Origin of the sequence: Pseudomonas asplenii (genome assembly GCF_900105475.1) — a bacterium.
Lineage (GTDB): Bacteria > Pseudomonadota > Gammaproteobacteria > Pseudomonadales > Pseudomonadaceae > Aquipseudomonas > Aquipseudomonas asplenii.
This window is the reverse complement of the sequence record NZ_LT629777.1, coordinates 3,901,433-3,956,482: the sequence shown is the minus strand read 5'-3', so window position 1 is coordinate 3,956,482 and position 55,050 is coordinate 3,901,433. Positions and strand designations below refer to the sequence as shown.

The following is a 55,050-nucleotide window of genomic DNA, read 5'->3' as shown; positions in this document are numbered from 1 at the left end:
TCGCAGCCGGCTGCTGCGCTGGCTCGCCGAACAGCAGATCCAGCCAAGGATTGTCGGCGAGTTCGATGACAGCGCGCTGATGCAGGCATTCGGCCAATCCGGCAGCGGTTTCTTCATCGCGCCGAGCGTGATCGCTGATGAAGTGTGTCGCCAGTACGACGTCCAACTGATGGGCCAGACCGACGCCGTCAGTGAGTCGTTTTATGCCATATCGGTGGAACGCAAGATCAAGCACCCCGGCACACTGGCCATTACCGAGGGTGCCCGCCGCGAATTGTTCATGGGGCCTGCCGGTTAAGCCGGCGCCGTACTCGGCTCCGCCGTCATCAAGGCCATGGCCAGCAGGATCGACAACAGGATCAAACCGGCGGCAGCGAAGCCAAGACCGCTCAGACCGACACCGTCGATGACCCGACCGCCGATCATCGCCCCCAGGCCGATGCCCAGGTTGGCACCGGCGATGTTCAGGGAGGCGGCAAAGGCTGGCGCCTGGGGCGCGACTTTCATCAGGCGCACATGGCTGACCAGAAACAACGCCGCCTGGGTGATACCCCAGATCCCCAGTGCCGCCGCCAGTCCCGGCCACGAATTGATGTTCGGCATCACCGCCACCAGGGCCGGAATCATGAAGGCGCAGAACAGCATGGAGGCAATCAGCGGCTGCCGGTCGACCATGCGCCCACCCAGGGCGTTGCCGATCAGGCCAACCGCTCCGAAGGCCATCAGGCACCACCCCACTACCGTGCCGTTGAAACCGGCCAGCCGTTCGAGGATGTCGGCCAGGTAGGTGTAGGCGGTGAACATGCCACTGAAGATCAGGATCGACAGCAGGATATGGCCCAACATGAGTGGCCGACGCAGAATGCCGAACTGCGAACGCAGCGAGACCTGTTCCAGGTGCAGACGGGTCGCCGGCAGGTAGAACCAAAGCAACAGGGCCTTGATCAGCGCCACCCCCGCCAGGAGGGCGAATGCCATGCGCCAGCCCCAGGCGTCGCCGATCAGCGTGCCGACCGGGATGCCGAATACCGTGGCGCAGACGATACCGAAACCGATTTTCTCGATCGCCCTGCCCGCGTAATCCGGACCGACGATATCCACCGCCGTTTCACTGGCCAGCGCCCAGAATACCGGCAAGCCCAGGGCAGGCAGCAGACGGGCAACGGCCATGACCCAGATATTCGGCGCCAGCGCCGCCACGATATTGGCCAGCCCGAAGATCACCAGGATGCTGATGAACAGCCGCCGCCGCTCGAAGCGCGAGAAATAGGCAGTAAGGAACGGACCAAACGCCGCCACGGTAAAGGCGAACAACGTCACCAGCAGCCCGGCCTGAGGGATGCTGACCTGCAGATCACGGGCAATGGCCGGCAACAGCCCGACAATGACGAACTCCGTGGTCAGCACGGTAAAACCGGCGGCCGATAGCAGCAGGATGGCGAGAAACATGAATGACTCCGAAAACGACAGCGCCAGCGATAGCCCGGGGGCTCACTGGAAGGAAGGAAATGAGGATGGGCGATTGTAACAGATCCGCTTAGGACAAGGAGTCATGCGCGGTAGGTGCGGGTCTATCATGGATACACCCTGCTCACAGAGCTTTGCGGCGAACACACGATTTGTGTTCGGCACAATCAGGTGGGAGCCGGCTGGCTGGCGATAGCGGTTTGCCAGGCAGCCCAAATATCAGTTGCTGCGGTCGCTATCACCAGCCAGCCGGCTCACCCGGATCAGGCGTGCAGGATGGATCAGAACGCGCCCATGTAGTCGCGCTTGCCGATTTCCACGCCATTGTGGCGCAGGATCGCGTAGGCGGTGGTCACGTGGAAGAAGAACTGCGGCAGGCCATAGCTCAGCAGGTACGACTGGCCGCTGAAGCGCTTCTCTTTCGGCGTGCCCGGACGGGTGACGATCTCGATGCCTTCCTTGCCGTCGACCTGGGCCGCGGTGATGCTGTCCAGGTGGGCCAGGGTCTTGCTGATCAACGCTTGCAGTTCGGCGAAGGTGGTTTCGCTATCCGGGTAGGACGGTACTTCGATTTCTGCCAGGCGCGAGGCAACGCCCTTGGCGAAATCGACAGCGATCTGTACCTGGCGCACCAGCGGGAACATGTCCGGCGCCAGGCGGGCCTGCACGAATACGCTCGGGTCGATGTTCTTGGCCGTTGCGTGAGCCTCGGCCTTGTTCAGGACGTCGCTCAGGGCGTTGAGCATTTGCTTGAAAACCGGGATGGAAGCGGCGTACAGGGAAATGGTCATGGGGTTCTCACAATGAAAATGGCAGGAGTGCAACCGGCCGATTATAGCCAGACCCGGTCGCATTGCTGCTTGTCTTTTTGCGTTGCGAGGCCATAGGCTAGCGGCTTCCAATGCATAGGGAACCGCATCATGAGCACCGAGCAAGAGACTTCCGTCGACCAGCCACGCTTGAACAGCACGGAAATCCGCATCCTGGGCTCCCTGATCGAAAAACAGGCCACCAGCCCGGAAACCTATCCGCTGACCCCCAACGCCCTGGTACTGGCCTGCAACCAGAAAACCAGCCGCGAGCCGGTGATGAACCTCAGCCAGGGCCAAGTCGGCCAGAGCCTGCGCGCCCTCGAAGGCCGTGGTTTTGTGCGCCTGGTGATGGGCAGCCGGGCCGACCGCTGGGAGCAGCGGGTCGACAAGGCCCTTGAGCTGGTGCCGGCTCAACTGGTGTTGATCGGATTGTTATTCCTGCGAGGGCCGCAGACCCTCAACGAACTACTGACCCGCAGTGGCCGGATGCATGATTTCGAAGACACCGAACAGGTGCTGCATCAACTCGACCGGCTGATCGCCCGAGGCCTGGCCCTGCTGATTCCGCGCCAGCCCGGCCAGCGCGAAGATCGCTACACCCATGCACTCGGTGACCCGGCGGATATCGAGGCGATCATCGCGGCTCGCCAACAGGCACCGGAACGCGGCGCGAGCAATAGTGTGTCGGCAGAACGGATTGAGGAGCTGGAGGCCCGGATCGCGGCGCTGGAAGAACGCCTCGCCCGCCTGGAGCAATAACCGCAGACTCTTGCGGTGTGAGCCCGGCGCCTACGCCCGGGCGAACGCCACCGCTGCCTGGAACTGTTGCTCGGTCGGTCGCACGCCGGTGTACAACACGAACTGCTCCAATGCCTGAATCGCGATCACTTCCAGGCCGGTGATCACCCGCTTGCCCTGCTCGCGCCCACGTACGATCAACGGTGTTTCCGAAGGAATCGCCACCACGTCGAACACGATTTCGGCGGCATCCACCGCCTCCGGTTCAAATGCCAACTGCCCGGCCTCCGGACCGCCATCCATGCCCACCGGCGTGACATTGACCAGCATCTGCGGGCGCAACGCACCCAGTTCGGCCTGCCACTCATAGCCGCAGATCGCCGCCAGCGCCTTGCCGGCCGTCTCGTTGCGGGCGACGATCACGCCATGGCGATAACCGCCATCGCGCAGGGCACAAGCCACCGCCTTGGCCATGCCACCACTGCCGCGCAAGGCAAAGGTGGTGTCCCTGGGTACCGCATGGGTCTCCAGCAACTGGGCAATCGCGATGTAATCGGTGTTGTAGGCCTTGAGATGGCCTGCGGTGTTGACAATGGTATTGATCGACGCGATGGCCGCCGCCGACGCATCCAGTTCGTCGACCAGTGCGATGCACGCCTCCTTGAACGGCATCGACACGCCACAGCCGCGAATCCCCAGGGCACGGATGCCACCGACGGCACCGGGCAGGTCCTGGCTGCTAAAGGCCTTGTAGTAGAAGTTCAGACCCAGTTGTTCATAAAGGTGGTTATGAAAACGCAGGCCGAAATTGCCCGGACGCCCAGACAACGACATGCACAGCTGGGTGTCTTTGTTCGGGTTCATCTGCATGTTTCATCTCCTGAGGGGACTTTCGGATGGACGGGATTAGCCATTCGCCCCGGTTTTCGCCGATCATAGAACACGGTTACAAGGCTCTGGCGCAGGCATCACCGGACTGTAAAGAAACGCCGCCCCGAACCTTACACAAAATTTACTCAGCGGCGTCGAAGATTTTCAGGGAGCCGCTGTCATAGAAGTATCCCCGCGACAGTTCTTGAGTCTATTGCAGACAACAAGCGCTGGGGTTGAAACCCGAGGAATAATCATGATGCGTACAATTCCCAAGATAGCCTTGCTCGTTGGTGCACTCGCTGTCGCAGGCCAAGCTTCTGCCCACGGTGGCGGCTGGGTAGGTCCTGCCTTGTTGGGCGGCGTGATCGGCGGAGCCATTGTCAGCTCGGTAGTATCGAGCCCACGTCCCGTCTACGTACAGCAGCCTGTGTACGCACAGCCGGCACCGGTTTACGTTCAGCAGGCACCGGTCTACGTGCAGCCTGCCCCTGTCTATGCTCCACCCCCACCGCCGGTGGTGGTCTACGAGGGTGGCGGCTACTACGGGCGCCCGGTGTACTACGGTCACCCCCATTACGGTTACGGCCCACGCTGGTAACCATCAGGCGACACACTCAGGCCCCGCTCGCAAGATGGGGCCTGATTCATTCCGGGGAACCGAAATCGGCGCCATGAGCCTCGTCTGAATTTCGCAGGTAAGGGTCGCTGGCAAGACAGCGTTCCTGCACCAGTGGCGCATGATAGGACTGCCGGGCATCACGTTGATCAGCCCTTCGCATCGCTGTCATATTTGTGCCACCGCCCGGCTGCAAGATCGATCTATCGTCGAGGGCCTTCCCCCCTATAAAAACAAGGACGAACCATGCCTACGCAAAATCCGCATCGCACCGCCGGCCTCTGTACTTCCAGCAAGGTCTACAGCGCACTGACCGAGCTCAAGCAGCTCGAAGGCCATCGCACGGCCAAGTTTCTCTCGTTACTGGCCGAGAATCTGGTACGCAAGGGTTTGCTGAATGAACAGGAAGTGCTGAACATGCTGGATCAGGTGGTCGACTGATTCAGCATCAGCACTGCCGTCAATGGCAGGAAAGACGGCCAGCCCTTGATTTTGTCGATGTCCACTATCGAACGCAGTGATTTTCCCCAAGGCCGGCATCACCGTAAGGTAGCTCCATAGATTGATGGAGGTACTTATGCCCAAGGTTCAGATCATGTCCGTTATCGGCAGCGCCGTTCCCGCCTCGCTCAGGGAACTGGGACTGCTTGCCTGCTGGTACCTGGTGCGCGATGGCGTGCAGATCAGCGGCCCACTGACCTCATTGCCAGCGGCCAAGGCCCTGTCCGAACGCATGCATGCCTTCGGCGCTTGACCGCTGACCAACTTCTCCAACGTGCGTTGCTCCGCACAACCCTTGCCCGCACTCGTTGCGGGCTTTTTTATGGGCTCAGCTACGCTCGGCCTGGACGCTATTGAGTTGGGTCCGATGCCCCAGTTTCTGCAGGCGCTTGTCCAGCTCGACCATCACCGCCCGATCCGAACGCCCGCTCTCCAACTCGTCGATCAGCATATGGGCGACCTTGCGCAGTTCGTGAATGATGAGAATCCGATCGTCATTCAGATCCTGCTTGTGGGACTCGAACAGACGGTGCAGGAAGTCCTCGAGGTTGCGCTGGTAGCGATGCCGGTCGGATGCACGCAGATGAGTGAGGCTGGCAGTGACCCGGCCGAGCAGTTCCAGTATTTCCAACCCAAAGTAATGCAGGCGCCGCGCATAGCCCACTTCACGCTCGCGCAAACGCCGACGCTCGGCCTGGAACTCCTGCTTGCGCTGAATCGCCGGCACGACAATCGCTACCATCAGCCCGACGATGAGCCCCACTGCCTGAATCCAGCCATACCAGTCGGCCGATTTCGGAAAGAACGCAAACCCCAACAGCAATACCGCGACGATTCCCGCCCACACCACCATGGGCAGGTAATCCCTGCTGAAAGAAATCTTTGGCATTACCCAACTCCTGAAATCCACAAGGCATCAATCTCGATATAGGCGCCGATCCTAATCGCTGTTCAGAGCAGACACCATTACATATCAATACTGATACACATCCGCCTGCGGCACTCAGAGAAAACCTTAGATGCCCATTGAATTCAAAGGCTCTTCTATCTTCTAACAAGCTTGACAAAAGGCACCGGCGCAAGCGGCGCAAAATAGCCTGGGAAAATCGCTGAAACCTGCGAAATAAAGGCGTGCAATCGATACAACGACCGTCAGCTCTACGCTACCATATGCGTTATGGTCAGTATGGACCCAACAGGGTCTGCGCCAGACAGCCAAGGCACGTCTTCCGGGTTCTCCGGGCAGACCATGCAGTGACTGACTCCAGCCAGGGATCGGATAACAAACGGAAAACTCGAGCAGCGAAAAGGAACCGAAATCGATGCAAAATTTAATTTTGTGTCAGTTACATCCAATATCTGCAGAGCTGTAGCAACTTTCCGGGCTATATTCATCAAACGTAACGCTTTTTCAAGAAAGCCCGTTGCCAACGATCTATCCATTTTTAGCGAGTCCATCCGCGTGAATATTCGTCATTCCATTCTCGGCCTTTTTTTTGTTCTGGCCGGCACCGTCGTTCCCACTGTCGTCGAGGCGCGTGAAACCACCCAGGCCCCTCGTGATACCAGTCACCTGCAAGTTGCCTCCGGCAGTGCCCTGCTGATCGATCTGCAGACCAACAAGACCCTGTACTCGAGCAACCCCGACGTGGTGGTGCCGATCGCTTCGGTCACCAAGCTGATGACCGCCATGGTCGTGCTCGATGCCAAGCTGCCGATGGACCAGTACATCGCAGTGAACATCAGCGATACACCGGAAATGAAAGGCGTGTTCTCCCGCGTCAAGCTCGGTAGCGAGCTGCCCCGCAAGGAGATGATGCTGATCGCCCTGATGTCGTCCGAAAACCGTGCGGCCGCTACCCTGGCTCACCATTACCCTGGCGGTTACCCGGCGTTCATCGCGGCGATGAACGCCAAGGCCAGGTCGCTGGGCATGATCAACACCCACTACGTCGAACCGACCGGGCTGTCGATCCACAACGTTTCCACCGCGCGCGACCTCAGCAAGCTGCTGATGGCCGCCAGGCACTACCCGATGCTGAGCGAGTTGAGCACCACCAAGGAAAAGACCGTGGCGTTCCGCAAGCCTAATTACACCCTGGGCTTTCGCAACACCGACCATCTGGTCAACAAGGACAGCTGGAATATCAAGATCACCAAGACCGGTTTCACCAACCAGGCCGGCCACTGCCTGGTGCTGGTCACCGAGATGGGGCATCGCCCGGTCGCTTTGGTGATTCTTGATGCGTTCGGCAAATACACACACTTCGCCGATGCCAGCCGGATCCGCAACTGGGTTGAAACCGGCAAGGGCGGCAGCGTGCCGGACGTGGCCCTGCGCTACAAGAGCGACAAGAACCTGAAGAGCCGCCAGGCGGGTGAACAGGCCGCAAAGTAACCCCGCTGGAACCGGCCCGGCTTACCGGGCCACGCTCAACCGCGTTGGCGTTTGAGTGCCTGTTTATGGGCGTACATCGCCTTGTCGGCGTCCGCCAGCAGGCTTGCGATCGAATCATGGCGTTGCGGGTCATATTCGATCTGCCCAACGCTGAAGCGAATGTCATAACCCCGCTTCAGCCCTGAGTTGCGCTCGGCCAGAGTGTGACGCAGCCGCGCCATGATCATCTCGATCTGCACATGATCGGAGCCGGTCAGCAACACCACGAACTCGTCGCCCCCCATCCGCCCGATCACATCACTCTCGCGAAATACGATGCTCAGCACTTCGGCGAAGTTTTTCAACGCCAGGTCGCCTTCGGCGTGACCGAACACATCGTTGATCTGCTTGAAATCGTTGAGGTCGAAAAACAGCAGCGAAGCCGGCCTGCCCATGCGCTTGCACACGCTCAGCCCCTGGCTCGCCAGCGCTTCGAAACCACGACGGTTGGACAACAGGGTCAATTCGTCCATGGTCGCCATCTGGACCGCCACCAGCTCCTGTTCGGCCATTTGCGCCAGATCGGCCAGCAACGAACGCTCCTCGTCATCCAGGGTTCGCGGCCTGGTATCGATCAGGCACAAGGTGCCCAGCTTGTTGCCGTCCCCCACCGTCAGCGGGCAACCGGCATAAAAACGGATGCCCGGGGCGCCGGTGACCAAGGGGTTGTCATGGAACCGCTCGTCGCTCTCTGCGTTCGGAATCATCAGCACCTGATCGCCGAGAATCGCGTGTCCGCAAAAAGAGGTATCACGTGGCATCTCGCTGGTCGTCAAGCCGACACAGGACTTGAACCATTGTCGGTTCTCATCCACCAGGCTGACCAGTGCGATAGGCACATCGAACAGGCGCTTGGCCAGACGGGTCAGACGGTCAAAACGCTCCTCGGGGGGCGTGTCGAGGATATTCAGCGAACGCAGCTTCTCTACACGAGCCGTTTCATTTTCAGGTTTTTTCGGCGCTAGCATCACAGATTCCCCAGGCTGGCATTCCTGCAAGCGTAGACAATAAATAGGCCTGTATAACGCTATGGACCGCACAAATTTCTCGGTGTTCTCATGCCGAAGCGGGCCAACACCTGCCCATCGGCAACCGCTTGCGAAGCTTGTGACCGGCCGCACAACCCGGCACCGATCAAGGTGCGTCACCGACGCGAAACGTCATACTTGGCACTCGCCATCACCCAGCAGGATGTCCCCTTGAACGCCGTCCACGACGAAAGCAACGCCCCCAAGAGCATCGGCCGTCTATTGCTGGAACTGATCTGGCAATTGCTGGTGCTGGGGGTGCCGATTTTCCTGGTGACCACCCTGCCGCCGCACTGGGCGTTCTCGGTGGTACTGGCCGCTGCGGCGGGCATGTGGCTGTGCGCACTCGCCGGTTGGCTGAAGGGCGGACGCGGCGCGGCCCGCCTGATGATCTCGGCAGTGTTCGGCCTGGGTTTCAGCCTGGGGCGCGCGCTGCCCGATTACTGGGATATCGCCGCAGCCTGCCTGACCATTTTCCCTGGACTGGCCTGCGTCAGTCTCTGGGAACGCCGACTCGGACTGGCTCCGCCCAACGCCGCCAGCACCGGCCGAAGTGCCTGGGGTGGCCAGGAGCCGAGCCAGACGCCCGAGGGCGAGCCGATCCGGGTGTTCAACCACAGCGAAATCGCCATGGGCGGCCCCGTCACCTGCGACTATCTGTTTCCCGATGGCGTACTGCTCGAAGGGCTGGGCTCTTCGGCACGTTTTTCCAGTGACGGTCGCTATTTCGCCGCGCCGGTGCCGTCGCGCCAGAGCTGGGGACTGGTGATTCTCGACCGGCTCCAGCACCAACTCTATCGCTGCGACGACGAACGATTCTGGGAGCTGGATACCTTCAACGAACAGGGCCTCAGCGGACGCCACAGCCCGCTGGTGGAGAACCGTACCGAACAGGTCGATCTGGAAAGCCTGCTCAAGGCGGCCCAACGGGTGGACCTGCTGCCCATCGGCGACCTCTGGCTCGAGCCCGGTTATTGGCAACAAAGCCTGGCTCGCCAGCAGATCGAACAGCGCTCCCCCGACGGCCGTCATCTGCTGGAAGGCCAACTCAGCCTGCCCGACAGCCTGCGACAACTGGAGCAACCCCTTGGCGCGCTGTCGCACCCGGATTACCGCCTGAGTCTGGATGACGAACCGACGCCGCTGCTGATCAAGGCCGACACGACGCCGGTGTGGAGCGAGGACAGCCAACGGCTGGTCTGTGTCGCCACGGGTGCCGAGGCGCCGGCCAGGCCAACCCGTGGCCTCTGGCTGTGGCAGCAAGGCCAGGGCTGGCGCGCCTTGCGTACGCCCTGGAGCGCCAACGATCGCAGCCCTTCCGGCTACTGGAGCGACCCGGTGGCACTGGACGCGCAGTTCGTTCGGCTGGACAGCTACCTGCCGTTGAACCAGCCCGACAACGGCCGCTTCGGCTATCAGTTGCACAACATTCACAGCGACTCGGAAATCCTCGTCGGCCACGATCCGCTCGGCCGCGAACTGGATGCCGACTGGCCCCGTGCACGTGTACTCCTCGCGCTGCCATTGGAAAACGATGGGCAGGCTAGCTCGGTACAGATCGAGTCCGCCCCGCTCCAGGATGGCAACCGCGCCCGCTTCAGTTGGGCCTGCGATAACGAAGAGGATGTCAGCGGCTACCGCTGCCACTTGGCCGACTGGGAGCTGCCCAGTCTATGGCAGTTGGATCACCGGGTCAGCGACGACGGGAAATACCTGGCGCTGGTGCCCTTTACCGGCGCTGAAGCCTTGCCGGACCGGGTGGTGGTGGTCGATGTCGGCAACCGTCGCCTGTTCGACAGTCCGCCGTTGCGGGTCGCCGGACTGGTGAATTTTCGCGACCGACTGCTCAGCGTCGCCGAGGTCGTCGGGCGGCTGCCCCGGGATGACGCCGGCACACCCCTGCGCCGCTTCACCGAACCGGCACCACCGGCAACCGAGGCCGGCGAGTTCTGTCGTTATCGCGAAGACTCGCGCCTCTACTATGAAACACGCCAGCTCAAACTCGGCGACGACCGCCTTGAAACACAACACGCCTGGCGCGTGGTCAACCAGCCGCAACTCGCCACCGCCGAAGGCGAGTTCATCCAGCCCGCACCAACCGGCCTGGACGCCGCCTGGCTGTTCGGCAGCACCACCGAATACGGCGACGACCTGCTGCGTGGGCAGATCTCACGTCTGGGCGGACACCTGCTGACCACCTCCGGCTGCGCACTGTCCAACCTCGCCCCATCAATGATCTGGTCGCCCAAGGGCCGATATCTGGCACTGACCCGGCTCTATGTGGAGCATCCGGATTTCGAGTACGGCCGGCGAGCCTGGAAACTTCTGCTGCTCGACGTCGAAGCCCGCACCCTGCGCATCGCCCCGGACTGGCTGGGCAACCGGCCCCAGTTCATCGATTTTATCGGCGACACCCTGCACCTGCGTCAATTCGAAAACGACTGGGACCTGCGCGACGGCTCGGACCCTGGCCAACGGGTGCAGATCGACCTCAAGCACGTATTGCAATGGCATGCCGAACCGCTGGAGCGCCATGGCGAACTCTGGCTGACCCGCAGCGACGCCGACGATGCCCACGCCTGGCAGGCACTGGAAAGACCGGCGCTACTGTAGGAGCATGTGCATGACCCGAACGCCCGACCCAATGGAACCGAGCATGCGCAGATCGACCACCGCCCACCCGGATGACACGGCCCCCTACTTCTGGCGCGATGCGGCGCTGCCGTTCATCGAGGCCCGGTCGATCCAGGATGGTCGCCAGGTCTGCTACTCCCGGCATTCCCATGAGCATTTTTCCATCGGCGCAATCACTCACGGGCGCAGTACCTATATCAACGAACAGCAGCAATGGCAGGTCGAAGCCGGCACCGTGGTGCTGATGAACCCCGGTGAAGTGCACGCCTGCAACCCCATCGACGACCAGCCCTGGGCCTATCGCATGTTCTATGTCGAGACGCCCTGGCTGACTGCGCTGCAACACGAACTGGGCTTCAGCCCGGAACTGGACTTTCGTCGGTTCTCGGCCGCCCACAGCCAAGATCCACTGCTTTACCAAGGCTTGAATGCACTCTACGAGCAACTGGTGGACGACGACCTCGCGCATCTGGAAAAACAGTGCGCGATCATCGAGTTCTTCACTCTGCTGCAACACCGGCTGAACCCGGCGCCGATCCCGGTCCGCGAGATCAACCAGAAGCTGGAGCGGGCCGCAGCCTACATCCACAAGCATTGCACCGAAGCGCTGAAACTGGAGGACATCTGCCAGGCCGCACAGCTCTCGGCGTCCTACCTGACCCGGGCCTTCAAGCAGTATTACGGGATGACGCCCCACGCCTTCCTGGTCAACCGCCGCATCCAGTACGCGCGTAACCAATTGCGGCGCGGCCGGCTGATCGCCGAGGTCGCGCTGGAGGCCGGCTTCGCCGACCAGGCGCACTTCCAGCGGGCTTTCAAGCAGCACCTGGCTGCGACGCCGGGTCAGTATCGCGGCTGAGCGTCCTCAAGGCAGCATCAGGTAGGCCGCGCTGAGTACCAGCAACAAGGCCATCAGCCGATTGAACAGGCGCATCCCCCGAGGATTTTCCAGGTAGCGGCGCAAGAAGGTGCCGGCAAAGGCCCAGCAGGCAATCGAGCCGTAGCAGATCACGAAATAGATCAGGGCAAACTCCAACACCACCCGCGTATCGCCATTGGCGGCAAACGCGCCCATACCGGCGACGCAGGCCAGCCAGGCCTTGGGGTTGAGCCACTGCATCACGGCGCCGAGGGTCAGGGTCGGGCGCTTTCCGGACTGGCCGGCATTGAGCGAACCGTCATCCATGGCCAGCTTCCAGGCCATGTACACGAGAAACGCCACACCGCCGAGCTGAATACCCCGCGTCAGCACCGGTACCCGCAGCAACAGCTCATGCAGGCCGAGGCCGATCAACACCAGCAGCAGGGTGAAACCCAGCGTGGCCCCCGTGACATGCCGCAGGCTGGCACGCAGGCCGAACTGCGCACCGGCACTCAAGGCGACGATATTGACCGGGCCTGGGGTGATGGACGAAGCCAGCGCAAAGGCGGCCATGGAAAGCAGAACACTCATCGGATACGTCTCTCTAGGGTGAAGATGAGATGCACGGTACCCAGCCGCCTGCGTGACGTATTGAAGAAAACTCCCCTGGCGGCGCATTATCCGGCTCAGCTTCTGCCGCCGGAGGAACACCGCACATGTCACTGTCCACACCCGTTCCCGTCATCCACACCCACCGTCTGCTGCTGCGCCCGGTGCGGGCGGACGACCTCAAGGTCGCCCAGGCCATTCATGGCGACCCACAAACCAATCGTTTCAACCCCAAGGGCCCGGCGTCCCTGGAGACCACCAGCAGCAACCTGTTTCACTGGGTCGAACACTGGAAGGACAAAGGCTTCGGTTATTGGGCCGTCTGCGACCGGGAGCAACCGGAAACCGTGCTGGGATTCGGCGGACTGCAGGACGCCACCTTCGGTTCACGAACCGGCTTGAACCTGTACTTCCGCTTTGCGGTGGACGCCTGGGGCAAGGGCTACGCCAGCGAGATGGTCGAGGCGGCCCTCGACGTGGCCTTCAGGCACCTGGAGCGAAACGAAGTCATCGGTCTGGTACGACCGGACAACCTGCCCTCGCGCCGTACCCTGGAGCGCGCCCGAATGATTGTCGACGGTGAACTGGACGATGTTCCGGGCCAACCCCACAGCCTGCTCTACAGCCTCAGCGCCGAACGCTACCTGAGCCCCGAGAGTTTCATGTAGCACAGGCTGGCGAAGGCGCACAACACGCGATCAAGCATCAAACCCCTGGCATCCGGCCGATATTTGGCGTTACTGTCGGTCCCTCCCCCTGCTGCGCCCGGAGTGCGCCATGGACCTGTCGACCCTGATCCTCTTCATCCCGGCGTGTTTTGCCCTGAACATGGCTCCCGGCCCGAACAACCTGCTGTCGGTCAGCAACTCGACCCGTTATGGCTTTCGGGTTTCCTGCCTGGCCGGCCTCGGCCGCCTGCTGGCCTTTGCCGGGATGATCGCCCTGGCGTCGGCGGGACTGGCGTTGGTGCTGCAGACGTCGGAACTGCTGTTCCATGCCATCAAGATCCTCGGCGCGGGTTATCTGATCTACCTCGCCATCCAGCTCTGGCGCGCCAGCCCGGATGCCGAGGTCAAGACTGAGAGCACCCGGGCCAACCTGCCCGCGCTCGCCCGTCAGGAGTTTCTGGTGGCGGCAGGCAACCCCAAGGCGATCCTGATCTTCACCGCCTTCCTGCCACAGTTCGTCGACCCTGCCCAAAGCGTGTCTGCGCAGTTCGCCGTACTGGGTGCTCTGTTCCTGATGCTGGAGTGGATCGCCATCAGTGCCTATGCCTACATGGGCATCCACATGCGTCGTTGGTTCGCCGAACCCCGGGGCAAGCGCCTGTTCAATCGCGGCTGTGCGGTATTGCTCTCGGGGGCGGCCTCGGTGCTGCTGATGGCACGCAGGGCCTGAGAGGTCGAGACCACACCCGCGCTCGTGATCAATACCCGTCGCCGGCTCTACAGCCGCAGTGCCGGACACGGCCTCAGTCCGGAAAATTTCATGTAGGGCGCCCCGGCGAAGGCGTAAGATGCTCCAAGCATTAATTACAAAATGTGTCAGCACAGGGGAATCGTCCATGAAACCGAGTCTCGTCAAAGCCACACTGCTACTGGGCAGCCTGCTGCTGGGCGCCTGTTCGTCGGACATGAGCACCCACAACAACAGCGCCTGCTCGACCCTCAGCTGTCAGCAGCACTACAACAGCAGCACCCGCCTGAGCCAGGAAAGCGACTCGATGAACCGTAACCTGGGCAGCAGCTTCAGCGAATACGGCGAGAGCATGCTGCGCGATTAAACGGCTGTTGCAGACTTGCCGTGCCTCCCCTCTCACCTCAAGACCAGCGTTTATGAGCGAAGCTTTCGAAGTCCCCAGCCCTCACGAAAAACATGTCGAACACACCACCGAGCATGCCCACGCCCGAGGAGACGGCTTTGCCAGCCGGATCGCGGTGATGACCGCCGTCATGGCCACCCTCGGCGCCATGCTCAGCTACCAGGCGGGCTCCACGGAAAGCGAAGCGGCGATGGACAAGAACAACGCGGCCATCATCAAGACCGAAGCCGCCAACCAGTGGAACTACTACCAGGCCAAGTCCAGCCGCCAGAACCTCTCGGAAATGGCCAGCCATATTCCAGGGCTGGATGCCGCGCACTACAACGCCGAAGCCGAGCGTTACCGCAAGGAAAAGGAAGTGGTGCGCCAGAAGGCCGAGGGGCTGGAAGCGCAGAGTCGCGAATGGGATGCCAAGTCCGAGCAGGCGCTGCACCAGCATCACCGCTGGGCCCAGGCGATGACCGCCATCCAGATCGCCATTTCGCTGGCGGCGATTACCCTGCTGACCCGTCGTGAATGGCTAAAGCGCCTTTCCTATACTGCAGTGGGTGCAAGCGTGGTGTTGGGGTCGATGGCCTGGATGCATATCTGAAGGCTGTTTTTGTAGGAACAGCCGGCGCTAGACCGCTCCTGTACAGCGTTGTCGCCCGCAAGCTGGCCCCCACCGGGAGCCAGCTTGCGGGCAAAGCGCGCTGACAACCTCAGCTTTCGCCCTCGACGTCTTCCAGACTGAAGATTTCAGTTGCGTCGTTGTAGGAGAAGATTTCGGCGTAGCGCCCCCAACTGATCACACTTTCCAGCGTCTGCTCGACGAAGTCTTCGCTGAGGTAATCCTCCAGCTCCTGCTCGAAACGTACCCGCGGTGCCCAGTGCCCGTGGCGCTCCTGCAAAACCTGACGAATACGCGCCGCCAACGGGACCTGACGCAGCAGGTGGTCGGCGAACATCACCTTGCGCTCCTGGGTACCGTCTTCGGCAAACCGCTTGCCCGCTTCGGTCAGGGAAATGTCGGCACCGCGCAACTCGGCAAAGCCCAGGTGTTCGAGCATCTCGGCTACCGGGAACAGATCGTCAACCTCCAGCAGCAAACGCTCCGCCACGTTCGGCAAACCCGCACGCCCATGGTACGGCTCGGCCGCCAGCGCCTCGATCAGACCGGCCATCAGGTTAGTCGGTACCTCCGGCAAACGGCTGCCCATTTGCAGCTCGGGCTTGCCGCTATGGGCATCGGCGCTGCGCCGGTCGGTCATCAGCGCATAGATATCATCGACCATCTTGCGAAAGATCGGGTCGAGACGGTTACGCGGATGGGCGAACGGCACCTTGATCTGCGCCACGACCCGCCCGGGGTTCGAGGACAGGACCAGGATCCGGTCGCACATCAACACCGCTTCCTCAATGTTATGCGTGACGATCAGGATCGACTTGATCGGCAGTTGCCCGCTGCTCCACAGCTCCAGCAGGTCGGTACGCAGGTTTTCCGCGGTGAGTACGTCGAGGGCCGAGAACGGCTCGTCCATCAGCAACAGGGTCGGGTTGACCACCAGCCCACGGGCAAAGCCCACCCGCTGGCGCATGCCACCGGACAGCTCGCGTGGATAGGCGTTCTCAAAGCCGTCGAGGCCAATCAGGTCGATCGCCGCCAAGGCGCGCTTGCGTGCCTCCTTCGGCTCGACCTGCAATGCCTGCAAGCCGGCCTCAACGTTCTCCAGCACGGTCAGCCAGGGAAACAGAGCGAATGTCTGGAACACCATGGCCACGCCTTTCGCCGGGCCGCTCAGCGGGTCACCGTTGTAGAGCACTTCGCCGGAGGTGGGCTGAACCAGGCCGGCGATAATCCGCAGCAGCGTCGACTTGCCCGAACCGGAGCGCCCCAGCAGACCGACGATTTCGCCTTCATGCAGGTTCAGATCAACGTCACTGAGTACTTGTCGTTCGTCCTTGCCTTTGCCAAAGCCCTTGGTCACCTGGGTCAGCGAGTAGATTTCACGGGCGGGGCGAGTGTATTCGGTATGGCTGTTCATGGGACCGACTCAGGTTAATTCATACGAAGTTTGTTTTCGGCCAGGGCGTACATGGGACGCCAGATCAGCCGGTTGAACAGCACGACGAACAACGACATCACCACGACTCCCAGGGTGATTTTCGGGAAGTCGCCGGCCGCGGTCATCTGCGCGATATAAGCGCCCAAACCATGGGCAACCACTTTGTCCTGGCCCCAGGAGACGAACTCGGAAACGATGCTGGCGTTCCAGGCGCCGCCAGACGCAGTGATCGCCCCGGTCACGTAGTACGGGAAAATGCCCGGCAGCATGACCTTGCGCCACCACTGCCAGCCGCGGATGTGGAAATTCGCCGCCGCTTCGCGAAAGTCATTGGGGAAGGCACTGGCGCCTGCGATCACGTTAAACAGGATGTACCACTGGGTACCCAGCACGATCAGCGGGCTGAGCCAGATATCCGGGTTCAGATGGAACTGCAGGATGACGATGACGAACACGGGAAACAGCAGGTTGGCCGGAAACGCCGCGAGAAACTGCGCCAGCGGCTGGATCTTCTCCGCAAGATGCGGGCGCAGACCGATCATCACGCCCAGCGGTACCCAGATCAGCGAAGCGATGAAGATCAGCAAGGCCACCCGCAGCAAGGTGATCAGACCCAGCCACAGCACATGGCCGACTTCGCCGAAGGTCACTTCGCTGCTGACATACAGCACGATGTGATAGAACGCATAACACGCCAGGGCGCCGATGCAGGCTCCCCAGACCCAATCGACCACCCGGGAGGCCGCCTGCCGGCCCTGCTCCGACTCCACACGGGGTGTTGCCAGGTTCAGGCTCAGACGCAGATGGCCGAGACGGGTGACGGCGCGCACCACGGGACGAATCAGACGCTGGATCACCCGGGTACGCTGGATCAGGCGCAAGACCCCGGACTCCGGAACGCCGCCCTGAGCCGCAGTATCTTCCATACGGAACTTGTCCGCCCAGGCCACCAGGGGCCGAAACAGGAACTGATCGTAGATCAGGATCACCACGACCATCGTCAGGATCACATACCCGACGGCCGACAAATCACGCTGGTCGATCGCCAGCGCCAGGTAGGAACCGATGCCGGGCAAGGTGATGGTTTTATCGCCCACGGTAATGGCTTCCGAGGCGACCACGAAGAACCAGCCGCCGGACATACTCATCATCATGTTCCAGACCAGCCCGGGAATGGCGAAGGGCACATCGAGCTTCCAGAATTTCTGCCAGCCCGACAATTGCAGGCTGCTGGACACTTCCACCAGGTCACGAGGCAGCATGCGCAGCGACTGGTAGAAGCTGAAGGTCATGTTCCAGGCCTGGCTGGTGAAGATCGCAAAAATCGCCGCACACTCCGCGCCCAGAACCCGCCCGGGAAACAGCAACAGGAAAAAGGTCACGGTGAACGAGATGTAGCCCAGCACCGGCACCGACTGCAGGATATCGAGCACCGGCACCAGCAACTTCTCGGCACGCCGGCTTTTCGCCGCCAGGGTCCCATAGAGGAAGGTGAAGACCAGCGAGGCGACCATCGCGGCCAGCATCCGCAGCGTGGTACGTATCGCGTACTCGGGCAGGTTGCCCGGATCAAGGGAAATCGCCTGGCTCTGCAGGGTGGAAATCGGCGCCCAGGTTTCCCGTGCACCGATCGACAGCAACAACAGGAAGCCGATAACCAGCGGCAGAGCCATCAGGTCCCAGCGATTGGGGAGCAGACGTCGCGTACTGGCCGGGATGTAGTGATGAAAAACCTTATTCATGGTCGACGATTCCAACTGCGCTCCACGAAGGAGACAAGACTACGGACCGGCACTGTTCAAGGCACCCGAGCACGCTCAGGCAAGACTCAGGTGACCTAAGCACAGCACATATTGAAGAAGTAACAGGGAAAAGATCGAAGGGAGGCCACAGACCGGATGGCGGTGGAGATCGCTGCGCGGGGGCGATTATATATTTCAAAATATTACAGAAATATAAAATTCATATAAATTTTCCGCTCCCGCCTGGCCGGGGCGCTGCCGCGTCAGACAGAGCCACGCCCATGACCATACACACTCCTCTTCATCCATCCGCGACTGCCGCCGCGTGCATATCGCAAGCAGCATGAGAGCAATGGATAGCTCCTGCGTTCATTCAGCCATGGAATAGCTGTCTTGAAGCTGAAGATAATCGGCAGAACGCTGCAGCACCTCGCAAAATTCCCGGAGATTCGCTGGTTTGGTCAGGATATCGTTGGCCCCCGCACGCCGGAAATGATCGATCTCGCTGGAAAACGCACTGGCCGTGAAGGCCACGATGTAGCAATGCTCGCCTGACGGCATTTGGCGAATCCGGCGAATAGCCTCCAACCCGTCCATCCCTGGCATATTGATATCCATGAGAATGACATCCGGTGTGACACTCATGCAGTGATCCAGTGCCTCCAGCCCATTGGCGGCCAGGTCCGGCTGATATCCCAGGTTCTGGAGCATTGCCATGGCCACTTTCTGGTTCAGCGGATGGTTCTCCACCAGCAGGATATAGAGCGGATAGTCATGGGCGAAAGAGGCGTCGAAAACCGCTGCCGGCTGGTCCGTGGCAACGGGGATTTCGCCAGCGAGAAAAGACTCGGTAGGCAATGAGAAGGAAAAAACCGAACCCACACCAAACCGACTGCTGACAGACAACTCACCTCCCTGGGCTTCGATCAGGCTCTTGCAAATGGAGAGGCCAAGGCCGCTGCCACTGAAACGCTGGTCAACCGCCCCTTCAAACTGGACAAAGGGGTCGAACAGGCTGATCTGCTGTTCGGTGGAAATGCCGATACCCGTGTCCCGTATGGAAAAGTCGAGCCTCGGCGCACTGGCATTGACGCTGGACTCGACAACCAGCGATACCTTGCCTGTTTCGGTGAATTTGATCGCGTTACCCAACAGGTTAAACAAGACCTGGCGAAGACGATCGGCGTCAACCTTGACCCAGCGGGGTACGTTTCTCGAAATCTGGACGTCAAGTTCGACCGGTTTGTCCTGGATATTCTGTCGGAGCAGCGCCGCACTGGCGTTCACCAGCGTACGCAATTCGAACACTCGCGGTTTAAGATCAGGCTTGCCCGACTCGATCTTTGCAAGGTCGAGGATATCGTTGATCAACGCCAGCAACGCCGTACCACTGGCCTGAATCGTGTTCAGCAAGGAGCGCTGCGCCGGGTTCAGCGACGTTCCCGCCAATACGTCGGTTGCACCGATAACACCATACATGGGCGTGCGAATTTCATGACTCATGGACGCCAGAAATTGTGTCTTGTATTGATCGGCCTGTTCGGCAGCTTTTTTGGCTTGCCCCAACTTCTCGTTTATCTGCAACTGTTCTAAATGAGCGCGCATGCGTAACGAATCAACGACAAACAACATGCTAAACGCCAGGAAAACCAGGATAGCCAATACAATATGATAGAGAGACTCCCATCCCAATTGCTGATAATAGTCAGCCAGTCTCATTTCCGCACCGGCTACATAAACCGTCCCATCATGGGATTTCAACGGAATGAAGACAGCCCGGAAATCGCCCCAATGGTCAGAGTAATCGATCCAACTGGGTTCACTGCGCTCAAAACTATCCAGCAAGGCCTGACTGGCGTCCGGGTAGGGATCAAAAAAACGCACGAAGTTCTTGTTCCGAACCTCTTCTTGCGAAGCGCTGGAACTGACCAGGTAGGCTGAACCCGCTTGCTTGATCACGGTATAGACAAAAGCCGTCCCCATGGCCTGGTTGAAGCGGGAGAGACGCTGGATGGACTCCAGATCCTGGGCGTCCGATTTGGAACCCTTGTCGACCAGATGATCGTGATACCGGTCACCGAGAATGGCAGAAGCCCCCAGTGCCGCATGAAGCAGTTTATCGTTGATGCTGTGCGTCAGAATATCCCGAGCCTGGGAATGCAGATAATAGATATAACCACTGACACCGACGACATAAACAAATAATAAGATCCATAGATTACGTCTCGCCTTGAACATGTATCACGGCCTCCATTGCCGCTAAAAACGAAAAGCTCCATAGACTTCCCTGGTTAGAGCTGCTGATTATCCTACAGTAGCCTGGCGGTGATAGGGGATTTGGGATACCCATGACATCTCCCCCGCACCCGACGGGAGAGATGGAGAAACAGCCTTGCAGAGCGCAGCGATCAACCCGCCAGGAATGCCAGCAGGTCTTCGTTCAGTTGCTGAGCGTGGGTCACGGCAAAACCGTGGGGGGCACCGGCGTAGACCTTGAGGGTCGCGCCGTCAATCATCTCGGCCGCCAGCTTGCCGGTGGCCTCGATCGGCACGATCTGGTCGTCGTCACCATGGATCACCAGTGTCGGGACATCGATCTTGGCCATGTCCGCGCGGAAGTCGGTTCCGGAGAAGGCGCTCACGCAATCCACGGTCCCCTTGAGCGATGCCATCAGTGCGATGTTCAAGGTCTGGGTCAGCACGCCCTCGGAAACCACCTGGCCGTGGTTGATGCCATAGAACGGCGCGGCAAAGTCGGCGATGAATTGCGCCCGATCCTTGAGCAGGCCGGCCTTGATGTCATCGAAAACCGCCTGGGGGACGCCCAGCGGGTGGTCTTCGGTCTGGATGAACAGGGGCGTTACAGCGCCCAGCAACACCAGCCCGGCAACCCGCTGACTGCCGTGGCGGGCGATGTAGCGGCTGACGTCGCCACCGCCCATGGAGAAGCCCACCAGCGTCACGGCCTGAAGGTCCAGATGCTCGATCAACTGGGCCAGGTCGTCGGCGAACGTGTCGTAGTCGTAACCGTTCCAGGGCTGGCTGGAACGACCAAAACCGCGCCGGTCGAAAGCGATGGTGCGATAGCCGCGGCTGCTCAGGTACTCCATCTGGTATTCCCACATGTCCGCATCCAGGGGCCAGCCATGACTGAACAACACCGGCTTGCCAGTGCCCCAGTCCTTGTAATAGATCTCGGTGTCATCGCGTGTCACGAACGTGCTCATAAAGACTCCTGTGGGTCGTCGGTTGAAACAGACAAGATGGCAGGCAGGAACGCCGGCTCATCCGCGAGCGGCACCTGGCCTGCTCGCCCCTCCTACTATCCCTGTAACCCACTGGGCACGATTGCAGGCATGTGCTGTCTCATCTGGAGAATGCGGTACTCGACCGCGAACCCTGAGCGTAGAGAGCATTCGTCGCATTTGCGCGGTTCAACCCGAGGGGATGACGGACATTTCACAACTTTCAAAACAGCCTCTGGACAACCTCAAAACTGCTTGTTAGTTTCCGCCAGCCAAATGTTTCAACGTATGATAAAGATACAAAAATGATATTAAGGTGATGGCACTTTCTGTCATTTTTACAACACAACAAGGATGTCGATGATGAAAAATCTGCAGGGCCTGCCTAGTCTCATCAGCGCTTCGGTCGGTTCTCCCGGCAAGGCGCGGAACTTGCCCGCCGATGTTCAGTGCATCCAGTACTTGTTCAACCTGATCATTCCGAAGATGGGTACTCCCCTGCAGGAAAATGGCAAGTGCGATGGTCAGTTGGTGCAGTGCATCAGCCAGTATCAATTCCGTCATCTCAAATATGCCCACCCCGACGGCGTGGTCGATCCGACCGGCCGGACCTTCAACAGCCTGATCGAAGAAGCGATCAAGGTGCCGGTCAAGCCGCACCCGACCCTGCGCTTGCCGACCTTCCTCAACGCCTTCGGCAACAACGGCAGCGACATGGTCCAGGCCACCGTCAATCACTACCTGGACCGCATGCGCGCGATCATCGAAGCCGAGCGGCGCAACCGGCAGATGGTGCTCCAGGCCACGTGTGACGGCAACATGACCTTGAGCGACAGCGACTTCCAGAATGCCGCAACACAGTTGGGCAACGGGATCCCGGTCAATATCCTCAAGGCATTTGCCACCGTCGAGTCCGGTGGCCGTTCCGGTTTCGGCCCGGCCAAATTGCCGGTGATCGCCTTCGAAGGGCATATCTTCCGCAAGTACACCAAGAGCAAATACGACCAAACGCATCCGCTGCTGTCCTACCCCTACGTGAAAAAGGCTGGCCCGCAGTGGCAGGTCAACAACAAGGACCAGACCAAGGCCTGGGAAACCATGGCCACCGCTTTCGGCCTGGACCAGGAAGCGGCCCTGATGTCGGCGTCCTGGGGCATGTTTCAAGTGATGGGTTTCAACTTTGCCGCCTGTGGCTACAAGAATGTCTTTGAATTCGTCACCGACATGAAACTCAATGCGGGCACGCAACTAAAGGCATTCGTCGGCTTTTGCCTGAAGAACTCGGCATTGATGAAGGCCATGAAGAACAAGGATTATGTCGGCATGGCCTTCAACTATAACGGCAAGGACTATGGCGACTATGACTCGCGCATTAAAAAGGCCTACGAAAAACTTGAAGGAAAAAAATGAAATGACGCATAAACTTTCCGTTTCCCGCTGGCTGATCGCCGGGGCAATTTCGCTGTGTGCCGGTACATCGGCTTTCGCCGCGGGACTGCATTCGGGCAAGTACGAGCAGTTGATGCTGGCGGTCACGCCGGACCACCAGGTCGAAGGGTTCTACTCGGAAGAACGCGGCGAAGGCAACTTCAGCTGTGCCTTCTACCTGCAGGGCAAGCCCGAGGCGCTGTCGACCTGGGTCGACGAGGTCTATCCGGGCAGCGTGAAGGCCTCGGCCGATGGCGTCACCCTGAAAGTCGAACAAGGCCAGCAGCATCCAGGCTGCATGAACGTGCTGATGCCGGAAATCGCCACGGGCCTGAACCTGACCCAGACCGCCAGCAAGAACTGGATCGGCCTGGTGACGGTCTCGGCCGACAAGGCCCTGCTGCAGAAAACCCAGAATGCCAAGGCCACCAAGGGGCCTTACATCGTCAAGGACGATGTCGTCGGCGTACTGGCCTTCAAGGACGGTGCAGCCCAGGTCGAGTACCTCAACGCCGAGGGTCGCTCCTTCACCGGCTGGATCAGCCAGGATCAGTACACGCGACTGAGTGTGCCCAAGCACTGATATTGGACTCTCCGCAAGAACGGGATTGTCCGCAAAAGCGTGGCAACTGCCAGACGGCAATCCCGGCAGCCTACAGAATGCAATCGACGCACTTCAACCACGACAGCAATCACCAGCTGTCGTGCACTTGCCCCCCTTCACCAGCCTCGGGCAGGGCTCTTTGATCTACCCACTTCTCTCTCACTGGTTTACTCTGCGCGGGTCAAATATTTAAGCTGCTGGTACTGGCTGCATGCGAGCCCCAGCATCCGTGCCAAGGTTGAGAGTGCGGTTTTCGGCGTCCCTCTCGCTTACGCATTTTCTATTGAAAATGCACCACCGATCGTCTTCGGACTGAAAAATACTCTGGTAGCAAAGGATTTCGGCAAAAATGGGAATGCTTCGGTTGTTTCTTGCTTTATCGGTTCTCGTCCACCACACCCCGAAAGCTCCTTTCCACTGGCTTCATGCCTCAATTGCCGTCATGTTTTTTTTCATGATTTCAGGGTTCTACATGACCTTGGTGATCAACGAGAAATACATAAAATCCGATACCCCCTGGGTCACCAAGTTTTATTTATCCCGAGTTTTCAGGATATTTCCTGTCTACCTGGCGATGCTGGCATTCATGATCGTCTGGTATATCTATACCGACACACCAAGCGCGTTTACTGACAACCTGGGGCATGGTTTTTTTGGTCAGCTTAGCCTGATCTTCATGAATCTGTTCATTCTAGGCCAGGACTGGCACCAACTCACCTCCCACTCATTTGCCAAGGGCGACATCAATAGCTACATGAGTTTTATCAGCTCGCACATTGACAGGTCGTATTTTGAAAACTCTGTAATGCTCATTGGGCAGGCCTGGACACTGTCAGTAGAGCTCATATTTTATATTCTGGCCCCCTTCGTCGTTCACAGTCGCCGCAGAATCATAATCCTGCTCCTTGCCAGCCTGTTGGTACGTGCGGTTTTCTGGAATATGCGGGAATCGTTCAACCCGATTGGATGGGGGTATTACTTTCTGCCTGCAACCCTATGCTTTTTCCTTATGGGAAGCCTGGGCTACTATTTTTACCGACAACTCATCAAGTGGCCGGCACTAAAAAACGCGACCCTACCGATTAACATCATCGTACTCGGCGGAGTTTTTTACATACTGTTTTCCGGTGGGTACCCGGTTATTGGCAGTGCCGCAGGCTACGACACGCCAGCGCTATGGATGTTCTATTGTGTCTTTGCCCTCTGCCTGCCTTTTGTTTTCCTGCTCTGGAAAGACAATCGCATCGATCGCTGGCTGGGCGAGTTCAGCTATCCGACCTACATCGTTCATGGATTGATTATCGGCATGATGCTGAAGACATTCGGTCTACCTGCCGGCACCTATTCAACACAAGCAATCATCATCGGAACTTCACTTTTCATTGCCTGGTTTGCCTGCTTTGCCATTGAAACTCCATTCAATCAATGGAGACAACGCAGGATCATCGCACCGCTATCCCCTGAATTGACTGTGCGTTCGCGAAAGCCGCTGGCATGGTCGGCGGCCGCTACGGTTACAGTCTGCCTGTATATTGCCTGGCTGACGGCCTATACACCGAGGCAAGCACCTCCGCCCATCCTCGTGGCGGTCGAATCGGCGCATCGGTACAATATCGTCAACTACGATGAAAAATTTTATGGCATTCCGTTCGGCATGCCGATCAAGTGGGGAGCCCCCCATTATGAACAGACTCAAGGCCTGATTATCGCCAACACTCAGAAAGACGTCAGCGAAGCTATCTACAAGAATGTCAATAAAACTCCTGCCCTCGCCATACTGGTGAAAGTCGAGCAGGAGTATCGATACAATATCGTCAGCTATGACGATAAATTTTATGGCATCCCGTTCGGCACCCCGATCGAATGGGGAGGGCTGGATTATGAGCAGACCCCAGGTCTGATCATCGCCCGAACCCAGCAAGCGGTCATGGACGCGATCACCAGGAAAGTCAGTGAGATCTCCCAGTAAGCTCGGCAGGAACCGTCGGGGCCAGACGCCAAGCCTATGTGCATGGCGCATAGCCTATTCTCAAACGTCATAACTGCCTGTGGTCCTGCGTGGTAGTCTCGCCGCATTATGAACAGGCATAGATCGTATTTGACGATGGCCAGAACCAGGAATGATCATGCCGAAAATCTCCCACACCGCTCTTCGTCGTAATTTCCGTGAATTGCTCGCCAAACCGACCTGCGTAGAAACAGCGTCCGTTTTTGACCCGATGTCCGCACGCATCGCGGCCGACCTGGGTTTCGAGGTCGGTATCCTCGGTGGCTCGGTCGCCTCGCTGCAAGTGCTGGCGGCCCCCGACTTCGCCCTGATCACCCTGAGTGAATTCGTCGAACAGGCCACGCGGATCGGCCGTGTCGCCCAGCTACCTTTCATCGCTGACGCCGACCACGGTTACGGCAATGCCCTCAACGTCATGCGCACCGTCGAAGAACTCGAACGCGCCGGCGTCGCAGCACTGACCATCGAAGATACCCTGCTGCCTGCACAGTTCGGCCGCAAGTCCACGGACCTGATCTCCATTGAGGAAGGCATCGGCAAGGTCAAGGCCGCCCTCGAGGCCCGTGTCGACCCGGAGTTGACGATCATCGCCCGGACCAATGCCGGTGCACTGCCGACCCAGGCCATCATCGAACGCACCAAAGCCTATGAAAAGGCCGGCGCCGATGGCATCTGCATGGTGGGCATCAGCGATTTCGACCACCTGGAGCAGATCGCGGAAAACCTCAGCGTGCCATTGATGCTGGTGACCTACGGCAACCCGAAACTCAATGACAGCCAGCGCCTGACGGACCTGGGTGTACGCGTGATCGTCGCCGGCCACGGCGCCTACTTCGCCTCGATCAAGGCCACCTACGATAGCCTGCGAGCCCAGCGCCAGGTCACCCACAGCACCTCGAACCTCAGCGCCACGGAGCTGACCCACACCTACACCTTTCCCGAGAGCTACGTGGCCTGGGCGAAAGAGTTCATGGACGTGGAAGAGTGATACCGGCCGGACCGCAACGGTAAGCGCAACCAACCTGTCGCCCAGGGACCGGGCGAAAGCAAAGAAGCGGCGAGGACCGATTCGGCCCCCGCCAGCAGCAGCCTTTCCTGCTGCCCCTGCCCCCTTGTCGACGCGTTAACGGGTGCCGGGGATCAAGTCCAGGATCTCATCGATCCCCAGGCAACGTTGCTCCACCTCCAGCGTACGCCCATGCTTCAGGATCCCCGTGGCCACCTCCTTCATCGCCATGTATGCACTGCGCAACATGTGGTTGGCATAGATGACGACGTTGAATCCCGCCTCCTGCAACTGCTCAAAACTCAAATGCGCATAGCTGGTGGGAACGCAGACCAGTGGAACATCGGGATAATGCGCACGAAACCGTCGGGCAAACTCCAGGACCTCCTCGCCATCCTTCCTGCGGCTGTGAATCATGATGCCGTCGGCCCCCGCCTCGGCATACGCCAGGCAGCGCTCCATGGCCTCGTCCATGCCCCGGTCCAGAATCAGGCTCTCGCACCGCGCAATGATCATCATCCCCTGTGGCGCCCTGCTCGCCCGCCCCAGACGAATCTTCTGGCAAAACGCCTCGATTGATTCCTGAGCCTGGCTGACGTCATTGCCAAACAGCGAGTTTTTCTTCAGCCCACACTTGTCCTCGATCACCACGGCACCGACGCCCGCACGCTCGAGCATCTTGACGTGGATGGCGAAATGTTCCGGCTTGCCGCCGGTATCGGCGTCGTAAATCATCGGCAAGGCACACACATCGAAAATCTCGCGGATACCCTGCAACCGATTGCTCGGGGAAAGAATTTCTATATCGGGCAAGCCTCGTTGTGTCGAGTCGGTCAGTGAACTGGACCAGATGGCATCATAGGCCACCCATTGGCCAGGACCGGTTTCCAGGCGTGATTGCTCAGCCAGCAAGGCGGATATCGGACTGTGCACTTCCAGTACCCGCAAGCAACGACGGGTAGCCAACAGGGCGCGAAGGCTGCCCGGACGAACGTCTGCTTCCTGCATACAAAACCTCTCAAAGTCTGGTAGGTAGTGCTCTCGGGGAGCCCCAATCATGAGTGCGTCATGTCCAGGGGGATGACGAATCGATCGAACTCGTCGGGGGAGACGAAGCCCAATTGCTGCGCCACCTCCCGCAAGGATTTCCCCTCGTGATGGGCGGTCTTGGCGATGATCGCGGCCTTGTCGTAACCGATGTGGCGATTCAACGCGGTGACCAGCATGAGGTTTTTCTGCAGGTTGGCCTCGATTCGAGGCAGGTTGGGAGTGATGCCCTCGGCACAATAATCGTTGAACGCGCGGCACGACTCTGCCAACAGGGTGATGCTCTCCAGCACGTTGTGCACCATCACCGGCTTGTAGACATTCAGTTGAAAGTTGCCCTGGCTGCCGGCAAAGGCCACCGTCGCGTCGTTGCCGAAGACCTGGGTGCAGACCATGGTCAGCGCCTCGCACTGGGTCGGGTTCACCTTGCCCGGCATGATCGACGAACCGGGTTCGTTTTCGGGGATATCGATCTCGCCAATGCCGCAGCGAGGGCCACTTGCCAGCCAGCGCACATCATTGGCGATCTTCAGCAGGGCCATGGCCAGCGTGCGGATCGCCGCCGAGGTGTTCACCAACGCATCATGGGCTGCCAGGGAAAAGAACTTGTTCGACGATGCCCTGAATGGATAGCCGGTCAGCTCTGCGATGTGCCGCGCGCACTCATCGCCAAAGCGTGGGTGGGCATTGAGCCCGGTCCCCACAGCCGTGCCACCGATGGCCAGGTCATACAACCCCTGGATATTCTGCTCGATGCCCTTGAGCGTGTAGTCGAGCTGCTCGACCCAGCCACCGATCTCCTGGCCCAGGGTGATCGGCGTCGCGTCCTGCAAATGAGTCCGGCCGACCTTCACCAAATCGGCAAAAGCCTGGGCCTTGGCCGCCAAGGTATTGCGCAGCAGCGTCACCCCCGGGAGCAAGGTTTCGAAGACTTCCGCCACGACCACCATGTACATGGCCGTGGGGAACGTATCGTTCGACGACTGCCCACGGTTGACGTGATCATTGGGATGGATCGGAGTCTTGCTGCCCATCTCCCCGCCGAGCATCTCGATCGCCCGGTTGGCAATGACCTCATTGGCGTTCATGTTCGATTGCGTGCCAGACCCCGTCTGGAACACCACCAGCGGAAAATGCTCGTCCAGCTTGCCGTCGATGACTTCGTCGGCGGCCCGCACAATCGGCAAGGCAACCGACTCGGGCAGTTCGCCCAAGGCGAGGTTCGCCAAGGCTGCGGCTTTTTTCAGAATCCCCATGGAGCGGATCATGGGACCGCCCCAACGGAAGCGTGAACGGCCAATGGGAAAGTGATGGATCGAGCGCTCCGTCTGCGCGCCCCAGTATTTGTCAGGCGCTACCGGCACAGAGCCCATGGAATCGGATTCAAGGCGCATCAGGTTCTCCTGTCATCGTATCGATGACCGTGATCAATGGATTATCGGAAAAGTCGTCGACGCCCCTAGGCCGCAAGGACCGACGCCATCTTGCCCAGATGCTCACAGGCACGAACCACATACTCATTGGACAGTGCCGCAATGCGGCGGTAGTTGATCGATTGGCCAGTGGCCTGGCAGTACAGCGCCAGGGCATCGGTGGCATGACAGAAATGCCGCGCCTCGACACTGCCGCAATGAACGCTGAGAAAGGCTGCGATGCGGTGAGTTTCTCCGGCCGGATAACCGCGTGATTCGCGCAGCCAGCGTTTCCACAAAGGCGTCATCACGTTGTATTCGCCGGTATTGAACAGCTCGGTCAGCGCCATCATTTCCAGAGCTTCGGTCAGGTCCGGTGCGAGGGGGCGCTTTTCCCCCACCCAGGCCGAAAACTCCTTGGTGATAGGGTTCAGGTAGCGGTCCTGCAACCGCCAGTCATCAGAACCGCAGATGGTCGTGGCCATGCGCTGATACAGCTTGGAGTGGTGGGGATGGCCGTGCATCTCCCCCAGGCCCACATCCTCGACAATGATTTCGCCGCAATGCCTGGCGGCTTCGAGCAACGCCAACTTCGACTCAGGCTCAGGCACCGACTCGGACAGTTGCAGGAGGCGCACGATAATACTGGCAACGGCATGGGCCGCCCCGTCAGGACTTCTCCAACCACAAAAGAATGTACACAGCGAAGAGGTCGACCAGGGTTGCGAGGTCATGTCTTCATAACGCCGAGTGTAATCAATCAGCCGATCGGCGTTATTGATGAAACCGTCCAGCAGTGCTTCCACCAGATTACGGTCCTCAACTTCAACCAATGCCTGATTCACGTAATCCATGAATACCCCGTTTGAACTTTCCATATGTTCTCCTGACATTATTTTTATTGAATCAGTGGTTATTCAAGCGTTCGACCGACGACAAAAACTGCACGAAACGAGACAAGCCCTCGACCAACTCTTCAGGTTCGAGTGCATAAGAGATTCTGATACTGGAAGGGTCACCGCAGCCGGATCCGGGCACTACCGCAATATGCGCCTCGGTCAACAACAGATCGCTGAGGTGGTCGACGTCCCTGACCTGTTCGCCGTGATAAAGACCACCCAGCCAGGGGGTGACGTCGATATACAGGTAAAAGGCGCCTTCCGGCGGCGCATAGGTCAAACCGGGCACCTGATCCAGGTAGCTGCGTGCCGTGTCCAGTTGCCGTTGCAGAAAGGGCCCAAGCTGAGCGACAAAGGGTTCGCTGCCCGCGCTGATCGTGGCCAGTGCAGCGTACTGCGAGAGGCTGCTGGGGTTCGATGTGGTGTGGCCTTGCAGGTTGTGCATGGCCGAAATGACCTGGGCCGGCGCACAGGCGTACCCGACCCGCCAGCCGGTGACGGCCTGGCTTTTGGAGAATGAATCGATCAACACCGACTGGGGCTTGAGCGCCGGCAACAACGACAGAATGTTGTGATGCTCGAACGGCTCTCGAGTGAGATTGCGATAACACTCGTCAAACAACACCCACAGCTGATGATCGACCGCCAGTTGGGCGATCTCGAGCAACTGCTGCTTTTGATACACGGTGCCGGTTGGATTGTTGGGGCTGTTGATCACGATCATCCGGGTACGCGGCGTAAGCGCAGCCCTCACGGCCCTGGCGGTCAGGCGATAATCGTCGGGGCGTGTATCCACACCCACCGGGGTAGCGCCTGCCAGACGAATCTGCGTCGGAAACGTCTCCCAGTGAGGGATCGGCACGATGACTTCATCGCCCGGGTTGAGCAGCACCATGCAGGCATTGTAGAGCGCCTGCTTGGCCCCGGCGGTCACCGCCACTTCGCTGGCCGCGAACGCGACCCCGGTACGCTCCGTCACCCGCAGCGCCAGTTGTTCGCGCAAGCGAGGCAGCCCCAGTGGTGGGGTATAGCGGTTGCGCGCCCCCTGGATAGCTTCCAGGGCTCCCGCTTTCATTTGTGCGCTGGCATCGAATGACAACTCGCCGGCGGCGAAGTTGATAACGTGCACTCCGCTTTCCTTTAAAGCGTTGGCCTTACTCCGCATACTGGAAGTTCCAGGAGGCGTTAATTGCAGCGCGCGTTGCGACAGACAAAACCGAGGAGCTGATAATTCATTATTATTCATTGTATACCTGCACGTGTGCTCATCACTGTCATCAAGTGCCCCTTACTTCGGTGCATTGACAGCTTGATGACAACTTGACGTACAAGCCAATACTCTTTCAGTCGTTATTGATACTTGCCGTGGATTGAATCCAGGCCTTTCTGTACCCACCATGAAAGAGGCAAGGTCAATAACAAAAGTGCCGCCAGGCCGACCACCGCAATCGGAATACCGGTCACGTCTCCCAGGCCACCAAACAGCACCGGCGCCAACGCCCCTCCGCCAATGGTGCCGGTGTAGAACAAGGCAAAGGCATGGTCGACCCTGCCTTCACCGGCCAGGTCCGGCACCGCGCCATACAGCACCGATGAAGTGCCATTGAGAGCCAGGCCCAGCAACGGCAACACCGCCATCAGCCCCAGGTATGGCAGGAACAAGGCCATGATGATCAGGGTGGCCGTGGTGAACTCCGTCAGCCATACGGTTTTCATCATCCCAATCCGTGCGCCCAGGTAACCGCAGAACAGCTTGCCGAACGCCCCGCCGACAAACAACATCGTCAGGGCCAGGCCAATACCGGCGCTGCCAGCGCCCTTGGACTGGAGCAGGAACGGCAGGAACGTCAGAAAGCCCATGCGTACCGCGCTATCGAGGGTGCCGGTCACGATCATCGCCCGCAACCCGCTGGCAGAACCCTTGCCGTCAACGGACTTGGTTTTTTTCGCCTGCGCGCTGCTCGCGGCCGACGGAATCAACCACCACAGCCACAGCGCCACAGCGAGGCCCAATACGCCCACCCACATCACGCTGGCGCGCCAGCTGATCACCGTCAGCAACAAGCCGACAAGACCAGGCACGAGGGTTTTGCCGATATCACCGGCGAAGTTGTACTGTGACAGCGCCTGCTTTACCCCACCGCCGGGCTCATAGGCATCGGTGATCAGCGAGGACGCCAAAGGATGCTGGGTGCTGGCACCCAAGCCGCCCATCATCAGCGCCAACAGCAAAACGCCGAGCCCACCGGCATACCCCGCCACCAGGTACGCCAACCCAGCCAGCAGCGTTCCCCCGACCAGCAGACGCTTGCGCCCCCAGCGTTTGGCCGCGCGACTGGCGAGCAATTGAAAGCCGGCCATCATGGCCGAATAGGCGCCCCGCAACAGACCGACCTGGGCATAGCTCATGGCGAATTGTGCCTGCCATACCGGCAGCAACACATAGATCACGTCCGTCAGCCCGTCGTGGATGGCATGGGCACCACAACCGGCAAACAACACACGGCGGCGCCTGGTCGCGTCCTCGGCGGTTACTGCGGGCGTGGGCAACGGCTGCGCGAGGTCATTCATGGTGTCGAGCCAGGTACTGGGCGCAATCGCGCATCACCACCGCCTTGCGCTGCAGGTATTCGCCAAATATTTCCTGCGCTGCCGACTTGACCACCGCCACGTCCATCACCTCGACAAACTCCTCAACGGCCGCCACCGCGTGAGCAAAATGATTACTCTCGGTGCCACCGGTATGCACGGTCACCCAAGCCACCGTGGACCTGACCTTTTCGGCAGGTACACCCATGTCACGCGCGATCCACTGTTTGAACAGCGGATGAATGAACTCCACCTCGCCATGGGTGTAGACCTCATGAACCAGAGTTGTCAACAACCCTTGCAGCAGATCACGGTCACGCAGGCGCTGCATGTCCGTCCAGTCCTTGAAAGCTTGTGCCGAAGGCAGGCAGTTTTCCTTCAGCAGCCATTGGTCATCACCACAGAGCGGCGTTGCCATGTTGTAGAACAGATCCGCATGCAGAATGTTGCCCAGCGCCCCCAGGTCCTCGTCCGTGATCCGCTGCAGGTTGCCGCACACCCGGTACAGCCGCTGCGCCGCCGCACTGTCCTGTTCGGAGCGTGCCAGCAAGGTAATTCGATTGGCCAGTCCGGACACGCTGGCAGCGGAGTTGTTGGTTTTCGACCAACTGGCGAAGAACCCACGCAACGCCTGCGCGTCGTGACGACGAGCCGTCAGCGCATGAAATGCCCCTTCGATATCCACCAGTGCCGCTTCATGACTGCGAAACGCATCCAGCAATGCCTGCTGCAGAACACCGGCATGCATCAGTTCCAGCACCGGTTCCACCACGTATAACAACTGGCTTTGCCGGGTCAGCGAAGTGCTCACGGTCATCTCACTTTTTCCTTGTTGGATGGTGAATCAAGCGTATTCAGGGGCGTGCTTGCTACAGTGGGCAGCGCGGGCAACAGGGCAGGTTTCCAGCAAGTCCAGGCAACGAACAGCGACAACAGCTGGAAGACAACGATCAGCGCAACGCAGCCCGGCCACCCCCACTGCTCCCACAGGGCGCCTGGCACCCAGGCACCAAAACTGCCGCCCAGGTAATAACTGGTCAGGTAAAGCCCCACCGCGCCGGCCTTGTTGTAGCGCGCATGGCTGGTGGTGAAGGCATTGGCTGCGGCCTGGGCCAGGAATACCCCGGTGGAACTGAGCGCCAGGCCCAGCACGATCAGCCACAAGGCCGGTGACAAGGTCAGCAGCGAACCGGTAACGCCCAGCCAGGCCGCGATTTTCACCAGCTCCCCCTGCGGCCGCGCCTTGCTCAAACGCCCGGCGATGGGGATCACCACCAGCGCCAGCAGGAACACCGCGTAAATCGTCCCCAGCGCGCCCGAGCCCAGGGAAAACGGCGCCTGGCTCAAGTGCAAGCCGGCATAGGTAAAGGTCGCCACCTGCGAAAACAGCACACAAAAGCCGACGGCATAGGCCGCCAACAACGGCCTGCGCCACAACTCGCCCGCCGTGACCGCACGATCGACCGAAACCGGCGTGGGCAGCACAGGGTTACGCGGCAATAGCCACAGGATCAGCGCACCCATGACCAGACTCAACGCGCCCAGCAGGGTCAGCGCCAGGCGCCAGTCGGCATATTCGGTCACCAGGCCGGTCAGGAAACGGCCGCAGAAACCACCCAGGATCGTCCCGGCGACATACACGCTGGTGACCTCGGACACGGCGCCACCGCTCCAGCGCACACCGATGTAAGCCACGCTGGTGGCAAACACGACAGGGATGAGCATGCCCTGCACACTTCGCCAGAACAGGAACTCACTGAATCCGCTGGCCCAGGCCGCCAGTACCGCGGGCAGTGCCAACAACATCGCGGCCAGCGCAATCACCCGGTGTTGCGCCGCACCAGCAGTCAACCGACCCACAAAGGGCGCGGTAATGGCCACAGCCAGGGTCGTAACGGTGATACTCCAGCCAGCCTGCCTGGCAGAAACCTGAAAGGCCCCGGCCAACTCGTTGAGCAGCCCCTGGGTGGCATACAGGTTGAGGAAAGCGGCGCACCCAGCCAGAAACAAGGCGATTCGAGGGCTCATAAGAAAATTCGTAATACTTTTAAACAATTTATAAGATAGGCGACGAATGGTTCCAATACCTATTTCCGACCGATTGATACCCAAGGATGCACATGATCGATCTGCGCCGCCTGCGTTACTTCCTGACTGTCAGTGACGAGTTGCACTTCGGCCGCGCGGCATCGCGCCTGCACATTGCCCAACCACCGCTGACCCGACAGATCTCGGCATTGGAAACGGAGCTGGGTTTTCGCCTGTTCGATCGCAGCACCCGCAACGTCACCCTGACCTCCGAAGGCCGCCACTTCCTGCCCTACGCCCGTGCTGTCATGGAACAGGTCGATCTGACCACCGCCATTACCGGCAAGCTGGCGGCAGGGTCTGCTGGCCATCTGGCGGTCGGTTATGCCAGCTCCATTGCCCTCTCGGACATTTTCAGCCAGACCATCCAGGCGTTCTGCACGGCTTTTCCGGACGTCCAGTTGAGCGTGGAAGAAGGTGCCTCCAGCACCCAATGGGCGCACATTATCGAAGGCCGCCTGGATATCGGCTTGAGCCGCATGCAACCACCGGGTGATGACATCGACGTCCAGGCCATATGCCTGGACAACGAACCGCTGGTGGCGGCCATCGCCAGCGACAGCCCCCTCGCCCGGCAGGAACAGGTGACGCTGGCCGAACTCAGTGCCTATCCCTTGATCGCCTTCCCCGCCGACTACGGCTCAGGCTTGAACGAGATCGTGGCAACGCTCTATCGCCGCCATGCGCTGACGTGCCGCCCGGCGCCCACCGGCAAGCAGATCACCTCGATCATCGCCCTGGTCGCCGCCGGCCGTGGCGTCGCCGTGGTGCCCCAGTGCACCCAGACCCTGGCCAAGCGCGGCGTGACCTATCGGCCCCTGGCGGAGCCAGAGGCCACCGCGCCCCTGCTGGTGCTGACCCGCAAACGAGAACGCAGCCCATTGGTCAGCGCGTTTGTCGAAGTGATCAGGCAGACGATTGGGGTGAGGTGATTGCAGTTATCCGTTCGCTCACTGCTCATCGCCAGTGCGGCCGAGAAGCAGGCGCAGGTATCACGTGAAGTTGACCGTAACCCTGTGCCCCATTCAAGCGCCAAACATGAGCACCGACTGAACAGTTTTTGCGCGCCGTGCCAATATCGAGGTACAACATACCGATTGATGCTTCTACCGAATGACGAATTCTCAAGGGACTAGCAATGACGCCAGCACTACCGACGGCGAACTTCAAATCTCTCGGATGCGCCGAGTGCCGAAACCTTGAAGGTCTCGGCTTCGAATTTACGATGGCCTTCCAACCTATCTTCAATGTCCGAACAGGAGCCCCTTACGCCTATGAGGCGTTGGTGCGTGGACTTGGCGGTGAGTCCGCTGCAAGCATTCTGGGACTGGTGAACGATACCAACCGATACCGCTTTGACCAGGCCTGTCGGGTCAGAGCGATCGAACTCGCGGCACAGCTCGGCCTCCCCGCCATTCCTGACTGCAAGCTGAGCATCAACTTTTTGCCGAATGCGGTGTACAGGGCTGAAACGTGCATCCGAGCCACTTTGGAAGCTGCGCGGCTCTTCGAGTTTCCCGTCGAACGCCTGATGTTCGAGGTTACCGAGGGCGAGCGCGTGGATGATCCGGATCACCTTAAATCCATTTTTCAGGAATACGAGCGCCAGGGGTTCACCACCGCGATCGACGACTTCGGATCAGGCTATTCCGGCCTCAACTTCCTGGCGATGTTTCAGCCTCAGGTGTTGAAGATCGATATGGCCCTGACGCGGGACATCGACAAAGACCCGGTACGCCGCGCTATAGTCGAAGGCATCGTCCTGGTTTCAAAACGGCTGGGCATTACAGTGATTGCCGAAGGCATCGAAACCCTTGAGGAGCGAGACGCCCTTTTGGACCTGGACGTTGATCTGATGCAGGGTTATCTGTTTGCGAGACCTGTGATTGGGCAGTTGCAATCAATGCCTATGGAGCTGATCCAGCTATCTCGTATCTGAAGCTTGAACGAGATCGTCGCCGTCATGCGCTGACGTGCGCCCGGCGCTCACCGACAAACGGATCATCTGGATCCTCGCACGGGTTGCCGTAGGCCCTGGGCCAAGCGCGGCTTGACCTATCGGCCATGGCGAAGCCACCGCCCCCCCTGCTGGCGCTGACAGGCGAGAGCGCAGCCCATTGGGCCGCGCTTTTGTCGAGGCGATCAGGCAAACGATTGGGATGAGGTGATTTCAGTCATCCGTTCGTTCATGGGGCAGAGACACGCTCAACCGACTGCATCAGCCCCGGCATGTCTCGCCACCTGATCCACGCCTCGTTCTGCCAGTGCAACAGACTGACAGCATGACCTGCCCAGTGCAGCGAGCTGAGGCTGGGGCCCTGCTCGGCGATGCCTGCCTGGACATTTCTCAATGCGGGAATGACTTCATGAGTCAGCCACCTGCGCAGGTTTTGGTTTTCCGGGATGTGATGATGAACCATCAAGGCGTAGACGCCCGACTCGCTGACCATCAGGGTTTCCTGGATGACCCCGTGATAGTTCAGCCAGAGCATCCGCCGCTGATCGCTGTCGAGTTTGCGGGTGAGGCGTTCGTCCAGCGAACGCCCCATCAGGCGCCCAAGGTCGATCACGCTGAACCAGGCTTGTGATTCCAGTATCAGGCCGTGAATAAAACGGTTGTGACGGGTGAAGCGGGTAGATTCGAAGTGTTTGTTCATGTGGATACGTCCGACTAGTCGTGTTTGAAGCCGCAGTGGCGGCTTTGCGTATTCCAACTAGCCAGGACGCCAATCCTGTATCGCTGAAATCGAGCGATTCCTTGACCCTAACGCCTAATGCGCCGTCAGAGATAGCGGATAAACGAGCACGTATCGTACGAAAAGTCTTGGATAGCGCTGTAAACCACCCAGAAACGAAAAAGCCCCGAAAATTCGGGGCCTTGACGGTGTGCAATATGGCGGATGCGCAGAGATTAGAACTCTTCTATAAGGAGGAGCCCCATGAGCCTTCGAGCTAGCCTATCTCTTGTCTCGCTGTGAGGCACCATAACCCAGTAACTACGGGGCTTCCAGCATATTATGAAAACAAAATTCAAAAGATGCAACTAGCTGCATCTTATCCCTGACAGTCCTAGCAAGCGACCAAAATCCCCAAGGGCCGAAACGCCATCCGCTCATTAAATCCGTTACCCCCAAAGAGCCAGCAGCCGATATAGGACACGTCCCGAGCGCAATCCGAATACCCACAGCAATGACGCCCCCTCCCCCAAGCCGATTCTCCGAAGGGTCAATAGTGGGTCAAATCGATATCTACAGTCTTATCCAACTGCAAAAGCGTCGCCGGGCTCACTGGAGTCCCTAGGTCGATGGCCCCTTTGGCATCCGTGAATATCACGATTGCCTTCCTTCCCGTTTTTGAGCTCGGATAGATCATTCCATCAATACTTTTCCCGTTAGGGGTTTGATAAATATGACGGAAATACTCAGTGACGACCTGCGTCGGTACGTAGTCCGCATGGGCCCTGTCGCTTCGCTCGATAGGCTTCATGAAGTCCTTGATGAAGTCGCGCATAAATCTATAGTAAGGGCGGTCGCGCTGCTTTTTAGGGTCAAATAGGCTAGGTACGATGAATGATCTGGTCAGGTCGATTACGTTGAGACTACGGACTGTGGAGAATTCGCCACAGACAGCCTTTTTACCGGCACCAGAGCCCGATTCATAAGTCTCTCGGACTGCCGTATCTAGGTCGAACGCACCGTAGAACATCGGAATACCGACCGGACTCATTCGGTTGGGCATCGTAGCAAACTCATGGGGCGGAGCTCCCAGCTCGGCTGCAGTAGCTAAGGTATTGGACTGGTCGGTGATCCTGACCCGATGAATTTTCTGCCCCACAGGCAGTGTGTCTATAAGCCCCAGTTTTTTTACGATGCTTCCCAGCGCCTCTAGGATGTCGACCGGGTTCATTTCGTCGTGCTGGAACTCATCGTACCTAGGGTTCTTAACCTTATAGAACACGAAGCGCGCGGTGTGGATTATGAACTGGCAAAAGCCTTTCCAGCCATAAGAGAGAGTCTGGTCGGCTGTCATAGAGTATGGTTGCCGCCGGCACCAGCCATAGTCATCTATCGACCCGGCGATAAAACTCAATATCGACTCTGGACAGTCTGGGCCGACGATGTCCAAGAGTTCACCGAGGTCGTATACCTGGCCCTGCCACCCGCCTTCACGCGTCTCGTAAGGCAAGCCTTCGTTGGATGGTTCCCCCCATTCCAAATGCAGACTTTGCAAAGTATGGGAAATCACATCGTTCATTGAGCAGACACTCACAGCCCTGTGACAGAACGAACAGCTGCCTGGCTTGCGACGTAGACGGATGAATTTTTGAAGCCCCTCATCTTTGATGCACTTGCCGCACACGAAGCAGTCGTCAACATACGAGTATCCTTGCTCCATCTGCTCAATCATCTGCTTTTTGGCCTGTCCCATGCTGTACGCCTTCAATGTGTTCAAAAAAGATTTATCATGCCGCGAGGAACGTAACTGTTCGATACTGACCTAGTATCGGCGCTCATGTCGCAGTCATTTTCCGAAATCATCCAGTGCTGACACGCTACTCTCCCGCCAATGATTGACTCGACAGCAGCCCCGCCCAGCGCTAGTACACTCGTACCATGGCCTAGCTGGCTACCGTTTAGGGTGTGGATCTAGGATTGGCAACTAGTGGTTCGGTAGCCACCTAGAGGGTTTGCTGCAGTGCTTGTTCGCGCAGAACTAGGATTTCAAGGCAACGCTCAATGAACTCAAGCTCCTCACCCAATTCAGCGGTGCGCGCTCTCTAGAGCCTTCAGCTCTGTTTTCTGCTCCTTCTGCACTTCTCCCGGCGCCCTGATGTAAACCCGAAGCTTCCCGGTTGCCTAGGGTAACTGTCGAGATCACTAGGAACATCATATGGCGGTGTCATATCCTTACTCGTACTCCGTTGTACCAGTGGCATGACCATAGGTTTGTGCTCGGCAGGAGATATGCGAAAACGCAACACAGGGCTCACTTGGATTCGGCAAAATTCAGACCTGCCTCTACACGCTGTTAAGGAAATTCGCTATGCCGGGAGCTAGACCTGTTTTGGGGCTTTTCGAGAATGAGGACGAACTGCGTGATTACTTAGCAGAGCGCCTGACTATAGTTGAGCCGCAGCTTACGCTGATCACAACAAATTTTGTCGTCGAGAACCCAGCAGGCTCAAGCGGCGCCTTCGACATACTTGCCAGAGACCGATTTGGCAATTTTGTGATCATTGAGGTCAAGCGGAGCGAACAGGTCGCACGACAAGCTCTCCACGAGTTGAGCAAATACATCGCATTGTTCATGGAAGATCAGAAAGTGGATAGCCATAGAATCCGCTGCTTCGTGCTGTCAACTCACTGGCGAGAACTGGATATTCCTCTATCGTTCTTCGCTGATTACTGTCCAGTGCAGGTTAAAGGTTTTGAGATAAAGTTGGAGAACCAGGCTGTTGTTGCCGAGGAACGAGCCCTCCCCAAAGTGAGCCTTCAATCCCGTCTGTCGCCAGACATGCGTTTCTATTATTTCGCCTCTGCAGAAAACCAACAAGACTTCAACGTCGACCTTCAGCGGGCCTTAAGCAACTCCCAGCATGTACGTGCTGCCGTGATCGTCATGGAACCGATTGGCAAACGCGAACGCATGTCCCTGTTATGCGTCTGGAGAGTGCCCGACAGGGTCATTGAGGATGTCAAAACGCTGACATTTAATCCCGATTTCCAAGAAGAAATCTACCTGTATTCAGGATGGGAAATTGAGACCGACCTTTGTGACTGGCTGGAAGATCAGAGCGATAAATCCGAATTCGTTTTTTACTCAGACACACGGGCAACCCCTGAGAAAGTCGAGAATCAGAAAGCTCATCATCACTATGCTCAACTCGTGAAACTGGGAGACTGGCCTCGCAATGATCTTGTGAATAATCTTGATGAGATCATGCGTTGCTTAACAGCCAAAGACGTAGATGCCAGGTCGACTCGCTCCAATCGGTACCGTTTTAGCAAAGCGTCCAGCAAATCCACCGGCAAAGCTTGGAGGTATGCATCAGAAGCATTTGCGTCCTTCATCGGACATACCTCATTTTGGCTATCAACATACCAACAGATAGTCTCGGAAATCCCAGGGGACGCGATTGTTGAGTTTGAAGGCTATGACATGAGGCATTTCTACTACGCGGTGCACCAAGGGAATGAGTACCCAAACGCAGAACTTTCAACTTTTGGTTTAATTATAAAAAATGATGATATTCACGTCACAGTTGAAGGTGGGTGGATGTGGGACGGGATCACTCGACCTCAAAATGCGCTCGCCAATATCGAGAGGACATACGGAAGTCTGCCAGGCCTATGGCATATGATCGGGAGCGCCGTGGATCAAGATAGGTACGAGTCAGTACATGAGGAACATGGCTTCTTTCCATATGTGCTCGTCCAAAATCTTCATGTCTCAGAAGCGATGCTGTACGGTCCGGATGACTCCCCAACACATTGCGACAGCCCAAAAAAATTGCGTGCTTTCATTGCCGCGAACCCTGACTACTGTGCCGAGATTTCAGCATGCCTGGAAAGTATCCCTCGCAATTTTGCGACGGTTGAATGAATTTTGCTCTGTAAGCGGTTCAAAGGGCAGTTGCATGAGGCCGACACCCAATACCATCGCCATAGTCATTCGTATGCCCGCAAGCAGGTGCAAACGATAGCCCGGGCATCTATCGAGTCCATCACCGACACCCACTTGAGCGGTCATGCCACCGCACCTATCTACAAACAGTTTCTGGAGTTGATGTGTCGATTATTGAAAAAACCACTGAAGCCCTCATTGGAAAATATTGGCCACTAGTCTGCGCTACTGCCTTGGACGCGACAGCGCTAATCCAATCCCCCCGGTCGTTTTTCAAGACCATGAAGGGACGATCAGCTTTTTGCCCCAACGCCTGGTTTTTTGGGATCTTTGTTGCAGTGGGGCTTGGTGTCATCAGTTTGCCGGCGCTGCGGTTGGCAGGTGTTGAGCCTACGTACGAACTCGCAGCCGTGATGACATTCATCAACTGGCTGCTGATCCTGATCTATGGCATCTGTTTCGCCGTGGCTGCACAATTTCTGAGATCCAAGCAAAGTCTGATGGTTACCATCAATACGTTCTTTTTTCTCTCAGCCTACCTGGTAGTGCTCAAAATTGTCGAAGGCCCCGCGCTCGGCGCTCGGTTCGCTGGGATGCTTGAAACTTGCATAACACTGGACTACTCGCAAGCAGTGACAGCTGCGATCAAAAAGAGCCAGACGTACATCAGCGCAAACGAGCACGTAGGCTGGGGCTATCTTGCTTTCACCGGATTGATGGCTTGGGCTCTGAAGGTGCTGCATGATTTTGGGTGGATCAGAGCATTGATCGCTACTGTCATCGGGATGGGCCTACTGAGTACCGTGCTTGCCAAGCTTCAAGAGCCCATTATCGCTCAGATGGTATGTGCCTACGGTCAGGGTTCCTAGGTGTTTGGTCCCGGAATGAGGAGGCGGTGGTTTTGGCACCGCCAAGCGGTCTATTTGGCACCACCAGAGAATCCGGGCGTTAGAGCGGAATTTCGGTGCTAAACAGGCCGCATATCCGGGCGATATACTGGCTAAAAGGGAAAAATGCCTGAGCGCGGCATTTGGCACTAAAGCAAACATAACTTACTGATCTAAAACAGTTTATAGAACAGCATGAGCGGTTTTTTTAGTGCCAGATCCACCGTCGACTTACACACTCCAGGCTCACTCGGTGCCCATCGCCAATGCCTCGACGAATAGACTCATCAGATCCGGCGGGTAAACATCCTCGTCACATCCAGCCAGCTCAGCCTGCGACAGCCGTCGGCATGGGTCTGCTCATTGATCAACTACACCTTGAAATGATGGCTTGCTGCCGGTATTGATAAGGCCCACCCATTCGCTGGCAAGGTGAAGCATGAAACTTGATGTGACGATCGAATACGGCGCCAACGCTATCGACATCCCGACGATGCGCGACATAACTACTACCGAGTATGCATCCTATATCGATGGCGACCTGTTCTTCGTCGATCACCATGACGTCTTGAGGGCTGTGCTAGGCGATTATCCGATTGCAACTACGGCGACTCAGGTTGAACACCTGATCACTTACCTGCAAGGTGTCGCACAGCGGATGCGCAGCGCAGAGTAAGCTAAGCAGCCCGGATCAGCTGCAGGTGCCTCACCTCATGCTATGACAGCACCAGGCCCGGTAGGCTCATTCGATCGCCCCAGTCGGGTTGCTTGGTTGTCATAAGTTGTCTCAAGTAGTACCAAAGTAGGTATTGAGTTAGTGGCGTAATGCCGCTATTGATGTGGATCCAATCTTGAGAGTTCCACAATGAAAAAAGTGCTAGACCATGCCTCAGAGCTGCTGAAAGACGATCAGCTTCGATTCTATAACCTACAATCAGGCAGTCAGGCTGACATCTCGAAAATGATTGAGTTGGTTCGAGACGTAGCTCAGGCCCGCTACCGCGCCACGTTACCGTCGATTGAGCAACTAACGTTGACGGAGAATGATGGATTTTCCATCGAAAACCCTGGAGACCTAATTGCACTGTTGTTTGAAACGGTGGTGCGAATTAATCGTAATGTCGAACTCTGGTACACCCCTGGTGCTGGCGGAGCGCGGGGAGAAATCAACACCACACTGAACAACTTTAGCCATGGTCCGAGTTCAATGGGCGGCTCACCTGACGAAGGTGTAAAGGCGACAAAGTATTCGGAAGCCCTGCAGAAGTTGATTCACATCGTGACAAACCGGCGCCCATTCTAGATTCTTGATGCCGCTGAGCGGCAACAAGGGCGCTTTTGTGCCGCGACACAATTTGCTGATTCGCGAAACGTGTCGCGACTTACTGACTCACCCGATCAACCGCTTCCAGTGCCTTGTCCGCCGCCTGAGTGGCAGTCGTTGCGGCCTTCGATGCCTTCTCTACGGCAGTGCCTGTCTTTCTGGTCAATTCGTCCAGGCGCTTGTCGCGCTCGTTCATAGCAGCGGCATACGCACTGCGGATTTCTTCGACCTGCATCGCCTGCTTCTCGGCAAGCGACCAGTAACAGGCCTGATAACCCAGCACAGTACCGCCGGCGACCAGCACAATGGCGATCGCCCATACTTCTGCCCGACGCCACCAGCGGCGAGCAATGAATTCCATCGCGCATCTGTCCATCACACGGCACCTCCAAGCTTGTTCCGCAGGCGGGTTATCTCGTCGCTCTGCAGGGTCACTCGCTCCGTGAGCTGGGCGACCTGACTGGTCAGTGCTTCAATCTTCCCCTCCATGCGGCCAACCGAAGCGGCCAGGTCGTTGCGCTCTTTCGCGAACTGATCGGCGCGGGACTCCGCTTCCTTCCTTGCGGTTCGCTCTGAGTCGAGCAGTTCATTGAGACGGCGAACAGTGCCGATATCGGCATTGTCCATTGCCCGGTCAGCGGCATCCTTCGAGAGGAATTTCCGCAACCACAGCAGCCCGCCGAGTATCACCGTGGCACTACCGCCCAGCCAGGTAGCCGTGCCTGGGCCGAGGTCAGTAGGATCCATCGTCGCTCCATGAAGAATTGGCCCCGCTGCACTCCCAGCTCGGAGCAATGGGTGTGGGGAACCGAAAACGAAAAGGCCCCAGCGAATGCTGAGGCCCTGAATAGGTGCGCTCGTCTTTCCGAGCTGTCGGCCAAAGACCATCCCAGCGTCGACGCCCCAATGCATCGATCTCGCTGGCCTGGCCACGAGCCACCTTTCAAGCATGGTGTGAGAAAAGGCGCTCGGGCTGCCGGTGTTTTCCCGTGTCACTGCACTACCGGCTTATCAGTGTCCAGATCCCCCAGAAGGCCGCCCTGGCTACGGTTACGCACAAAATTCAGGCAATAAAAAACCCAGCTTGTTGGCCGGGTTCATTTAACAACTTGCCGTAGGCAAAATACTAACTATGGCGAAATGATGCCGTCAGCCGTGCGGGAAGTCAAGCGTTACAGACCTGCTACCTTAAGCTCAAATCTTACCTGGCCCTTAAAGCCTCGCGCATCAAGACTAAAGCCCGCTCTTGTTACGTTATCGATAGGCAAAGGAGCGCATCCGGTGAATTGGACGCTCAATAGTTCATTTGGGAATGCGATTGGTAAGGTAACGTCCAATTTCATGCCCCCACTCAATATGAATTTCAATTCCTGAACCAAGACTCCGTTCGTATACCTTCTGTAATGAGTTTCCTTGACGTCAGTAGTCAGAGTGGGTGGGGCCGAAGACTCGGCGAGTACAACCTTGAAATTACCTACGCTAAGCTCTTTTATCCGTTTGAAAAGCTCTCCAAAAAAAGCACCTCCACGTCCACGGTTCAAGTAGATAACTGATGCCGCGATCGTTAGCGCAAAGGGCCACACGACTGCTTCCACTACCTTGGCTGTAAACTCAAGATTATCCACTAAGCCACTTCCTTCATATCGTAAATGACAGCCGCAATCGGGCTCAGCGCCATCCTATCAAGGTCCTCGCAGCACTCGAAAGCGCGCTGCACGAAGGGCTCCCAGTCGCGCGCCCAGGCGCACGACTCCAGACGACAACCCATCTCGGCGTACAACCAAGACCGAAACTTCTCCGGGCTGGCCATTGGATCAGCATTCGTCGACTGTCCACCTTGGTGCATGTACTGATAACGACGCATCACCCCCTTCACCACGTACTCGAGCTTTTCCCGCTTGGCAGCGGTCATCCGTGGCGATCTGGTTTGCACCAGGCGGAACACCACTTCTTCAGCTGCTTCGCGAATGTCGTCGCTCTGCTCGGCCGCGTACATGAAGTCACCGAATACACGTATCTGCGGATGAAGCCGGGCGATCACCGACTGAATGTGCCCAGCCAAGGCTCCGTGTACCGCGTGATTGGCCGTAGGCCCGCGCTCTGTGGTCTGCACCACCACGCCTACCAGCTCTGCGATCTCCCGCGACGACATCGTGCGCGCCACGTTTTCGCGATCGCCATTTCGTGGAGCCAAGCCGACGGGGCTATTGATCTGTGTCTGTGTTTGCATATAATTGGTCCCACATCTGTGTTATCGAATCAGCCGACCTCGTCCGTCGGCTTTTTTGTGCCTGAGTGATTCCCGGTCCGCTCGCATAAATAGTGCGAAGCCACTGCTCCAGAACCACCAATCCCTGCCCGCCTGCCGTCACAAAAAGTTTTCGCATGTGGAATCTTTCGGGTCGCTGCAGGCGCCTGCCTGGCACTGGATAAAACTCCAGCGACTTCAGGTTTCTTACCGCGCAGGCCAGGAAGGTCGATACTGGCCACATGGAATAGCGGATGGACCCGGCTCTTACGCCGCAAGCTCCTCCCAGGGGAACGACGGGCAAAGCGCCTCCTTCTTGAAAGCGCCGGCAGTCATCTTTTCCGCTCGCTTGGCAACCAATGGAGACATGCCGTGCTTTTCACGGACCCAGCCGGAAACGGTGCTTTGATCGACGCTCAGTTTTTCTGCCGTGGCCTCTTGCGTGCCGAAGAAGGCAACGAGGTCCTTGTAGATAGTGTTCATGCTGCCCCTCCATACGGGAATACCCATATGGTATGGTTATGGGAATACCGATTTGCAAGGATATGGGAGCGCCCGTAATACTCCCGAAATGGAATTCAAAGACCGCTTAAAAGCTGCCCGCAGGCATGCCAATCTCAATCAGACCGAGCTTGCTCAGAAGGCCGGGATCACCCAGACCTCGATTTCCGACCTTGAGCGCGGAAAATCGAAGGCCACCTCGCACCTGGTGAAAATCGCAGAGGTATGTGGCGTCGATGCCATGTGGCTGTCTGATGGGGCCGGCTCTATGCTCGCCTCCCCCAGAGAGGAAGCCAACGTCACCATGGCCGCCCAACCTGCCAAGTCATTCAGGTATCCAGTAGTCAGTTGGGTTGCCGCCGGCTCCTGGGCCGAGGCGGTCGAGCCCTACCCGGCCGGTATTTCTGACACCTATGAATACTCGGAATACGATTCGAAGGGTCCGGCGTTCTGGCTGAAGGTCAAGAGCGACTCGATGACGGCGCCGGCCGGCCAGAGCATCACCGAAGGCACGCTGATCCTGGTGGACACCGAGGCCGAGGCACTGTCCGGCAAGCTGGTGGTGGCCAAGCTGCCAGACAGCAACGAGGCGACATTCAAGAAACTGGTGAGCGACGGTGGGCAGTGGTTCCTGAAGCCGCTGAACCCTGGGTACCCGATTCAGCCTTTCAACGAGAACTGCCGGATCGTGGGTGTGGTGGTGCAGGCACTGCAGAAGTTTTACTGAGCAGACAAGGAGACAAGCCCTACACTTCTAACCAAATCCAAAAAATTCAGCGATACACGCCATCTGAGGATTCTGCCCCATTCTTGCCCCCCCGTTTGAGCAGGTGCCATGAAAAGGATTAGCACGCAGCAACGCATCAGAATGGGTCGAATTCGTCGCTTCAGAGAGGCCCAGAAAGCAAGGAATGCTCCAGCACCGCAACGCCGGCGTACTAAGACTGCATTGGCTGTGGCCAAGCCAAGATCGCTTGCAGCGCCCAAGCAAATCCGCCTGCTAGATAACGAATGCCGAGATGATCTGGTGGGTTTTCTACGATGTCTTCGAAAGGCTGCCACCCAGGGCGGCCGTATACAAATTGATTTCAAGAAGACGGAAGTGGTTCATAGCTGCGGTACGCTCCTGCTAGTGGCGGAAATCGACAGGATGGTGCGATCGGTCGGCGCTCATGTTATTTCCTGCACCTATCCAGAGAATGAGAATGTAGAAAAAGTATTCCAGCAAATAGGTCTACTCAGGCTCCTGGGCAAAGACCACCGCCTGGAAATTACAGAAGCAGATCATGATGTCTACCACTGGCGTTACGCCAGCGGAATTGACGTTTCGCCTCTCCAAGCGGACCCCATCCTAAAAGGGATCAAAGCCCAAATCCCCAAAAGCTATCGGAGGGTTGTCGTTGGTGTTGAGGAAGCTATGGATAATTCCGTTCACCACGCCTACATTGAGTTGCGCGGCGATCGGCTGAGTGGTAAGGATGAGGAGGCAGATGCGAGACGATGGTGGCTTTTTGCCGAGGTACTGGACGACTGGCTCCACGTGAACTTTTGCGATCTTGGCATCGGGATCCCTCGCAGCCTTCCGAAAAGCTGGACAGAGGAGGCAGGCGACATAGTCACGCTTGCACTCTCTAGCGCAAAAAAGGACGTGAGAATGATCAAGCGTGCGTTTGAGGTGGGCCGAACCCGCACAGAGCTTATGCATCGAGGAAAAGGTCTCAAAAACATCGCCATGGCAGCAGAGGAACTCGGCGGCGTACTCACAATCCACAGTAATGCCGGCTGCATCAGGAAAGATTTCCGGCCTGGGAAGCTCCCCCCGAGGAGCTATACGTATAAACGCTCGATTATGGGCACAGTTATTCAGTGGTCAATTCCACTCAAAAAGTAGGTATGGAGAAATGAACGTGGGCTCCATTAGCGTTAAGAAACAATTTAGCGAGTACCCAGCCGGTCGGTACCGCCGAGACGGAAAATACTCCGGAGAGGTTTTTCGGGATGACTTTGTCGCTCCATTTCTCAATAGACACGACGTTGTGGAAATTGATTTGGATGGCGCGATGGGCTATGGCTCATCGTTTCTAGAGGAAGCATTCGGTGGGCTAGTGCGGAATCACCACATGAAACCAGAGGTTTTGAGAAAAAAGCTGAAATTCAAATCCAATGATGAGCCCTCCTTGATCGATGAAATTTGGATTTACATCAATGACGCCAACGCCTGAATCTGGAGGGGTCGAGATCGGGGATTGGCCTACTTGGGGAGCATTCATTCTTGCAAGCATCAGCTTGGCCTGGCAGTTTTTCAATGAATGGAGAAGTTCTCGGAAGCAAAAACTGAACTACTCCCTGAGCCGAATCGAAGCGATAATGTCTATCGTAACGGAGATTCGCACTCTAGCTATGAGCTACTGGCTCCAGCCCGAAAATGTCAGCGCAAGAGATGGTTTGATGCTGGTACAGCATCTTCGGGAGCTGTCTGTCTCGGTATCTCGATACGAAAAGATTTTGTGGCACGGTGCCAGCACCGATGTTCTGCGGTTGAAAGTTGAGACCACCGGCGCAAACTTCCAGGTCGCCAGCCGAAGCCAGCTCCCACCCGACGACCCATTCATCAAAAAATTCATGGCTACTGCTGCCGACCTAGATCGTCGCCTTAAAGACCTAAAGGATGACCTAGAACGCTAGCAAGCTTTGCCTTCACCAATCTCTTGGTTTATTCAAACCAATTCTCCAGGGCTCGGCCCAGCGCAGGGCTTCTTGTTTCCGGCCTACCACACGAGGCCACTGACATGGTGGCACCAGACCTCAACTGGTAACATGCTCACTCCTGACATGGAGTGTTTTTGATGAAGATTGTCGGCCTACTGTGCCTTGCTCTCGTTTGCTTTGTAACGTTTCACATGGGGAACCTCGACGGCGGACCCCGTAACGGAATTGGCATTCTTGCACTGATAATTTTCTTTCCCTCTGCCCTTACACTGTACTTCTACCCCGCCATTTGTGCTGTCAATGAGCACCCGAAAGCTGCCGCGATCTTCGCCTTGAATCTCCTGGCCGGATGGACCCTTATAGGATGGGTCGCAGCTTTCGTATGGGTACTCAGCAGGCCGACTCCGATTGAGCGCGCAATGGCAAGTGGAATTCCAGCATCGATCTATCAAGCGCCAGCCCCTTCTACAGACATGAAAGACTACCCCTATTGCGCAGAGTCAGTGAAAGCTGCAGCAATCAAGTGCAGGTATTGCGGGTCAGAACTTGACCCAGCCTGAGCTACCAGGTCAAGAGAAGCCCGCCAAGCGCGGGCTTTTTCATGTCTGAATGGATCATATTACAATCTAAATATGCATAAACGCATAAATATCTAGCCTGTCCCATTGCCAAGCTGGAGCCTTACAAATACTGTTCATAAATACAGTATCGGTAAGGAATACCACATGCCGCACCTTGCGTTCACAACCAGCAAACCGCCCTCCTCCTACGAGTCCGTGGGCCGGCGCCTGCAATCCCTCATCGCCTCACCCAAGGTCCAGAAAGTCCAGGCGGTGACCGTTGCCAGGCTTGAACACGAAAACCCGGAAGACTGGCAACGCCTGCTGGACGAAATCAGTGAAACCGCTGGTGTGAGAGTGGAATCCCTGGGAGCCGACCAGGTCAGGATCGGATGGCGAGAGTACTGCGACACATAAATGAGCCCGCTGAGCGCGGGCTTTTTATCGCCTCCAATAAAAAATATGGGAACTCCTATATTCCACCTCAAGCCAGCACCCACCCCGCCGGCCAGCAGCGAAAGCTGCGCCGCTCTTTACACAACCTGACGTGACCACCTCGACGCACCCGGGCAGAACCTGGGTCGGAACAAGCTAAGTCGTCGACCACGCAGCCTCTGGATAGCTGCCGGACCTCACTCATTGGGGGACGCCAAACCAAGCAGCCAGCCGGGAAGAACACCGTCCACGAAATGTGTGACCCGGCCAGAGAGAGGACTCCGGCACCGCGCATGGGGAGGAACAAACAACAGAGGAGGACCCTGCCAATGAAGTAGCAAGCCCAGCCGGAAAACGGACCGGCACCCCGCGACGAACTGCCCTACCTATCTGCGCCGCCGAGCTGCAGTTGACTGTCGCGTAGCGAATATCTGCACCCGATGACCATCACGCTGACTCCGACTGACGCGTGATGCGAGGGAAGCTCAAGGCCGAACACATGAAGCGCAAAGCCGTCGGTGGCAGAGCGCAGCGGACATTGTTGACGCAACAAGCCCGGACCGTCGCCAGTAGCGGGTCCGGGGTTTCACCAGGTGCCATTCCATGAGTGGCATCTGGGAAACCACTGGAGGAACACGTGATGAACCAACCGGCAATTGAACCCGTGAAATGCGCTCGCTGCCGCAAGCCGGTAGAGAAGCCGATCTACCGAACCATCTACTTCATTGGCTTCGACCGTGGCAGGCGGGCGTCGATGAGCGAGAGCCTGCCGTTCTGCAGCGATGAGCACGCCAGTCACGAGCAGATGAGTCGTGAAGGCTGACGATTTCACTGGCTGGCCTTCTGCCGAGGGCCAAACGGGAAATCAACCAGGAACCGAAACATGGACACGACGATCGTCAACGGCGCATGGAGGGGCCACTTGGGTCGCGGCCTGACGCCGCGGGAGCTGCAGTTTCTGCTGTGGATTGCCCAGGGCTTCACCTCAAAGGAGATTGCCCGGGAAGCCGGCATTGAAGCCGGCACCGTCAAGAAGCGTCTCACCAACGCAATGTTCAAGATGGGCGTTATCACCTGCCAGGGAAACAAATTGCCTGGCTCGCGAACAATGGCTGGCAGTACCTGCTGACCGGCGCACGCCGTCCAGTAGTCGGACGGATCTACGCCCGGCTGAAACTGGCTGGAGTCAGGCCCACCGCGTCTAATGCCGTCGCGGAAACCTGGGCCCTCGACCTTTCGCGCGTGGGCTAGTAGATGCGACCGAAAAAACCTCAGAACCGAGATCTTCCGCCGCGCATGCTGCGGAGGATCCGCAAACGCAAGAAAGGCCCTGACTACATCTGCTATTTCTACTCAGCAAAAGGCACAGATGGCAAACAGGTGAAAATCCCCCTGGGCACTGATCTGGACATCGCGAAAATCGAATGGGCGAAGCTAGACCGCAAAGCGGTCCCGAAAGTCATGAAACTGCTTGGGTCGATATTCGATCGCTACGACAGGGATATCATCCCAACCAAAAAGGCCAGCACCCAGCGCGAAAATCGACTGTCATTGAAGCAACTACGGGCCGCTTTTGCTGATGCCCCGCCAGAGGCAATTACCCCGCACGTCTGTGCACAGTACCGGGATGCGCGCACCGCGAAAGTAAGGGCCAACCGAGAGCTGGCCTTGCTCTCGCACATCTATAACATCGGCCGGGAGTGGGGAGTAATCACCTGCGACAACCCTGTTACAGGCGTTCGCAAGAACAAGGAAACCCCCAGGGAGTTTTATGCGACAGAAGAAATTTGGTCGGCGGTATATAAGAAAGGGGCTTCCGAGCTGCGCGACGCAATGGACCTGGCTTACCTGAGTGCACAGCGCCCTGCTGATGTCCTGTCGATGCGCGAAACGGACGCCACCCTGGATTATCTGCAAGTCAGCCAAGGGAAAACCGCCAAGAAGCTGCGGATCAAGCTGACCAACGCCAATGGAGCGAATGAGCTTGGCACCTTGGTTGAACGCCTGCTGCGGCAACGCAAGGAACGTGGCGCGAGAAACCCATACCTGATTGTGACTGAAGATGGCCGCAACGTCACAAAGGCCATGCTGCGCCTGCGATTTGATGAGGCCCGCCGGCTTGCAGCAGCGACAGCAATCGAGGCACTCAACCACAAGCTAGCTGCCGACATCAAGTCGTTCCAGTTCCGCGATATCCGACCCAAAGCGGCCAGCGAGATCGAGGACCTGGCCGTCGCCAGCAAGCTGCTCGGACACTCCGACAAGCGCATTACGGAGACTGTTTACAGGCGCGTCGGGGAGATTGTTTCGCCGACGAAATAGGCCTCAGAAGCACTATAGTTTCGGAACGCCTGCAAAAGTTTCGGAACGTTTCCTTGAATCGATCGTCAGAGCGAGCGCCGACCAGAAACGAAAAAGCCCCGAAAATTCGGGGCTTTGACGGTGTGCAATATGGCGGAGGCGCAGAGATTCGAACTCTGGGACCTGTTACAGTCGGCAGTTTTCAAGACTGCTGCCTTAAACCACTCGGCCACACCTCCCATGCATTGCGGGCGCCATAATACCGGAATGAAACACACTGTCAAACTCTCGTGATAGCTTGTTACAGAGCCTCTGTTATGATCTTTGCGACTGAACATTTCAAACCGAAGGAGTTTCGCCATGCGCGAACAGGATTACGCCGTTAACAACAGCGTGCAGGCTGAGCAGCTAGAGGTTAGCCGCGTCCTGCGCAACACTTACAGCCTTCTGGCCCTCACCCTGGCTTTCAGCGGTGTGATGGCCTTCGTCGCCCAGCAGATGAACGTCCGCTACCCGAACGTCTTCGTCGTGCTGATCGGCTTCTACGGGCTGTTCTTCCTCACCAACAAACTGCGTGACTCGGCCTGGGGCCTGGTCTCCACCTTCGCCCTGACCGGTTTCATGGGCTTCCTGCTCGGCCCGATCCTCAACCGCTACCTGGGGATGCAGGGCGGCGCCGAAATCGTCAGCTCGGCCTTCGCCATGACCGCCCTGGTGTTCGGCGGCCTGTCGGCCTACGTACTGATCACGCGCAAGGACATGAGCTTCCTCAGCGGCTTCATCACCGCCGGTTTCTTTGTCCTGCTGGGCGCAACCCTGGCTAGCATCTTCTTCCAGATCAGCGGCCTGCAACTGGCGATCAGCGCCGGCTTCGTGCTGTTCTCGTCGGTCTGCATCCTGTTCCAGACCAGCGCCATCATCCACGGCGGCGAGCGCAACTACATCATGGCGACCATCAGCCTGTATGTGTCGATCTACAACCTGTTCATCAGCCTGTTGCAGATCTTCGGCATCATGAGCCGCGACGACTGATCACCGGCATGAACAAAAAGCCCGCTTCGGCGGGCTTTTTATTGTCCGCGATTTAGCTTCTTGGGGGTTCTGGCCTTATCATGGCAGCAGATTTGCTGACCGAGCCTTACATGAAGTTTGCCATTGCGCTGTTCTCCCCGCCCCACGCGCCCTCCTCCCGGCGGGCCCTGCTGTTCGCCCAGGCGCTGGTCGCCGGCGGACATGAAATCGTCCGGCTGTTCTTTTATCAGGACGGTGTGCATAGCGCGTCGAGCAACGTGGTCACGCCGCAGGACGAACAGGATTTGCCACGGGAGTGGGCAAGCTTCGTCAGTGACAACCAGCTCGACGGCGTGGTCTGCATCGCTGCGGCGCTGCGCCGGGGCGTACTGAACAACGAGGAAGCCCAGCGCTACGCACGCCAGGCGGTGAATCTGGGCGCCGGCTGGGAATTGTCCGGCCTGGGGCAACTGCATGATGCGGTGCAAGCCGCTGATCGCCTGATCTGCTTCGGAGGGCCTTGAGATGCCCAAGTCTCTACTGATTATCAGCCGCCAGGCGCCATGGTCCGGGCCGAGCGCTCGCGAAGCGCTGGATATCGTCCTGGCCGGCGGCGCCTTCGATCTGCCGGTGGGCCTGCTGTTCATGGATGACGGCGTATTCCAGTTGCTGCCGGGGCAGAAGGCCAAGGCCGTGCAACAGAAGGACCTGACCGCCAACCTGCAGGCGCTGTCGCTGTTCGGCGTCGAAGACCTGTTCGCCTGCCGTGACAGCCTCGCCGATCGCGGCATCCTCGCCGACCAGGTGCGCAGCGAAGACCTGAACCTGCTGGCGACCGAAGAAATCGTCGCGCTCGTTAATCGTTATGACCAGGTGATCACCCTCTGATGTCGACCTTGCACGTGTTGTCTCATTCTCCGTTTACCGACAGCCGCCTGGGCAGTTGTCTGCGCCTGCTGGGCAGCGAGGACGCGCTGCTGCTCTGCGGCGACGCGGTGTATGCCCTGCAACCGCGCAGCCTGCCGCTGGAAGCCCTGGAAGAGCGGGCCGCCACACTGCGCCTGTTCGTTCTCGACGAAGACCTGCAGGCCCGTGGCCTGGAATGCCCGACCTGGGCCACGTGCGTGGACTATCCGGGCTTCGTCGAGCTGTCGGTCCAGCATGACAAGGTCAATACCTGGCTATGAGCACCCTGACTGTGAATGGGCGGGACATCGCCCTGGACAAGGACGGCTACCTGGTGGAACTGGGTGACTGGTCGCCCGAGGTCGCCAGCGCCCTCGCCGCCCGGGAAAACATCGAGCTGAACGCCGCGCACTGGGAAATCCTCGAATTGCTGCGCGGCTTCTACCAGGAGTTCGACCTGTCTCCGGCGACCCGTCCGCTGATCAAGTACACCGCCTTGAAACTGGGCGCCGAAAAAGGCAACAGCCTGCACCTCAACCGCCTCTTCAATGGCACTCCCGCCAAACTGGCCGCCAAGCTGGCGGGCCTGCCCAAGCCGACGAACTGTCTATGACCGATTACACGCCGCTGATCACCGAAACACCCGAGGAACATCCTTTCGCGCAGTTCGTGCGCATCCTCGGCAAGGGCAAGCGGGGTGCCCGCGGCCTGGAGCGCGAGGAGGCACGGGAAGCCATGGGCATGCTGCTCGATGGGAAGGTCGAAGACACCCAGCTCGGCGCCTTCCTGATGCTGCTGCGGCACAAGGAAGAAAGCCCTGAGGAACTCGCCGGTTTCACCGAAGCCCTGCGCGAACGGCTCGATGCCCCGCCCCTGCAGGTCGACCTGGACTGGCCGACCTATGCCGGCAAGAAGCGCCACCTGCCCTGGTATCTGCTGGCCGCCAAGTGCCTGGCCCAGAACGGCATGAAGATCCTGATGCACGGCGGCGGCGCCCATACCGCAGGCCGGCTGTACACCGAACAGTTGCTG

General features: G+C 58.3%; 60 protein-coding genes, 1 tRNA gene and 1 pseudogene (2 of these 62 only partly in view). 38 read left to right on the top strand and 24 right to left on the bottom strand.

From position 1 onward, the window contains the following. Positions 1 to 298, top strand: the end of a protein-coding gene (gene nhaR, locus BLU37_RS18210) for a transcriptional activator NhaR (protein WP_090207268.1). It extends 608 nt beyond the left edge of the window; 298 of the gene's 906 nt are visible here — the last part of the coding sequence; its start codon lies off the left edge, out of view; its stop codon occupies positions 296 to 298. Here nhaR and BLU37_RS18205 read toward each other — a convergent pair. After that, on the bottom strand, positions 295 to 1,449 hold the full coding sequence (locus BLU37_RS18205; RefSeq protein WP_090207266.1) for an MFS transporter: 1,155 nt from the start codon (positions 1,447 to 1,449) through the stop codon (positions 295 to 297). The two genes, nhaR and BLU37_RS18205, sit on opposite strands and share 4 nt — an antisense overlap. A gap of 299 nt (positions 1,450 to 1,748) precedes the next feature. After that, on the bottom strand, positions 1,749 to 2,258 hold the full coding sequence (locus BLU37_RS18200) for a DUF1993 domain-containing protein (protein WP_010444416.1): 510 nt from the start codon (positions 2,256 to 2,258) through the stop codon (positions 1,749 to 1,751). 129 nt (positions 2,259 to 2,387) lie between these two features. Between BLU37_RS18200 and BLU37_RS18195 the strand changes: the two genes are divergently transcribed. Further along, positions 2,388 to 3,038 (top strand): YceH family protein, encoded by a 651-nt coding sequence (locus BLU37_RS18195; protein ID WP_029534171.1) that lies wholly within the window; start codon positions 2,388 to 2,390, stop codon positions 3,036 to 3,038. A 30-nt stretch (positions 3,039 to 3,068) separates the two neighbouring features. On the opposite strand, the gene BLU37_RS18190 is transcribed toward BLU37_RS18195, so the two are convergent. Then, a complete protein-coding gene (locus BLU37_RS18190) occupies positions 3,069 to 3,887 on the bottom strand; it encodes a shikimate 5-dehydrogenase (protein ID WP_029534172.1) in 819 nt (272 codons plus the stop codon). Between the two features lie 256 nt (positions 3,888 to 4,143). Here BLU37_RS18190 and BLU37_RS18185 point away from each other — a divergent pair, with 256 nt between their 5' ends. From BLU37_RS18185 to BLU37_RS29245, 3 genes are all read left to right on the top strand, one after another. Then, positions 4,144 to 4,488: a hypothetical protein gene (locus tag BLU37_RS18185; protein ID WP_080579370.1), complete on the top strand. Its 345-nt coding sequence runs from the start codon at positions 4,144 to 4,146 to the stop codon at positions 4,486 to 4,488. Positions 4,489 to 4,752: 264 nt separating this feature from the next. Further along, positions 4,753 to 4,947 (top strand): hypothetical protein, encoded by a 195-nt coding sequence (locus BLU37_RS18180; protein ID WP_010444421.1) that lies wholly within the window; start codon positions 4,753 to 4,755, stop codon positions 4,945 to 4,947. Positions 4,948 to 5,083: 136 nt separating this feature from the next. Then, positions 5,084 to 5,260, top strand: a complete 177-nt coding sequence (locus tag BLU37_RS29245; protein ID WP_010444422.1) for a hypothetical protein — start codon at positions 5,084 to 5,086, stop codon at positions 5,258 to 5,260. A gap of 75 nt (positions 5,261 to 5,335) precedes the next feature. On the opposite strand, the gene BLU37_RS18170 is transcribed toward BLU37_RS29245, so the two are convergent. After that, complete coding sequence (locus BLU37_RS18170) at positions 5,336 to 5,896, bottom strand: hypothetical protein (protein WP_010444423.1); 561 nt, start codon at positions 5,894 to 5,896, stop codon at positions 5,336 to 5,338. Positions 5,897 to 6,469: 573 nt separating this feature from the next. Here BLU37_RS18170 and pbpG point away from each other — a divergent pair. Beyond that, positions 6,470 to 7,405: a D-alanyl-D-alanine endopeptidase gene (gene pbpG, locus BLU37_RS18165; protein WP_010444424.1), complete on the top strand. Its 936-nt coding sequence runs from the start codon at positions 6,470 to 6,472 to the stop codon at positions 7,403 to 7,405. Positions 7,406 to 7,440: 35 nt separating this feature from the next. Here the strand turns inward: pbpG and BLU37_RS18160 are convergent, their stop codons facing one another. Then, a complete protein-coding gene (locus BLU37_RS18160) occupies positions 7,441 to 8,412 on the bottom strand; it encodes a sensor domain-containing diguanylate cyclase (RefSeq protein WP_090207263.1) in 972 nt (323 codons plus the stop codon). Positions 8,413 to 8,643: 231 nt separating this feature from the next. Here BLU37_RS18160 and BLU37_RS18155 point away from each other — a divergent pair, with 231 nt between their 5' ends. After that, positions 8,644 to 11,085 (top strand): hypothetical protein, encoded by a 2,442-nt coding sequence (locus BLU37_RS18155; protein WP_232000335.1) that lies wholly within the window; start codon positions 8,644 to 8,646, stop codon positions 11,083 to 11,085. Positions 11,086 to 11,116: 31 nt separating this feature from the next. Next, the gene (locus BLU37_RS18150; protein ID WP_172833121.1) at positions 11,117 to 11,965 is read left to right on the top strand and encodes a helix-turn-helix transcriptional regulator; all 849 of its coding nucleotides are present in this window, start codon (positions 11,117 to 11,119) and stop codon (positions 11,963 to 11,965) included. Between the two features lie 6 nt (positions 11,966 to 11,971). Here BLU37_RS18150 and BLU37_RS18145 read toward each other — a convergent pair whose 3' ends face one another. After that, complete coding sequence (locus tag BLU37_RS18145; protein ID WP_090207254.1) at positions 11,972 to 12,559, bottom strand: LysE family translocator; 588 nt, start codon at positions 12,557 to 12,559, stop codon at positions 11,972 to 11,974. 125 nt (positions 12,560 to 12,684) lie between these two features. Between BLU37_RS18145 and BLU37_RS18140 the strand changes: the two genes are divergently transcribed. The 4 genes from BLU37_RS18140 to BLU37_RS18125 all read left to right on the top strand — a co-directional run bounded on the left by BLU37_RS18140 (position 12,685) and on the right by BLU37_RS18125 (position 14,991). Continuing rightward, positions 12,685 to 13,245: a GNAT family N-acetyltransferase gene (locus BLU37_RS18140; protein WP_090207252.1), complete on the top strand. Its 561-nt coding sequence runs from the start codon at positions 12,685 to 12,687 to the stop codon at positions 13,243 to 13,245. A gap of 109 nt (positions 13,246 to 13,354) precedes the next feature. After that, a complete protein-coding gene (locus BLU37_RS18135; protein WP_090207248.1) occupies positions 13,355 to 13,975 on the top strand; it encodes a LysE family translocator in 621 nt (206 codons plus the stop codon). 166 nt (positions 13,976 to 14,141) lie between these two features. Next, complete coding sequence (locus BLU37_RS18130) at positions 14,142 to 14,360, top strand: hypothetical protein (RefSeq protein ID WP_010444433.1); 219 nt, start codon at positions 14,142 to 14,144, stop codon at positions 14,358 to 14,360. Between the two features lie 52 nt (positions 14,361 to 14,412). Further along, positions 14,413 to 14,991, top strand: coding sequence for a DUF4337 domain-containing protein (locus tag BLU37_RS18125; RefSeq protein ID WP_010444434.1), 579 nt, complete (start codon positions 14,413 to 14,415; stop codon positions 14,989 to 14,991). A gap of 109 nt (positions 14,992 to 15,100) precedes the next feature. Here BLU37_RS18125 and BLU37_RS18120 read toward each other — a convergent pair whose 3' ends face one another. The 4 genes from BLU37_RS18120 to BLU37_RS18105 form a co-directional block, all read right to left on the bottom strand. After that, entirely contained in the window at positions 15,101 to 16,423 is a 1,323-nt protein-coding gene (locus tag BLU37_RS18120; RefSeq protein ID WP_090207244.1) for an ABC transporter ATP-binding protein, read from the bottom strand. A gap of 14 nt (positions 16,424 to 16,437) precedes the next feature. Continuing rightward, the gene (locus BLU37_RS18115; protein WP_090207241.1) at positions 16,438 to 18,186 is read right to left on the bottom strand and encodes an ABC transporter permease; all 1,749 of its coding nucleotides are present in this window, start codon (positions 18,184 to 18,186) and stop codon (positions 16,438 to 16,440) included. Positions 18,187 to 18,555: 369 nt separating this feature from the next. Next, complete coding sequence (locus tag BLU37_RS18110; protein ID WP_090207238.1) at positions 18,556 to 20,424, bottom strand: ATP-binding protein; 1,869 nt, start codon at positions 20,422 to 20,424, stop codon at positions 18,556 to 18,558. A gap of 170 nt (positions 20,425 to 20,594) precedes the next feature. Next, on the bottom strand, positions 20,595 to 21,413 hold the full coding sequence (locus BLU37_RS18105) for an alpha/beta fold hydrolase (protein WP_090207236.1): 819 nt from the start codon (positions 21,411 to 21,413) through the stop codon (positions 20,595 to 20,597). A 381-nt stretch (positions 21,414 to 21,794) separates the two neighbouring features. Here BLU37_RS18105 and BLU37_RS18100 point away from each other — a divergent pair, with 381 nt between their 5' ends. From BLU37_RS18100 to BLU37_RS18085, 4 genes are all read left to right on the top strand, one after another. After that, positions 21,795 to 22,841 carry an N-acetylmuramidase family protein gene (locus BLU37_RS18100; protein WP_090207233.1) on the top strand — a complete coding sequence of 349 codons (1,047 nt, stop codon included), beginning with the start codon at positions 21,795 to 21,797 and terminating at the stop codon, positions 22,839 to 22,841. A 1-nt stretch (position 22,842) separates the two neighbouring features. Continuing rightward, positions 22,843 to 23,442 (top strand): hypothetical protein, encoded by a 600-nt coding sequence (locus BLU37_RS18095; protein WP_090207230.1) that lies wholly within the window; start codon positions 22,843 to 22,845, stop codon positions 23,440 to 23,442. Positions 23,443 to 23,812: 370 nt separating this feature from the next. Next, positions 23,813 to 25,432, top strand: coding sequence for an acyltransferase family protein (locus tag BLU37_RS18090; protein WP_090207227.1), 1,620 nt, complete (start codon positions 23,813 to 23,815; stop codon positions 25,430 to 25,432). A 157-nt stretch (positions 25,433 to 25,589) separates the two neighbouring features. Next, on the top strand, positions 25,590 to 26,459 hold the full coding sequence (locus BLU37_RS18085) for an isocitrate lyase/PEP mutase family protein (protein WP_010444446.1): 870 nt from the start codon (positions 25,590 to 25,592) through the stop codon (positions 26,457 to 26,459). Between the two features lie 135 nt (positions 26,460 to 26,594). On the opposite strand, the gene aepX is transcribed toward BLU37_RS18085, so the two are convergent. The 7 genes from aepX to BLU37_RS18050 all read right to left on the bottom strand — a co-directional run bounded on the left by aepX (position 26,595) and on the right by BLU37_RS18050 (position 34,452). Next, positions 26,595 to 27,485: a phosphoenolpyruvate mutase gene (gene aepX / locus BLU37_RS18080; protein WP_090207224.1), complete on the bottom strand. Its 891-nt coding sequence runs from the start codon at positions 27,483 to 27,485 to the stop codon at positions 26,595 to 26,597. A gap of 47 nt (positions 27,486 to 27,532) precedes the next feature. After that, on the bottom strand, positions 27,533 to 28,921 hold the full coding sequence (gene fumC / locus BLU37_RS18075) for a class II fumarate hydratase (RefSeq protein WP_232000520.1): 1,389 nt from the start codon (positions 28,919 to 28,921) through the stop codon (positions 27,533 to 27,535). A gap of 62 nt (positions 28,922 to 28,983) precedes the next feature. After that, on the bottom strand, positions 28,984 to 29,814 hold the full coding sequence (locus tag BLU37_RS18070; protein ID WP_090207218.1) for a hypothetical protein: 831 nt from the start codon (positions 29,812 to 29,814) through the stop codon (positions 28,984 to 28,986). 28 nt (positions 29,815 to 29,842) lie between these two features. After that, complete coding sequence (locus tag BLU37_RS18065) at positions 29,843 to 30,964, bottom strand: pyridoxal phosphate-dependent aminotransferase (protein WP_232000332.1); 1,122 nt, start codon at positions 30,962 to 30,964, stop codon at positions 29,843 to 29,845. 221 nt (positions 30,965 to 31,185) lie between these two features. Then, entirely contained in the window at positions 31,186 to 32,406 is a 1,221-nt protein-coding gene (locus BLU37_RS18060; RefSeq protein ID WP_090207212.1) for an MFS transporter, read from the bottom strand. Next, positions 32,399 to 33,241: a hypothetical protein gene (locus tag BLU37_RS18055; protein WP_090207209.1), complete on the bottom strand. Its 843-nt coding sequence runs from the start codon at positions 33,239 to 33,241 to the stop codon at positions 32,399 to 32,401. The genes BLU37_RS18060 and BLU37_RS18055 overlap by 8 nt, the downstream gene beginning before the upstream one ends. Continuing rightward, positions 33,238 to 34,452 carry an MFS transporter gene (locus BLU37_RS18050; RefSeq protein WP_090207207.1) on the bottom strand — a complete coding sequence of 405 codons (1,215 nt, stop codon included), beginning with the start codon at positions 34,450 to 34,452 and terminating at the stop codon, positions 33,238 to 33,240. Before BLU37_RS18050 ends, BLU37_RS18055 begins: the two co-directional genes overlap by 4 nt. Before the next feature lie 92 nt (positions 34,453 to 34,544). On the opposite strand from BLU37_RS18050, the gene BLU37_RS18045 reads away from it, so the two are divergent. Further along, entirely contained in the window at positions 34,545 to 35,444 is a 900-nt protein-coding gene (locus BLU37_RS18045) for a LysR family transcriptional regulator (protein ID WP_090207204.1), read from the top strand. A gap of 206 nt (positions 35,445 to 35,650) precedes the next feature. Continuing rightward, positions 35,651 to 36,451: an EAL domain-containing protein gene (locus BLU37_RS18040; protein WP_090207201.1), complete on the top strand. Its 801-nt coding sequence runs from the start codon at positions 35,651 to 35,653 to the stop codon at positions 36,449 to 36,451. 247 nt (positions 36,452 to 36,698) lie between these two features. Here BLU37_RS18040 and BLU37_RS18035 read toward each other — a convergent pair whose 3' ends face one another. After that, a complete protein-coding gene (locus tag BLU37_RS18035) occupies positions 36,699 to 37,169 on the bottom strand; it encodes a BRO-N domain-containing protein (protein ID WP_090207199.1) in 471 nt (156 codons plus the stop codon). 568 nt (positions 37,170 to 37,737) lie between these two features. Further along, positions 37,738 to 38,940 carry a HEPN-associated N-terminal domain-containing protein gene (locus tag BLU37_RS18030; protein WP_090207196.1) on the bottom strand — a complete coding sequence of 401 codons (1,203 nt, stop codon included), beginning with the start codon at positions 38,938 to 38,940 and terminating at the stop codon, positions 37,738 to 37,740. Positions 38,941 to 39,555: 615 nt separating this feature from the next. Here BLU37_RS18030 and BLU37_RS18025 point away from each other — a divergent pair. The 4 genes from BLU37_RS18025 to BLU37_RS18010 all read left to right on the top strand — a co-directional run bounded on the left by BLU37_RS18025 (position 39,556) and on the right by BLU37_RS18010 (position 43,326). Beyond that, positions 39,556 to 41,115, top strand: a complete 1,560-nt coding sequence (locus tag BLU37_RS18025) for an endonuclease NucS domain-containing protein (RefSeq protein ID WP_090207193.1) — start codon at positions 39,556 to 39,558, stop codon at positions 41,113 to 41,115. A gap of 185 nt (positions 41,116 to 41,300) precedes the next feature. After that, on the top strand, positions 41,301 to 42,005 hold the full coding sequence (locus tag BLU37_RS18020; RefSeq protein WP_090207190.1) for a hypothetical protein: 705 nt from the start codon (positions 41,301 to 41,303) through the stop codon (positions 42,003 to 42,005). A 457-nt stretch (positions 42,006 to 42,462) separates the two neighbouring features. Further along, positions 42,463 to 42,699, top strand: a complete 237-nt coding sequence (locus BLU37_RS18015; RefSeq protein WP_090207187.1) for a hypothetical protein — start codon at positions 42,463 to 42,465, stop codon at positions 42,697 to 42,699. Positions 42,700 to 42,888: 189 nt separating this feature from the next. Further along, complete coding sequence (locus BLU37_RS18010) at positions 42,889 to 43,326, top strand: hypothetical protein (protein WP_090207183.1); 438 nt, start codon at positions 42,889 to 42,891, stop codon at positions 43,324 to 43,326. Positions 43,327 to 43,405: 79 nt separating this feature from the next. On the opposite strand, the gene BLU37_RS18005 is transcribed toward BLU37_RS18010, so the two are convergent. The 4 genes from BLU37_RS18005 to BLU37_RS17985 all read right to left on the bottom strand — a co-directional run bounded on the left by BLU37_RS18005 (position 43,406) and on the right by BLU37_RS17985 (position 46,078). Continuing rightward, positions 43,406 to 43,723, bottom strand: coding sequence for a hypothetical protein (locus BLU37_RS18005; RefSeq protein ID WP_090207180.1), 318 nt, complete (start codon positions 43,721 to 43,723; stop codon positions 43,406 to 43,408). Beyond that, positions 43,723 to 44,094, bottom strand: a complete 372-nt coding sequence (locus BLU37_RS18000; RefSeq protein WP_007965015.1) for a hypothetical protein — start codon at positions 44,092 to 44,094, stop codon at positions 43,723 to 43,725. Before BLU37_RS18000 ends, BLU37_RS18005 begins: the two co-directional genes overlap by 1 nt. Positions 44,095 to 44,971: 877 nt before the next feature. Next, a complete protein-coding gene (locus tag BLU37_RS17990) occupies positions 44,972 to 45,499 on the bottom strand; it encodes a hypothetical protein (RefSeq protein ID WP_232000518.1) in 528 nt (175 codons plus the stop codon). 363 nt (positions 45,500 to 45,862) lie between these two features. Then, positions 45,863 to 46,078, bottom strand: a complete 216-nt coding sequence (locus BLU37_RS17985) for a YdaS family helix-turn-helix protein (protein WP_090207174.1) — start codon at positions 46,076 to 46,078, stop codon at positions 45,863 to 45,865. Positions 46,079 to 46,166: 88 nt separating this feature from the next. Here BLU37_RS17985 and BLU37_RS17980 point away from each other — a divergent pair, with 88 nt between their 5' ends. From BLU37_RS17980 to BLU37_RS17940, 10 genes and pseudogenes are all read left to right on the top strand, one after another. Beyond that, on the top strand, positions 46,167 to 46,823 hold the full coding sequence (locus BLU37_RS17980; protein WP_090207171.1) for a LexA family protein: 657 nt from the start codon (positions 46,167 to 46,169) through the stop codon (positions 46,821 to 46,823). Positions 46,824 to 46,931: 108 nt separating this feature from the next. Next, positions 46,932 to 47,987, top strand: coding sequence for an ATP-binding protein (locus BLU37_RS17975; protein ID WP_090207168.1), 1,056 nt, complete (start codon positions 46,932 to 46,934; stop codon positions 47,985 to 47,987). 10 nt (positions 47,988 to 47,997) lie between these two features. After that, positions 47,998 to 48,318, top strand: coding sequence for an STAS-like domain-containing protein (locus BLU37_RS17970; RefSeq protein WP_090207165.1), 321 nt, complete (start codon positions 47,998 to 48,000; stop codon positions 48,316 to 48,318). Beyond that, a complete protein-coding gene (locus BLU37_RS17965; RefSeq protein ID WP_090207163.1) occupies positions 48,302 to 48,781 on the top strand; it encodes a hypothetical protein in 480 nt (159 codons plus the stop codon). Before BLU37_RS17970 ends, BLU37_RS17965 begins: the two co-directional genes overlap by 17 nt. A gap of 161 nt (positions 48,782 to 48,942) precedes the next feature. Next, entirely contained in the window at positions 48,943 to 49,365 is a 423-nt protein-coding gene (locus tag BLU37_RS29950) for a superinfection immunity protein (protein WP_197678396.1), read from the top strand. Positions 49,366 to 49,530: 165 nt separating this feature from the next. Next, a complete protein-coding gene (locus tag BLU37_RS17955) occupies positions 49,531 to 49,782 on the top strand; it encodes a DUF1654 domain-containing protein (RefSeq protein ID WP_090207160.1) in 252 nt (83 codons plus the stop codon). 658 nt (positions 49,783 to 50,440) lie between these two features. Continuing rightward, entirely contained in the window at positions 50,441 to 50,623 is a 183-nt protein-coding gene (locus tag BLU37_RS17950; RefSeq protein WP_090207157.1) for a hypothetical protein, read from the top strand. A 60-nt stretch (positions 50,624 to 50,683) separates the two neighbouring features. Continuing rightward, positions 50,684 to 50,869 (top strand): annotated as a pseudogene (locus tag BLU37_RS17945) (helix-turn-helix domain-containing protein); the annotation flags it as partial. Between the two features lie 5 nt (positions 50,870 to 50,874). After that, the gene (locus BLU37_RS30135; protein ID WP_456239034.1) at positions 50,875 to 51,051 is read left to right on the top strand and encodes a DUF4224 domain-containing protein; all 177 of its coding nucleotides are present in this window, start codon (positions 50,875 to 50,877) and stop codon (positions 51,049 to 51,051) included. Between the two features lie 3 nt (positions 51,052 to 51,054). Further along, a complete protein-coding gene (locus tag BLU37_RS17940; protein WP_090207153.1) occupies positions 51,055 to 52,122 on the top strand; it encodes a tyrosine-type recombinase/integrase in 1,068 nt (355 codons plus the stop codon). A 130-nt stretch (positions 52,123 to 52,252) separates the two neighbouring features. Here BLU37_RS17940 and BLU37_RS17935 read toward each other — a convergent pair. Continuing rightward, a tRNA-Ser gene (locus BLU37_RS17935) sits at positions 52,253 to 52,340 on the bottom strand. 121 nt (positions 52,341 to 52,461) lie between these two features. Here BLU37_RS17935 and BLU37_RS17930 point away from each other — a divergent pair. From BLU37_RS17930 to BLU37_RS17905, 6 genes are all read left to right on the top strand, one after another. Continuing rightward, positions 52,462 to 53,133, top strand: coding sequence for a Bax inhibitor-1/YccA family protein (locus tag BLU37_RS17930; protein ID WP_010444462.1), 672 nt, complete (start codon positions 52,462 to 52,464; stop codon positions 53,131 to 53,133). A gap of 110 nt (positions 53,134 to 53,243) precedes the next feature. Next, entirely contained in the window at positions 53,244 to 53,636 is a 393-nt protein-coding gene (tusD, locus tag BLU37_RS17925) for a sulfurtransferase complex subunit TusD (RefSeq protein ID WP_010444463.1), read from the top strand. Position 53,637: 1 nt separating this feature from the next. Then, entirely contained in the window at positions 53,638 to 54,000 is a 363-nt protein-coding gene (gene tusC, locus BLU37_RS17920; protein WP_010444464.1) for a sulfurtransferase complex subunit TusC, read from the top strand. Further along, the gene (gene tusB, locus BLU37_RS17915) at positions 54,000 to 54,299 is read left to right on the top strand and encodes a sulfurtransferase complex subunit TusB (RefSeq protein WP_010444466.1); all 300 of its coding nucleotides are present in this window, start codon (positions 54,000 to 54,002) and stop codon (positions 54,297 to 54,299) included. Before tusC ends, tusB begins: the two co-directional genes overlap by 1 nt. Then, on the top strand, positions 54,296 to 54,631 hold the full coding sequence (locus BLU37_RS17910) for a TusE/DsrC/DsvC family sulfur relay protein (protein ID WP_090207150.1): 336 nt from the start codon (positions 54,296 to 54,298) through the stop codon (positions 54,629 to 54,631). The genes tusB and BLU37_RS17910 overlap by 4 nt, the downstream gene beginning before the upstream one ends. Beyond that, a protein-coding gene (locus BLU37_RS17905; RefSeq protein ID WP_090207147.1) for a glycosyl transferase family protein crosses the window boundary here: on the top strand, positions 54,628 to 55,050 show its start. It continues 579 nt past the right edge of the window; the window shows 423 of its 1,002 coding nt (coding positions 1-423); it begins with the start codon at positions 54,628 to 54,630; its stop codon lies off the right edge, out of view. Before BLU37_RS17910 ends, BLU37_RS17905 begins: the two co-directional genes overlap by 4 nt.

Excerpts from the sequence above, each read along its gene's own strand:
- BLU37_RS18200 (WP_010444416.1), bottom strand. The coding sequence starts at position 2,258 with ATGACCATTTCCCTGTACGCCGCTTCCATCCCGGTTTTCAAGCAAATG.
- BLU37_RS18140 (WP_090207252.1), top strand. The coding sequence starts at position 12,685 with ATGTCACTGTCCACACCCGTTCCCGTCATCCACACCCACCGTCTGCTG.
- BLU37_RS18160 (WP_090207263.1), bottom strand. The coding sequence starts at position 8,412 with ATGCTAGCGCCGAAAAAACCTGAAAATGAAACGGCTCGTGTAGAGAAG.
- BLU37_RS18010 (WP_090207183.1), top strand. The coding sequence starts at position 42,889 with ATGAAAAAAGTGCTAGACCATGCCTCAGAGCTGCTGAAAGACGATCAG.
- BLU37_RS18060 (WP_090207212.1), bottom strand. The coding sequence starts at position 32,406 with ATGAATGACCTCGCGCAGCCGTTGCCCACGCCCGCAGTAACCGCCGAG.
- BLU37_RS18190 (WP_029534172.1), bottom strand. The coding sequence starts at position 3,887 with ATGCAGATGAACCCGAACAAAGACACCCAGCTGTGCATGTCGTTGTCT.
- BLU37_RS17910 (WP_090207150.1), top strand. The coding sequence starts at position 54,296 with ATGAGCACCCTGACTGTGAATGGGCGGGACATCGCCCTGGACAAGGAC.
- BLU37_RS17985 (WP_090207174.1), bottom strand. The coding sequence starts at position 46,078 with ATGAACACTATCTACAAGGACCTCGTTGCCTTCTTCGGCACGCAAGAG.
- BLU37_RS18095 (WP_090207230.1), top strand. The coding sequence starts at position 22,843 with ATGACGCATAAACTTTCCGTTTCCCGCTGGCTGATCGCCGGGGCAATT.
- BLU37_RS18055 (WP_090207209.1), bottom strand. The coding sequence starts at position 33,241 with ATGACCGTGAGCACTTCGCTGACCCGGCAAAGCCAGTTGTTATACGTG.
- aepX (WP_090207224.1), bottom strand. The coding sequence starts at position 27,485 with ATGCAGGAAGCAGACGTTCGTCCGGGCAGCCTTCGCGCCCTGTTGGCT.
- BLU37_RS18180 (WP_010444421.1), top strand. The coding sequence starts at position 4,753 with ATGCCTACGCAAAATCCGCATCGCACCGCCGGCCTCTGTACTTCCAGC.
- BLU37_RS18135 (WP_090207248.1), top strand. The coding sequence starts at position 13,355 with ATGGACCTGTCGACCCTGATCCTCTTCATCCCGGCGTGTTTTGCCCTG.
- BLU37_RS17975 (WP_090207168.1), top strand. The coding sequence starts at position 46,932 with ATGAAAAGGATTAGCACGCAGCAACGCATCAGAATGGGTCGAATTCGT.
- BLU37_RS18145 (WP_090207254.1), bottom strand. The coding sequence starts at position 12,559 with ATGAGTGTTCTGCTTTCCATGGCCGCCTTTGCGCTGGCTTCGTCCATC.
- BLU37_RS17980 (WP_090207171.1), top strand. The coding sequence starts at position 46,167 with ATGGAATTCAAAGACCGCTTAAAAGCTGCCCGCAGGCATGCCAATCTC.
- tusB (WP_010444466.1), top strand. The coding sequence starts at position 54,000 with ATGTCGACCTTGCACGTGTTGTCTCATTCTCCGTTTACCGACAGCCGC.
- BLU37_RS18120 (WP_090207244.1), bottom strand. The coding sequence starts at position 16,423 with ATGAACAGCCATACCGAATACACTCGCCCCGCCCGTGAAATCTACTCG.
- BLU37_RS18050 (WP_090207207.1), bottom strand. The coding sequence starts at position 34,452 with ATGAGCCCTCGAATCGCCTTGTTTCTGGCTGGGTGCGCCGCTTTCCTC.
- BLU37_RS18110 (WP_090207238.1), bottom strand. The coding sequence starts at position 20,424 with ATGTTCAAGGCGAGACGTAATCTATGGATCTTATTATTTGTTTATGTC.
- BLU37_RS18040 (WP_090207201.1), top strand. The coding sequence starts at position 35,651 with ATGACGCCAGCACTACCGACGGCGAACTTCAAATCTCTCGGATGCGCC.
- BLU37_RS18185 (WP_080579370.1), top strand. The coding sequence starts at position 4,144 with ATGATGCGTACAATTCCCAAGATAGCCTTGCTCGTTGGTGCACTCGCT.
- BLU37_RS18005 (WP_090207180.1), bottom strand. The coding sequence starts at position 43,723 with ATGGACAGATGCGCGATGGAATTCATTGCTCGCCGCTGGTGGCGTCGG.
- BLU37_RS18090 (WP_090207227.1), top strand. The coding sequence starts at position 23,813 with ATGGGAATGCTTCGGTTGTTTCTTGCTTTATCGGTTCTCGTCCACCAC.
- BLU37_RS18125 (WP_010444434.1), top strand. The coding sequence starts at position 14,413 with ATGAGCGAAGCTTTCGAAGTCCCCAGCCCTCACGAAAAACATGTCGAA.
- BLU37_RS18030 (WP_090207196.1), bottom strand. The coding sequence starts at position 38,940 with ATGGGACAGGCCAAAAAGCAGATGATTGAGCAGATGGAGCAAGGATAC.
- BLU37_RS17955 (WP_090207160.1), top strand. The coding sequence starts at position 49,531 with ATGCCGCACCTTGCGTTCACAACCAGCAAACCGCCCTCCTCCTACGAG.
- tusD (WP_010444463.1), top strand. The coding sequence starts at position 53,244 with ATGAAGTTTGCCATTGCGCTGTTCTCCCCGCCCCACGCGCCCTCCTCC.
- BLU37_RS18025 (WP_090207193.1), top strand. The coding sequence starts at position 39,556 with ATGCCGGGAGCTAGACCTGTTTTGGGGCTTTTCGAGAATGAGGACGAA.
- BLU37_RS17965 (WP_090207163.1), top strand. The coding sequence starts at position 48,302 with ATGACGCCAACGCCTGAATCTGGAGGGGTCGAGATCGGGGATTGGCCT.
- BLU37_RS18045 (WP_090207204.1), top strand. The coding sequence starts at position 34,545 with ATGATCGATCTGCGCCGCCTGCGTTACTTCCTGACTGTCAGTGACGAG.
- BLU37_RS17940 (WP_090207153.1), top strand. The coding sequence starts at position 51,055 with ATGCGACCGAAAAAACCTCAGAACCGAGATCTTCCGCCGCGCATGCTG.
- BLU37_RS29245 (WP_010444422.1), top strand. The coding sequence starts at position 5,084 with ATGCCCAAGGTTCAGATCATGTCCGTTATCGGCAGCGCCGTTCCCGCC.
- BLU37_RS18115 (WP_090207241.1), bottom strand. The coding sequence starts at position 18,186 with ATGAATAAGGTTTTTCATCACTACATCCCGGCCAGTACGCGACGTCTG.
- BLU37_RS17950 (WP_090207157.1), top strand. The coding sequence starts at position 50,441 with ATGAACCAACCGGCAATTGAACCCGTGAAATGCGCTCGCTGCCGCAAG.
- BLU37_RS17930 (WP_010444462.1), top strand. The coding sequence starts at position 52,462 with ATGCGCGAACAGGATTACGCCGTTAACAACAGCGTGCAGGCTGAGCAG.
- BLU37_RS18085 (WP_010444446.1), top strand. The coding sequence starts at position 25,590 with ATGCCGAAAATCTCCCACACCGCTCTTCGTCGTAATTTCCGTGAATTG.
- BLU37_RS18150 (WP_172833121.1), top strand. The coding sequence starts at position 11,117 with ATGGAACCGAGCATGCGCAGATCGACCACCGCCCACCCGGATGACACG.
- BLU37_RS18100 (WP_090207233.1), top strand. The coding sequence starts at position 21,795 with ATGAAAAATCTGCAGGGCCTGCCTAGTCTCATCAGCGCTTCGGTCGGT.
- BLU37_RS18170 (WP_010444423.1), bottom strand. The coding sequence starts at position 5,896 with ATGCCAAAGATTTCTTTCAGCAGGGATTACCTGCCCATGGTGGTGTGG.
- BLU37_RS18015 (WP_090207187.1), top strand. The coding sequence starts at position 42,463 with ATGAAACTTGATGTGACGATCGAATACGGCGCCAACGCTATCGACATC.
- BLU37_RS18105 (WP_090207236.1), bottom strand. The coding sequence starts at position 21,413 with ATGAGCACGTTCGTGACACGCGATGACACCGAGATCTATTACAAGGAC.
- BLU37_RS17990 (WP_232000518.1), bottom strand. The coding sequence starts at position 45,499 with ATGTCGTCGCGGGAGATCGCAGAGCTGGTAGGCGTGGTGGTGCAGACC.
- BLU37_RS18035 (WP_090207199.1), bottom strand. The coding sequence starts at position 37,169 with ATGAACAAACACTTCGAATCTACCCGCTTCACCCGTCACAACCGTTTT.
- BLU37_RS18195 (WP_029534171.1), top strand. The coding sequence starts at position 2,388 with ATGAGCACCGAGCAAGAGACTTCCGTCGACCAGCCACGCTTGAACAGC.
- BLU37_RS18070 (WP_090207218.1), bottom strand. The coding sequence starts at position 29,814 with ATGGAAAGTTCAAACGGGGTATTCATGGATTACGTGAATCAGGCATTG.
- BLU37_RS18130 (WP_010444433.1), top strand. The coding sequence starts at position 14,142 with ATGAAACCGAGTCTCGTCAAAGCCACACTGCTACTGGGCAGCCTGCTG.
- BLU37_RS18000 (WP_007965015.1), bottom strand. The coding sequence starts at position 44,094 with ATGGATCCTACTGACCTCGGCCCAGGCACGGCTACCTGGCTGGGCGGT.
- BLU37_RS17970 (WP_090207165.1), top strand. The coding sequence starts at position 47,998 with ATGAACGTGGGCTCCATTAGCGTTAAGAAACAATTTAGCGAGTACCCA.
- tusC (WP_010444464.1), top strand. The coding sequence starts at position 53,638 with ATGCCCAAGTCTCTACTGATTATCAGCCGCCAGGCGCCATGGTCCGGG.
- BLU37_RS29950 (WP_197678396.1), top strand. The coding sequence starts at position 48,943 with ATGAAGATTGTCGGCCTACTGTGCCTTGCTCTCGTTTGCTTTGTAACG.
- BLU37_RS18205 (WP_090207266.1), bottom strand. The coding sequence starts at position 1,449 with ATGTTTCTCGCCATCCTGCTGCTATCGGCCGCCGGTTTTACCGTGCTG.